We start from the raw sequence: 55325 nt of genomic DNA, 5'->3' as shown, positions 1-55325 counted from the left end.
GGTGCGGTAGGGGAGTAGTGACGTAGCGGATCGTGAAATAGTGAATAGCAAGTAATGGGAGTGGTTGATAAGGACATGCGCGGACGCGCCGCTTAGCTTTCCTATTCACTATTCACTATTCACTATTCACTATTCACTACCTCACCACTGCCCTATCCGCCTCTGCGGCGGCTGCCATCCCGTGTCGAGAAGGCCGAGCCGGCCGAGTTCCCGGTCCATGGCTCGCGCGATGTCCTTGCGTTCACCGCCGATGTCGCGCAGCTGGCGATCCGGAAGGTCCTCGACATTCTCATAGGGAAGATTGACCGCGATTTTTGCATGGCGGAGCCAATCGAGCACCGCACGCAGCCAGGCCGGACGGAGGGTTACGGAGTTCAAAGCGATGTGAGACATGGTGCAATCCGCTTCTCCGGACGTCAAATCCGGTTTGATGTTTCTTCGATGATCAGATCATGGCGGATTGAAATTCAAACGGGAAACGAGTAGTTTTTTCTGTATCTTCAAGTTTTTTTTGAGGATTGGAAATGCTCGACCGACCGCTCCTCGTCTTGCACTGATGGCGCGCCTGCTGCCTGGAACCCGTGCGCTGCGGACGCTGGAGGCAGCGGCCCGGCACCTCAATTTCACCCGCGCCGCCGACGAGCTCGGCCTGACGCCGGCCGCGGTTAGCCACCAGATCAAGGAAATCGAAGATCAACTCGGGATCGTGCTGTTCACGCGCACCAGCCGCACCATCCGGCTGACCGAGGCGGGCGCGGTGTTGTTCGAGGCCTCGACCGACGCGCTCGACCTGCTTGGGCGGGCCGTCTCGCGGGCGCAGAAGATGGCGCGCGGATCGGCGCTGCTGAAGGTCACCCTCGATGCGCACCTCGCGACGAAGTGGCTGATGCGGCGCGTTGACGATTTTCGCAAACAGCATCCGGCAATCGAGCTGCGCTTCGATATTAGCTATGAGGTGCGCGATTTCGATCGCGACGATGTCGATGTCGGCATCCGTTTCGGCACCGGCAAGTATCCGGGGCTTCGCTCACACCGACTGTTCGAAAACGTCATCATTCCGATCTGCAGCCCGGCCTTGCTGCGGGCGGGGCCGCCGTTGAAAGAGCCGCGCGACCTGTTCCATCATACGCTGGCGCATATCGAATGGTCGCGGCAGGGCGTCACCTGGCCGAACTGGAGCATGTGGATGGCGGCGGCGGGCGTCGACGATTTCGACGACAGCCGGACCATCGTGTTCGGCAATTCGACGGATGCCGTTCAGGCCGCGCTCGACGGCAACGCGGTTGCGCTCGCCGATTTCGCCATGGTGGCAAACGATCTTTCGGAAGGCCGGCTGATCCGGCCTTTCGCGCTCGGCATCAAGGTCGCGCCCGAATTCGCCTATTTCCTGGTCTATCCCGAAAGTGCGGCGAATGACCCGCGCATCGTCGCCTTTCGCGATTGGCTTCTCGACGAAGTCGCCAAGACCCCGACCTGACGGTCCTGGCGAAACCTTAGATCGCGGGGGGCCCAAACCAGCCGATCACCGCGCCGATGAGAAGCAGCACGCCAAGCCAATGGCCGGTGTCGATGAGCGTCAGATCCCAGCCGAAACCTTCGTAGCGATGGTTGACCGAAAGCGTCGTGGCGACGAACCCCAGCCAGAGAACGAAACCGAAGACCAGCCCGGCAAGCAGGCTCGGGTCGCCACCGGTCACGGCACCGATGACCAGCGACATGACCAGCGCCATCACGAGCTCCGCGACGAAGGAGACGACGAAGGGCAGCACCGATTTCCCCATGGTCGCCGGATCAAGCCTGGCGGCCTTCAGCCACGGCTTGCTCAAACCCATGTACCAGGCCGCGCCGAACAGCCACGCCACCACCGGCGGCGACGATCACCGCCAGCCAATTGATCGCTGAAAAATCCATAGTTTCCCTCCCGGTCGATTGTCTGATGGAACGCCTGTTCGGCGATGCCGTCAAGCAAACCGCCAGACGGTGGTGCGCTTGACCAGGGAATCTTCGAGCGCCCGGGTTACCGCCACTTCGTAGACGGCAAGCGGTTCCAGCCCCGCTTTCGGCATATAGGAACGGCCGGGATCGCCGACGAGGATGTCGGCGCCGCGTGCCTTCAACACCGCGAACCACGGCATGAGCCTGTCGGCGAAGGTCTTGTCGTAGAAGACGTCGCCGGCCAGCACCACATCCCAGCCTGTATTGGTGCCGATGCAGTCGCCGGCGAGGAATTCTATCGCGACGCTGTTGGCCTCGGCATTGAGGCGGATCGCAGTCGCGCAGAACGGGTCGATATCGGCGGCGGTCACCTCCGCAGCACCAGCCTTGGCCGCGGCAATGGCGACAAGGCCGGATCCGGAGGCGAAGTCGAGCACGCGCTTGCCGCGCACCGTCGCCGGATTGTCGAGGACGTAGCGGGCAAGGCCTTGGCCGCCGGCCCAGGCGAAGGCCCAGAAGGGCGGCGGCAGGCCGATTTCGGTCAGTTCATCCTCGGTCCGCTGCCACAATTCATGCGCCTCGTCGGCCAGGTGCAGGCGTATCTCCGGCACGTGCGGCGGCGCCATCAGCGCCGTGTTATCGAGGATGAATGTTTTGGCGCTGTCCGGCGTCAGCGCCGTCATGGTGCAGGGGTGAGGCCACCCATGCTGCAGACCTCCTGCCATTCGGCTGAGGTCACCGGCTGCACGGAAAGCCGTCCGAGCCGCACCAGCGCCATGTCGGCCAGCTTTGGATTGGCCTTGGCCTGTTCCAGCGTCACCGGCTTCGGCATGTCCTTGTAGGCGCGGATGTCGACGCATTCCCAGCGGGGATCGTCGGTGGTGGTGTCCTGATGGGCCAGCGCGCAGACTTCGGCGATGCCGACGATGTCGAGCCCATCATTGGAATGGTAGAAGAAGCCGAGATCGCCGATCTGCATCGCCTTCATGTTGTTGCGCGCCGCATAATTGCGCACGCCGTCCCATTGCGTGCCGGCCTTGCCCTTGGCCTTCAGCATTTCGAAGGAGAAGACCGAGGGCTCCGATTTGAACAGCCAGTAGTTCATTCTTTCGCTCCTCCTCAGGTGTCGCCTGAACTAGATATTTGAAGGTTTGTTGAAGGTCCAGTTCCACTGCCGGACTTCGACGCTTTCGAACAGCCCGGCCTTGGCATAGGGATCGGCTGCCGACAGGGTTTTTGCCGCAGCCAGATCGGGCGCCTCGACCACGACGAGGCTGCCGTTCGGCTTGCCTTCCGCGTCGAGGAACGGGCCGGCGAAGGCCAGTTTCTTGTCGCCGTTCAGCCCTTCCAGAAAGGCAATGTGCTCGGACCGCGTATCGAGGCGCACCTGCAGGCTTCCTGGTCTGTCCTTGCAAATCAACGCAAACAGCATCTTTCCATCTCCGGTATTGTTCGGGATCACATGTCGGTTTCGGTTTTGAGCGGCCTGGTCATCAACGCCGACACAGCCTGGTCTATGGTGACGGTGCCGTCCAGTATGGCGGCGACGGCGGCGATGATCGGCGCATCGATCCGGCGTTCGCCGGCGATGCGGGCGGCGATCGCCGCCGTCGGCACGCCTTCGGCCAGGGGCAGGCCGGCAAGCGGCTTGCCTTGCCCCAGCGCCAATCCATAGGCGAAATTGCGCGACTGGGCGGACGAGCAGGTCAGCAGCAGATCGCCGAGGCCGGAAAGCCCCATCAGCGTCTCCGGCTTTGCGCCAAAGGCGGCACCGATGCGACGCAATTCGACGAAGCCGCGCGTCACCATCGCCGCCTGGGCGCTGGCGCCAAGCCCGGCGCCGGTGACGGCACCCGCGGCAATGGCAAAAACGTTCTTCAGTGCGCCGCCGATCTCGACGCCGATCAGGTCGTCGCTCGAATAATAGCGCAGGTTTTCGGCCGAGAAACGGGCGGCAAGGTCGGCCGCCAGAGCCTCGTCGCGGGCGGCGACCACCACGGCCGTCGGCAGGCCTTTGGCGACGTCGGTGGCGAAGCTCGGGCCCGACAGGGCGGCCACCGGATTTGCCGGCACGATTTCCTCGGCAATGGACGACAGCAGCGCGCCGGTATCGCGCTCGATGCCCTTGGCGCAGAGAACCAGCGGGACGCCTTTCGGCACATGGCCGGACGCGGCCGTCAGCATGGCGCGCAACGATTGCGCCGGCGTCACCGCCAGCACGCAGTCGGCGTCGACGAGAGCCGTTTCGATGTCGCTTGTCGCCGCGATGCCGGGATCGATGGCGATGCCGGGCAGGTAGCGCGGATTTTCGCCGCGACCGATCGCCGCGACAATGTCCTGGTCGCGGGCGAACAGTCGGACCGAATGGCCGGCGCGCAGCATGGCCAGCGCCAGCGCCGTGCCCCAGGCGCCGCCGCCGAGCACGGCGACGCGCCAGCCGGTGCTGGCTTTGCGCTTCATGGCTTTACTCGTCACGCCTTGGCTCCGCGCCGGCCCGAGCCGACCATTGGGGCCGAGACGCTGTCAAGCGGCCAGCGCGAGCGCGGCACGAAATCGGCGGCGTTTTCACCTGATATGCCGGCGCGCAGGCGCTCGATGCCGGCCCAGGCGATCATCGCCGCATTGTCGGTGCAGAGCTTCAGCGGCGGGGCGACGAAGCTGAACCCGGCCTGCTCGCACAGCGCCTGTAATGTCGCCTTGATCCTCCGGTTGGCGGCGACGCCGCCGGCGACAACCAGCGCAGGCTCGGTCTTGGCCGGGAATTGCTGACGAAACCGGGTCAGCGCCCGTGAAACACGGTCGCCCAGCGCATCCGCCACCGCCGCCTGGAACGAAGCGCAGATGTCGGCGACGTCCTGGTCGCTCAGCGGGGCGATCGCGGTTGCCGCCTGGCGCACCGCGGTTTTGAGGCCGGAGAAGGAGAAATCGGGCTGCACCGAGCCCTTCATCGGGCGCGGAAAGGCGAAGCGCGTCGCATCGCCTGACGCCGCCGCCTTCTCGACATTCGGTCCGCCCGGATAGGGCAGGCCAAGCATCTTGGCCGTCTTGTCGAAGGCTTCGCCAAGCGCATCGTCGATGGTCGTCGCCCAGCGCTGGTAGTCGCCGACACCGCGCACGGCAACGATCTGGGTGTGGCCGCCGGAGACCAGCAGCAAGAGATAGGGAAAGTCGAGCCCGTCGGTCAGCCTGGCGGTCAGTGCGTGGCCTTCGAGATGGTTGATGGCGATCAGCGGTTTTTTGGCTGCCGCGGCGATCGCCTTCGCCGTCATCAGGCCAACGATCAGTCCGCCGACAAGGCCTGGACCGGCGGTGGCGGCGATCGCATCGATATCGGCGAGTTCGACGCCGGAATCGGCAAGTGCTGCCTCGATGATGCCGTCGAGCGCCTCGACATGGGCACGCGCGGCGATCTCCGGCACGACGCCGCCGAAAGCGGCATGCTCCTCGATCTGGCTGAGCACGACATTTGACAGGATCTTGGGGGACATGATTTGAGGCGCGCTGCTACTGTCCAGCGCCACCACGCTGGCGGCGGTCTCGTCGCAACTCGTCTCAATGCCCAGAACGCGGATCAATTCGTCGCTGTCTCCAAAAATCGTACAGATTGTACAGCCGGCCATTCCTCGCTAGGAGAAAGCCCGGCAAAGCCCTCGCTGGAAATGTTCCGGCCGGGGTTATCACGGACCGCGCGCCATGCAAACAACCTTGAAAATCGGAACACGCGGCAGCCCGCTGGCACTGGCGCAGGCGCATGAAACGCAGGCGCGGCTGATGGCGGCGCACGGCATGCCGCCCGAAGTGTTCGAGGTGGTCGTCATCTCGACCAGCGGCGACCGCATCCAGGACCGGCCGCTGTCGGAAGCCGGCGGCAAGGGCCTGTTCACCAAGGAAATCGAGGAGGCGTTGCTGTCGCGCCGCATCGACATCGCCGTGCATTCGTCGAAGGACATGCCGACGCTGTTGCCCGAGGGGCTGGAACTGTCCGCCTTCCTGCCGCGTGAGGATGCGTGCGATGCTTTCATCGGCAAGGCGGCGCGAACGATTGCCGAGCTGCCGCAAGGCGCCAAGGTCGGTTCGTCGTCGCTGAGGCGCCAGGCGCTGATCAGGCGCATGCGGCCGGACCTCGACGTGGTGATGTTTCGCGGCAATGTGCAGACGCGGCTGCGCAAGCTCGACGAGGGCATTGCCGACGGCACCATCCTCGCCTATGCCGGGCTGAAGCGGCTCGGGCTCGAAGATGTCGTCACCGACCTGATGCCGCTCGACGTCTTTCCGCCGGCGCCGGGACAAGGCGCGATCTGCATCGAAAGCCGCATCGGCGACCGCGACGTGGAACAGATGCTGACGGCAATCCATGACGTGCCGACCGGCCAGGCGCTGGCCTGCGAGCGCGCCTTCCTGGCGGCGCTCGACGGGTCCTGCCGCACGCCGATCGCCGGCCATGCGACGATATCAGGCGGAACGATTTCTTTTGCCGGGCTGATTATCTCGCCCGATGGCGCGCAGTCGCATGAGGTCAGGCTGGAAGGGCCGGCGCAGGAGGCGGCGCGCATCGGCACGGAAGCCGCCGCGACCGTTCGGGCGAAGGCCGGCGAGACGTTCTTCGACGGCTGGACCTGATATGGTCCGCGTCCTGGTGACGAGGCCGGAACCAGGCGCCTCGCGCACGGCGCGCCGGCTTGAGGATGCCGGTTTTCAGCCGATCCTGCTGCCGTTGACCGAAACGGTGGCGCTGCCGGCCGACGCCGACGCGGTCGCCGATGCTGCCGCGGCGGTCGCGGTCACCAGCGCCAACGGCGTTCGCCATGCGCCCAAAAAGGTCATCGCGGCGCTGGCCGGCTTACCTTGTCATGCCGTCGGCAGGAAGACGGCGGAAGCCGCCCGCGCAGCCGGGTTTCTGTCGGTCAGCGAAGGTCCGGGCAATGCCGAGACGCTGGCCGATGCACTTGCCGGCGCCTACGCCGGACAGACCATCGTCTATCTCTGCGGAAGGGTGCGGTTTCCGGGTTTCGAGGAGCGGTTGCAGGCGGTGGGCGTTTATATCCGCGCCACCGAGACCTATGACACCGTTGCGCTGGACTATTCCGACGAGGCCGTTCTTGCGCGCCTGTCCGCCCAGCCGGTCGAGGCGGTGCTGCTCTATTCGGCCAAAGCGGCCACAGCTGTGCAGGCCTTGGCCGGCCGACCGGCGCTGCGTGGTCTTTTTGGAGACGCACACTTTTTCGCCTTGTCGGGACGTATTGCCGCGGTCCTTGGCGAGGGTTTTGGTAAAAACATCCACATTGCGCCGGAACCCAGCGAAGAGGCGCTGCTGGCGCTTTTGCAGCCGCGGCGCTGACGGGCATCTGCCCTGCCCGTTTCCGGACGTTGGCGCCGCCCCTCACCTGCCTGCCGGCATCCTCTCCCCGTATAGTGACGGGGAGAGGGGCCCTCATCGATGATTTCGCCAATTTTCAACGTTGCGGAAGGTGCGCCAAGGTTGCGGCCAGCCCCTTCTCCCCGTCACTATACGGGGAGAAGTGCCCGGCAGGGCGATGAGGGGCGGCGCAACCTTGAGCGATTGGCCTGGCAGAAACCTATTTTGTTCTTGCTTTGTGCCGGCAGCTATGCTATCGATTCACCCATGGTGCTGATTCGCGCCAACGACCCGCCGCCGAGGCGGGTTTTTTGTTTTGGTCCCGCTTATCGGTATCCAACCGCTGCGGCGTTTTGCCAAAACTGAACTCGAAGACCTGGCGTCATCACGCCGCCCCTTTTCACCGCTTGGTGATGTGCTAGACCCTTCCAACCATCCCGAAGCGAATTTTGCGGAGCCCGAGCATGGTCAAGACGCCGAAGATGCGGCATTCCAAGAGCCGCCGTGAGCCGGTGACCATCGAGCTCGAACCTGGCGCCGTCTCGCGGGTCGCCGACGAACAGGATGCCAGCAAGCAGCAGACAGCCGGGGCGCAGACCGACGAGGCGAAAGCCGAGGAAGCAGCGAACGCCTCGCAGCCGGAGCCGCCTGAAGAGCCGGTGCATGCGGACCAGACCGATCTCGAGCCATGGGAACACGCCGACGCAGCCGCGCCGGCCGGTACGGAAGAGCCGGCGAATGCCGGCGCCGATGGTTCCAAGGAAGCGGAAACCCCTTATCCTGCCGGTTCGGATGCGCCTGCCGGTCGCTCCACGGCTTCCGACTACAGTTTCGAGGATGCATCCGCCAAAGTCAGCGCAACCGGGGTCAGCGGAACCGGGGCCAATGGACCGGGGACCCCAGGCTCCGGCGAGAAGACAGCCCAAACGAGAAACGAACCAATGGCAGCGCAGCCGAAGCGGAGCGGCATCAGCGGCATCGCTGCCGGCATTATCGGCGGCGTCATCGCACTCGCCGCCGCCGGCGGGCTGCAATTTGCCGGCCTGCTCGGTGCGCCGGGGTCGGGCGGCGTGTCGCTCGACGCCGTCAATGGCGAGATCGCTTCGCTAAAAAGCGAGGTGGCGGGGCTCAAGCAGGCCGGCGGCAACAGCGACGCATCGGCCAAGGTGGACGGGCTGGCGTCGGCGCTGGATCAGCTCAGAGCGGATGTCACGGCGCTGAAATCGGCGGTCGAGCAAGGCGGCGCCGGCGACAATGCCGGACTTGCCGCGCTTGGCGACAAGGTCAGGCAGATCGAGACGGCGGTCGCGGCCATCGGCAAGGCCGGCGGCACGACGCCGGTCGATCTCGGCTCGCTCAACGAAAGGCTGGCCGCGCTCGATGCGCTGGTGAAATCCGCCGGCGAGACGGCAAAGGCGCAGGAAGGCCGGCTTGCCGCATTGGAACAATCGGTTTCGCAGCTCTCGGGCAAGGTCGATGCACAGGCTTCGCAGCCGAAGATCGCGCTCGCCATTGCCGCCTCGGCGCTCAAGGCAGCGCTCGACCGCGGTGCGCCGTTCGCGGCCGAACTCGAAACCTTTGCAGCGATCTCACCGGATGCGCCCGGGATCGCGACGCTGCGCACCTATGCCGAAAAGGGGGTCCCGACGCGGGCCGAGATCGCGGCCGAAGCGGACGCCGCCGCCAACGCCATGGTCGCTGCCGCGACGCCTGTCGACCAGAATGCCGGCGTCCTGCAAAAGCTGCTGTCGAGCGCCGAATCGCTGGTCAAGGTCAGGCCGATCGGCGCCGTCGAGGGCGCCGGTGTCCCGGAAACGGTTGCCCGCATGGAGGTCGCGGTCAACCAGAGCGATTACGCCAAGGCGCTCAGCGAATACGCAACCCTGCCCGAAGCGGCCAAGGCCGCCGGCGCCGACTTTGCCGGCAAACTGAAGGCGCGGATGGAGGTCGAGACGCAGATCGATTCGCTCATCGCCGGCGCGATGAAGGCGTGAGGAACCCGATGATCCGCATCCTCGTCTTCCTCGCCGTCATCTTTGCGCTCGGACTCGGCTTCGCCTGGCTGGCCGACCGGCCGGGTGAAATGCTCGTCACCTTCAACGGCTATCAATACCAGGTCAGCCTGATGGTTGCGGCGGTGGCGGTCGTTGCCGTCGTTGCCGCGGTGATGATCGTCTGGTGGCTGGTCAAGGCGCTGTGGAACAGCCCCTATACGATCTCGCGCTATTTCCGCGTGCGTCGCCGCGACCGCGGCTATCAGGCGCTGTCGACCGGCATGATCGCTGCCGGCGCCGGTGACGGCGCGCTCGCCCGCAAGAAGACCAAGGAAGCGGCAAAGCTCATCCGCTTTGACCAGGAGCCGCTGATCCATTTGCTGGACGCGCAGGCCTCGCTGCTCGAGGGCGACCATGAGGGCGCCCGCGAAAAGTTCGAGACCATGCTCGACGATCCCGAAATGCGGCTGCTCGGCCTGCGCGGGCTTTACCTCGAGGCCGAGCGGCTCGGCGACCGCAACGCAGCCCGACACTATGCCGGCCGTGCCGCGGCGGTGGCGCCGCAGCTGGCCTGGGCGGCCGAATCGACGCTGGAAGACCTGACCGTACGCGGCGACTGGGATGGCGCGCTGAAACTGATCGACGCGCAGAAATCGACGCGGCAGATCGAGCGCGACGCCGCCAACCAGCGCCGCGCCGTGCTGCTCACCGCCAAGGCGCAGGCGCTGATCGCCAGCGATGCCAATGCCGCTCGCACGGCGGCCCTCGAAGCCAACCGGCTGCGGCCGGATTTCGCGCCGGCGGCGGTCGTCGCGGCGACTTTGCTGTTTCGGCAGAACGACGTGCGCAAGGGCTCGAAGATCCTCGAGGCGGCGTGGAAGGCCGAGCCGCACCCGGAGATCGCCGAGCTCTACACCCATGCCAGGCCGGGCGATGCCGTGCTCGACCGGCTGAACCGGGCAAAGAAGCTGCAGGAACTGAAGAAGAACCATGCCGAGTCCTCGCTGGCGGTGGCGCGCGCCGCGCTCGATGCGCAGGATTTTTCAACCGCCCGCCAGGAGGCCGAAGCCGCCATCCGCATGGATCGCCGCGAAGGCGCCTATCTGCTGCTGGCCGATATCGAGGAGGCCGAGACCGGCGACCAGGGCAAGGTGCGGCAGTCGCTGTCGAAGGCGGTAAGAGCGCCGCGCGACCCGGCCTGGGTCGCCGACGGCGTCGTCTCCGAACGCTGGGCTCCGGTATCACCGGTCACCGGCAGGCTCGATGCATTCGAATGGCGGGCGCCGATGGAGCGGCTCGGCCAGTTGATCGACAGCCATGAGGACAGTCCGGAGGCCCCGGTGCCGGCCATCGCGGCGTCAGCCAAGCCGGCAGAGGAAAAAACCGAGGTGATCGAGCAGGGGGCTGTCGCAGCCGAGACGCCGGCGACCGAAGCGAAGACGGAAAATCGCACCGGCGAGGCTCATGTGACAGCGGTCACCGCGGCGGCTTTTGCCGCGGTGCCGGACGATGCCGAAGCCGTCGAGCCGGCGCAGGAACTGGCGCGGCTGCCCGACGACCCCGGCGTCGATCCCGACGACGCGGCGGATAAATCGACGCGCCGGTTTCGTTTGTTCTGACCCGGGTCGAGTTGACCCGGGCTTATTGGGAATGATTTGATGTTCGATCGCGTTTTGTCGTTTCTAAGGGATCTGCCATCCGGTGGCGACGCCAGCGCCAGCGCCGACGATCCGCGCATTGCCGCGTCCGCCCTTCTCTTTCATGTCATGAACGCCGACGGTGTGCGTCAGGATTCCGAATGGGAGCGGTTCAAGGCGGTGCTGGCGGAGAGCTATTCGATCAGCGGCGACGAACTCGACGCATTGGCGGCAGCGGGTGAGCGGGCCGACAATGAGGCGATCGACCTCTACGCCTTCACCAGCGTGCTCAAGCGCCATCTCGACGCCGAGGCCCGAAAAGCCTTCATCGGCCTGATGTGGGAAATCGTCTATGCCGATGGCGAGCTGCACGAGCTCGAGGACAACACCGTGTGGCGGGTCGCCGAACTGATCGGCGTCGAACGCCGCGACCGTGTCGAGGCACGCCTCAAGGCGGCCGCGGCGGCTCCAGGTGCTGCCGGAACGTCAAGCGACGAATAGCCAGGATCCAGCCTTCCAATGCCGCCCAAGCCAAGCTCGAGACCAAAGATCCTGATCGTGCTGCATCAGGAGCATTCGAGCCCTGGGCGGGTCGGCCATATGCTTATCGAAGAAGGCTTCGATCTCGACATCCGCCGCCCGCCGCTCGGCGAGGCCTTGCCGCAGACACTGGACGGCCATGCCGGCGCCGTGGTGTTCGGCGGGCCGATGAGCGCCAATGACGGCGACGAGTTCGTCCGCCGCGAGACCGACTGGCTCAAAATTCCGCTCAACGAGAACCGGCCGTTGCTTGGCATCTGCCTTGGCGCGCAAATGCTGGTTAAGCACCTTGGCGGCAAGGTCGAGGGTCATGGCGAGGGCTTGGTCGAGATCGGCTGGTATCCGCTGAAGGCGACCGAAGAGGGCAATAGGCTGATGCATTGGCCGGAGATGGTCTATCAGTTTCACCGCGAGGGCTTTTCGCTGCCGAAAGACGCGACGCTATTGGCGACGGCTGAAACCTATCCCAACCAGGCCTTCCGCTATGGCGACAATGCCTGGGGCATTCAGTTCCATGGCGAATTGACCCGGGCGATGATGCAGCGCTGGGTGGTGCGCGGCGCGCACCGCTTCGAATTGCCCGGCGCGCAGCCCGGCCGCGACCATCTCGGCGGCCGGCTGATCTGGGACATGCACCTGAAGCGCTGGCTCGGCGAATTCCTGGAGACGATCTTTGGCAAGCCCGCGCTGTCCTAGTCTAACTGGCACATGCGGGGCGCGCTCTTCTGGTAACCATTGCGACGAATGTTTCGAAGAGTTCGTCCTGCGCCTGCGCGGCCGTGATTTCTGCGGTCGCGGCGGCATAGGACAGGGCTTCGGCTGCGCCGAGCATCGCCCATAAGGCCCGCTGAAGCGACAGCACCAGCTCCGGCGCCGCGCGCGCCATCGGCGGCAACCTCTTCAAGGCATCCTCGCGAGGCGCCGAGGCAGCATGACCGCGTAGCGCACCGGGCCGCACATACTGCGTTGTCTCGTAAACTCCTGGCTATCGGAGTTCGCGGGCCCCGTGCCTGGATCAGTGTGTCGCCTGAAGCGCCTACAACTCCTGCTGGTTCCACCGCAGCAGGATGTTGTTGACGTCAATGTCAGACCGACAGCCCGTTCTGCTTTCGCAGGCTCTTGTCGAATGCGGATGCGGGGACCAAACGGCGCAGGAAACTGACCTGGCGCGCAATTTTCCCGCCGCATAGCGCCTCCTCGGAACGGATTCGGTCGCTGCTTTCAAGACCGTCCCGGCCACAATTTCGGGAGCATCACCTGTCTCCATCGCTTTCCGCAGGGTCGCATTCATGCCAGAGCGCGCAGAGTCATAGATTTCAAGCAAATGGTCCGGCCTGGCGAGATTTTCTTCAAAGGACGTTCGGGTATAGGCGGGCTCGACCAACACGACGCGAATTCCGAAAGGGCGCAGTTCGTGGTCGAGCGATTCGGAATAACCCTCGATGGCATGTTTGGTCGACGCATAGAGCGCAGAGTAGGGAGCTGGGATTAACCCCAGCACCGAACTCAAATTGACGATTCTGCCCTTCCCTTGACGGCGCATTGTCGGCAGGACCGCGTTGGTCACGCGGAGAACGCCGAAGACGTTCACGTCGAACAGCGCTTGAGCCTGGACGGTCGAGGACTCCTCTGCGCCTCCAAGCAGGCCGACGCCGGCATTGTTGACAAGCAGGTCGATACGCCCGGCTTCGGCCAACACGTCATCGACCAGTTTCGCAACGGACGCGTCATCGGTGACGTCGCAGGTCAGCATGGTAACGCCGTCGGATCGTTCGGCGACAGCGCGACGGCTGGTTCCGAACACGCGAAAGCCCGCGTTCTGCAGGGCCTTGGCCGTTGCGTGCCCGATGCCGGTGGATGCCGCCGTCACCAGGGCGACGCCAAGATTGGTCTTATTCATGGAAATCACTTCTTTCTTTGTGCTGGATTGCCAGCTGCAGGCGTGCGCACAAATGGAGATGTGGCGCCCGCCCCGGCGATCCGATGAGGGGCATTACTCGGCAATGGTCCTAGTTCGCTGGTTGGACACCGATCCCACCTCGGTGACGGTGAGCTTGTCGCCGGAGCGCGAAATTTCGAGGCTTTGCTCAGGTTCGCCCAATTTCCGTGGCACGGATATCGTAGCCGACTGCCCTTCGGCGAGAGTGGCCGAGAAGCGCACCGGAACCCCGGTCTCTCCTTCCGCTATCGTTGCGATTACCCGATAGCCGTCATTTTCGTCGGCGTAGTGTAAGACGCCGCGAAAACCGCCGAGATGGATACTCTCCCCGGCCAGGGCCGACAGCTCATCGGCATGCAACGGGGACGCGGCCAGGAAGAATGCCGCCACACCACCGATGATGTTGATCATCGCGACGCTCCGTTTGGATGTTGCCGATCTCGGCTGGCCTGCGGCGACATGATGCGCCGATTGCACGCGCTGACGGTTAAGTTCTGGATGGGGGGCGCCTAGGTTGGTCCTGTCCATGGAAGTCACTCCTTTCTTTGTGCTGGATTGCATTTCAAAAAGATGTTACTATCATTTCGATATCAAGTCACTATCAAAATGATACGAACATGAAAAATCTTTCCGATGCCTCTTGCCCGATCGCCCGCGGCCTCACCTGCGTCGGCGATGCGTGGAGCATGTTGATCCTTCGCGACGCGAGCCTGGGCCTCACGCGCTTTGACGAATTCCGGAGAAGTCTGGGCATCGCCCCCACCATTCTGACCCGGCGGCTGGCGACGCTGACGGAGGAGGGACTTCTGGAAAAGCGGCGCTACTCGGAGCGGCCTCCGCGCGATGAGTACGTGCTGACGGCCGCCGGACGCGATTTCTTGCCGGTGCTCGTCTTAGTGGGTGCGTGGGGACGCCAATACCGTGGCGAAGGCAGGTTGGCGCGATACGTCGACGCAGAGACAGGAGAAGAAATCGAGCCGGTGGCCGTGGATGCTGTCACAGGGGCAAAGATCGGCACCCGCCCGATTCGCGTTGCAACACCTGAATAGCATCCGTTCGCATTGATGAGAGCTGAGACGTGGCTAGAACGGGGTCATTCGGAATTCGCGGGCCTGTACCCCGGATCAGTGCACTCTGGATCAGTTTCGTCCCTTGAGATGGCGCACCTTGCGTAGTTGCGGAAACAGCACCGCCCACAGGCCGGCGACGGCGATCGCCCCGATGCCGCCGATGACCACGGCCGGAACCGTGCCGATCAGAGCCGCCATGGTGCCGGCGCGGAATTCGCCGAGCTCGTTGGAGGCGCCGACAAACACCTGGTTGACTGCGTTGACGCGGCCGCGAACCTTGTCCGGCGTCCACAGCTGGATCAGCGTCTCGCGGATATAGACGCTGAACATGTCGGTGGCACCGAGCAAGGCGAGGGCTGCGATCGATAGCCAAGTGATGGTCGAGAGGCCGAACAAGACCGTGAACGCGCCGAACAGCGCGACGAAGCCGAGCATGACAAGGCCGGCATGGTTGCGGATCGGGTGCCCGGCCAGCCAGATGGCGACGCAGATGGCGCCGACGCCCGGCGCCGAGCGCAACAGACCAAGCCCCCAGGGACCGAGTTCGAGGATATCGCGCGCATAGACCGGCAGCAGCGCCGAGGCGCCGGACAAGAGCACCGCGAACAAATCGAGCGAAATCGCGCCGAGCACGATCTTTTCGCTCCAGATGTAGCCGAAGCCGGCGAACAGGGTCTGCACCGTCGGCCTGTCGGTTTGGCTGCGCTGGGCAGGCTTCGGGATCGTGAAGATCAGCACGGCGGCAATAAGCATCAGCACGGCCGCGGTAACGTAGGCGGCTTCGGCCGAAAGCCCGTAGAGAAGGCCGCCGGCGACCGGCCCGACGATGGTTGCCGTCTGCCAGGCGGACGAGTTCCAGGCGATGGCGTTGGCGAAATCCTCGGGCGGCACCAGATTGGCGAACAGCGATGAGGAGGCCGGCCCGAAGAAGGCGCGCGCGATGCCGAACATGGCGAGCACGATGAAGACCGGCATCGGCCCGGCGAGGCCGCGCAGCGTCAACAGCAGGAGAGCCAAGGCGCAGGCCGCCTCGACCAGCACCGCCAGCGCCATGATCAGACGGCGTCCGAAGCGGTCGGCAACGTCGCCGGTGACCAGCACCAGCAGCAGCGAAGGCAGGAACTGGACAATGCCGACGAGGCCGAGGTCGAACGGGTCGCGGGTGAGGTCGTAGATCTGCCAGCCGACGGCGACCGACACGATCTGGGTGGAGAACGTGGAAAGGAAGCGCGCCGCCCAGTAGCTCAGGAATGGCCGGTGGCGAAAGGCGGCATAACGCTGATCGGACGGTACTTGGGATTCTGTGGTCATGGATTAGGCCCCGTGGCAGCGTATCGGCCGGCGGGGCACTTCCACGATGGGCGCTGGTCCGGCCAAGAGAGCCTTAGCGCAGTTCGGCGCAGGGCGCGCGCAAAAATCCGGCCTGGATCAAACAATTTCCGCTCCGCCGGGCGTTGCCGCCGGCGGAGCGACCGAACCTGATCCGAATGCTTTAGGCCGGGGCCTTGGCTTTCCTGGGCCTGCCCTTGACGGGCGCGGGCGGGGCGGCCTTGCGGCCGAGACCGATTGCCTTGGCCAGCTGCGAACGCGAGGCGGCGTAGTTGGGGGCGACCATCGGGTAGTCGGCCGGCAGGCCCCACTTGGCGCGATAGGCGTCGGGCGTCAGCCCGAAATGAACGCCGATATGGCGCTTCAAGGACTTGAACTTCTTGCCGTCCTCGAGACAGACGATGTAGTCCGGCGTCACTGATTTCTTGGGGTTGACCGCGGGGATCAGCGGTGCTGCAACCGGGACCGCCGGTTGCCCCAGCCCGCCTATGGAAGCGCTGACGCTGGCGATGAGATCGCCGAGGCCGGAAGCCGGCAAGCGGTTCTTCTCGACGTATGCGGACACGATATGGGCGGTCAGCTCGAGCAGGTCGATGTCTTTGCGAGCGTTGTTGCTGTCGTCGGTCAATCTATTTCTCCGTCCGTGGGGGTCGCAGAAATTCCTAGTCGGCAAATCTGCGCAATGCAATGACGGCGCACCACGTCACACATTATTTTGAATAATAATACTAACGGCAGCGCGGGATTAACAACCCTGAGCCGGTGCTCGATAATATCAGACAATCAGCAATATCAAATAATCAGGGATTTGTCGCGCCACAGTCGAAATCCGCCTTCGAAGGCGCGTGTGTTGTCGCCGCGTCTGCAATCGGCGGGCAGCTCAGCGAGTTCATCGACATTGCCGCCGCCGATGACCACGTAATCCGGCTGCATGGCGGCGCGAAGCCGATCGACGACGTCGAAGACGTATTTGCGCCATTTCTTCTTGCCGCGCTTTTGCAGGCCGCGTTCGCCGACATAGTCTTCGAAACTGCCGCGCTTCTTGTAGGGAAGATGGGCAAGCTCCATCGGCTGGGCGACGTTATCGACGATCATCGCGGCACCCAGGCCGGTGCCGAGGCCAAGGAACAGCATGCGGCCGCCTTCATAACTGCCGACGGCCTGCATCAGCGCATCGTTGACGACCTTCACCGGCTTGCCGAACTCAGCGGCGAAATCGCAGCCGACCCAGCCCTTGCCGAGATTGGCGGGTTCGGTAAGCGGCCGGTTGTGGTGCACCGGACCCGGATAGCCCATCGAGACGACATCGTATTGCAGTCCTTCGGCCAGCGTCTTCACCGCTGCGATCATCTGCTGCGGCGTAAGCCCCGGACCGGAATCGGTCCGGCGCTCCTCGCCGCCGGCGCTGGTGCGGATCTTGACGTGCGAGCCGCCGATATCGATCGCCAGCACGATCTTTTCGGCGTCCGGTTCCGATCGCTTTACCGATTTGGCCATCGCTTTCGCCTCCCAGAAATCATTTCGACGGATTGATCCAGCCGTTCGGCGGCCCGAATCCAGCCATGGCTTGGGTCGGTCCCCACGTCTTTGGCGCGTAGACAGGCGGCGGCGTGGCATCGCCGAGCACCGGACCGACGATGCGCCAGGCGAGCTCGCTGGCGTCCTGGCGGGTGAACAGCTGGCCGTTGCCGTTCATGGCGTCACCGATCAACCGCTCGTAAGGCGGCATGTCGCCCTTGCTGTCGTCCAATGCGGTGAGCTCGACCTGCTCGCCGACCATGTCGTCGCCGGCGGCCTTGCGCTGGGCGCCGATCGAGATCGCCACCTGCGGGTCAATGCGGAAGCACACGTAATTGGCGTCGCCGGGCTTGATCGGATCGAAGACGTCGAGCGGCGGCCGCTTCAGCCGCACGATGACCTCGGTGGCGTGCACCGGCAGGGATTTGCCGGCGCGGATGAAGAACGGCACATCCTGCCAGCGCCAGGTGTCGACGAAAAAGCGCACCGCGGCGAAGGTCTCGACCGGCGAGTTCGGCGCCACGCCTGGCTCGCTGAGATAGCCGTCGAACTGGCCGCGCACGACATCGTCCTTGGTCAGCGTCCGGATCGCCCGCAGCACCTGAACCTTCTCGTCGATCAGATCGTCGGCCGAGCGGCCGACCGGCGGCTCCATGGCGAGCAGCAAGAGGATGTTCAAGAGATGATTTTCGATGACGTCGCGGATGCAGCCGACCTCGTCGTAGAAGCGGCCGCGGCCCTCGACGCCGAAATCCTCGGCCATGGTGATCTGCACGCTTTCGACGAAGTTGCGGTTCCAGATCGGCTCGAGGAAGGAATTGGCGAAGCGGAAATAGAGCAGGTTCTGGATCGCCTCCTTGCCGAGATAGTGGTCGATGCGGAAGATCGACTTTTCGTCGAAGACGAGATGCAGGACGCGGTTCAGCCAGCGCGCCGATTGCAGATCGTGGCCGAACGGCTTTTCCACCATCAGGCGTGCGCCCTGGGCGGCGCCCGACTGCTCCAGCCCCTGGACGACGACCTCGAACATCGCCGGCGGCACCGCCAGATAGTGCAGCGGCCGCTGCGCGCTGCCCAGCGCGGTCTTCAGCTTCTCGAAGGTCGCCGGGTCGCGGTAGTCGCCGCTGACATAGCGCAGCAGCGAAGCAAGCTTGGCGAAGATCTTGTCGTCGATGCTGCCGATGGCGTTGACGATGCCGTCGCGGGCGCGCGCCTGCAGCTTGCCGAGATCCCAAGGATCGAAGGCGACGCCGATCACCGGCTCGTTCAGCGTTCCCTTGGCCACCATGGTGTAGAGGGCGGGGAAGATCTTCTTGTGGGCGAGATCGCCGGTGGCGCCGAAAAGCACCAGCGTATCGGACCGTTCCGGACTCATGAGCGTGCCTTCCCCGTCACGATCCGGCCTTCGGTTTTTCGACATGACCGCCAAAGGCATAGCGCATGGCGGACAGAAGCTTGTCGGCGAATTCGGATTCGCCTTGCGAGGAGAACCTGTCGAACAGCGCCGACGACAGCACCGGCGCCGGAACGCCGGTGTCGATCGCCGCCTTCAGCGTCCAGCGGCCTTCGCCGGAATCCGACACCCGCCCGCCGAACTGGGTCAGCGCCGAATCGGCCTTCAGCACACCGGCCGTCAAATCGAGCAGCCAGGAGCCGATGACGCTGCCATGCCGCCAGACCTCGGCCACCTGGGCGATGTCGACGTCGAACTGGTAGTATTGCGGGTTTTCCAGCGGGCTGGTTTCGGCGTCGGCGGTGCGCTGCCGCTTGCCGGCATTCGCCGACTTCAAGATGTTCATGCCCTCGGCATAGGCGGCCATGACGCCATATTCGATGCCGTTATGGACCATCTTGATGAAATGGCCGGCGCCGCTCGGCCCGCAGTGGAGATAGCCGAAAGGCGCGGTTCCGGCGTCCTTGGCGGGGACGGGCGAAGCGGCGTCGGCGCCCGGCGCCAGCGTTGCGAAGATCGGATCGAGATGCCGGACCGCGCTGTCGGGGCCGCCGATCATCAGGCAATAGCCGCGCTCGAGGCCCCAGACGCCGCCGCTGGTGCCGACATCGACATAGCTCAGGCCTTTCAATGCCAGGCGCGCGGCGTGATCGACCGCCTCGTGATAATAGGAATTGCCGCCGTCGATGATGATGTCGCCCGACTCCATCAGGGCGGCCACCTGGTCGACGATCCGGCCGGTGATCGCCGCCGGCAGCATCAGCCAGGCGCTGCGCGGTTTCGCCAGCTTGCCGACGAACTCCTCCATCGAGGCGGCTCCAATCGCGCCGGCGGTCACAAGCGCGGCGACGCTCGCCGGGTTGATGTCGTAGACGACGCATTCGTGGCCATCGCGCAGCAGGCGCCGAACCATGTTGGCGCCCATCCTGCCCAGTCCCATCATTCCTATCTGCATGGTCTCGTCCTGCCTTACTTGAGGGATCGATGATCTAGTGGCTGTCCGGTATCGCCGATGCCGACAGAAAAGTCAGCATTCTCCCAACGGCCGGCATCGGACCAGAAGAATGTGAAGACAATGCTATTGCCCGGAGCGGCGTCGGCAACCGGCAACTCCGCGAGATGGATGCCGAAAACGTTCGCGGCGGTCTCGCTGTCATGGGCGGTTGCCCAATTGTCGCCGCTCCAATGGATCACCGCCCGGGCCAGAAGTTCGATGCGCAGCTCCTTGCAGGCGGGGATGGTACGGATCTTGTGGTTGAAACGCCATGCCCTGAGGCGCGACACCGTCCTGCCCTCGATGTAGCGCTTGACGCCCTGCGGCGGCATGTCGAACACGGTGCCGTCGCGCAGCGAACGCAGCAGCTTGATGTGCTCGGAATGGGCCCAGACCAGCGGCTTGGCACTGCCGGAGGGGCCGCCACGCCGCAATTCGCGCTCCGGCATGTCGAGACCATCCCAGATTTGCTCCGGCAGCAGGCCGCCCGGCCCGGCAGAGTTCTCGAACGTCTTGAGCAGGCTTGCCGCTTTGTCCCTGCGCCCCGCCGCCAGCTCGTAATGGGCGCGCTCGCCGACCAGCAGCGGCCAGGGCCGACCCTGGCCGGTGCCGTCGAAGGGTGCGCCGTCGGCGTGTTCGCCATAGCCGTCGCCGTTGTAGCGGTACCAGAGCGGCCCCTGCGGCAGTTCGCAGCGCAATTGCGCGTCGATGACCTTGAGCGTGTCGAGGATGCGCGGATCGTCGGCCGCCCGCAGGCCAAAGCGGACCAGCGCCAGCGCATCCGGGCTGACGATCGCTTCGGCCGGCCGGTCCGTGTCGCCGGGCGGCCGGTTCTTGATCGGCACAAAGCCGCCCTTCGGCGATGCCGCGCCGGCCGTGTCCGGCGGCGCGATGCGGACATAGTAGCCTTCGACGCCGGCTTCGTCGCATGACGAGCTGCCGGCGACGTAGGTCCAGCGCTCGATCTGATCGTTCCAGATATCGGCGGTTTCGCGCAGATAGTTTGCCGGCTCTGTTTTGCCGGCGGCATCGAACATGTCCGCAGCCGCGAGCAACGCGGCGATCTCGACGGCAAGCGTGAACGGGCTGTAGCCGGCGTCTTCCTCCCAGCGGTCCTCGCCGGTGACGGGGCCGTTGCGCACGACATAGGCGGCCGCGCGCTCGATCATCGGCATGAACGAGGAGAGTACCGCAGGCGGCAAATGCCCGGCGCGGCGCAGCGCGTCGGCGAGCAGCAGCGGGAAGGCGCATTCGTCCATCTGGATGCCCGGCCAATAGGCCGACCCGTCGAGCCAGGCGTTCTGCGGCCAATGGCCGTCCGGCTGCTGGATCGAGCGCAGATAGACAAGGATGCGCAAGGCTTCGGCCGGGTCGCCGGCGGCGAGGAACCCGCCGGCCGTTTCGACCAGATCGCGCGGCCAGACCAGGTGATAGCCGCCGAGATCGTCGTCGCCCTTGCTGAAGCCCCACGGGATCGACAGGCTGGCGACGGCTGCTCCGGCGGACGACCGGTGTGTCGCCAGAACCGCCGTGCTGAGGCGGTAGTTGTTGAGGCCGGATGCCGCGTGCCGGTCCAGCGGCAGCAATCCGGCCTGCCATTGGCGCCATTTCTCGGCGTAGGATCTGGCCGCGGGCTCAAAACCTTGCTTCAGGCTGGCGAAAGCAGTTTCCGCCGCCTCTTGCGGCGTCGTTCCAAAACCGAGTGCCAGCAAGGCCCTGGGGTTCGCGTTCGAAAAACCAATCTCGCCGGTCAGCGCGACATTGCCGTCCTCGGCCCTGCGGCAGGCCGGATCGAGCTGGCCGTGCTGACGAAGCTGCTGCCAGCCATCGGAGGCGCCGACATAACCGGCCGAGCATGCTTTCCACGGCAGCGACGAGGCCAGCGCCAGGCAGACGCCGCGTCCCGATGCAAACAGGACAGGATTCCGGTCATGGTCATCGATCCAGGCGGTATTGCCCATGCCGGCGTTGACGAGGTGCGGCGCCAGCAGCGCGTAGACGCCGTAGTCGGCGGCCGCGCCTTTGAGCGACGTGAACGTGATCTCCTGCAGCAAGGCGGGACGTTCCGGATCGGTCAGGATTCGCTTTTCGATCCGGTAGGTTCCATCGGCCGCGGTGTTGATCAACCGGTAAGCAGGCACCCCGTCCTCGAGCGGTTCGATGCTGTGCTCGGCGTCGCGCTTTTCTTCGGAGAAATAGCCGTCGGGTCCGGTGACGATCAGCCCCAGATCGCGGGTGCAGGCGCTGTCGAGGCGCGGATAGTAGATCTCGTTGAGGATACCGTGGCTGATGGTGAACCAGATCGGGCAGGCCGGCGAAAGCGCGGTGCCGACGCCGCTCTTGGCGCTTGACGTCCAGCGCGCCGGAATGCCGGGTGCGCCCGGGGCAAGGTTCGCAGCCATTCAATCGGTCTCCAGTGCCATCCCTAGACCAGGAGCCGAACCCGTTTCAATGATTGCACCGCAAGTTGATCGTCAAACCGTCACCGATCACTGTTGACAAGTGTCCGCATCTAAAATTGTCTGACAAAATTGCAGCGAGGGCTGCCGTCAGCAGCCGACAACGACGACTAACCTATGGGAGGACTATGACATGAAGAAGCTACTCGTCTTGAGTGCCCTTGCGGCGATGCTCGCCTCGGGCACCGCGCTTGCCGATACCAGCGGCAAGAAGATCGCCTTCTCCAACAATTACGCCGGCAATTCGTGGCGGCAGGCGATGCTCGACAGTTACGGCATCGTCACCAAGAAGGCAGTCGCCGACAAGGTGGTCGGTGCCGCCGACGTCTTCACGACGGCCGACAAGGAAGTGCCGACCCAGGCAGCCCAAGTGCAGAACCTGATCCTGCAGGGCTATGATGCGATCGTCATCAACGCGGCGTCTCCGGATGCCCTCAACGGCGCCATCAAGCAGGCCTGCGACGCCGGCATCGTCGTCGTGTCCTTCGACGGCATCGTCACCGAACCCTGCGCCTACCGCGTCGTCGTCGACTTCAAGGACATGGGCAAGCAGGAAGTCGAGCAGATGGCCAAGTTCCAGCCCAAGGGCGGCAATCTCCTGGAAATCCGCGGCTTGGCCGGCACCTCGATCGACGATGCAATCCATGCCGGCATCCTCGAAGGCGTCGCTGCCCATCCCGAGTTCAAAATCGTCGGCTCGGTGACCGGCGACTGGGACCAGACAACGGCACAGAAGGCGGTCGCGACGATCCTGCCGTCGCTGCCGGATGTGATCGGCGTCGTCGACCAGGGCGGTGACGGCTATGGCGCGGCGCAGGCCTTCGCCGCCGCCGGCAAGCCGCGTCCGACCATCATCATGGGCAATCGCCAGGATGAATTGCAGTGGTGGAAGGAGCAGAAGGAAAAGGACGGCTATCAGACCTGGTCGGCTTCGATTGCGCCGGGAGTATCGTCGCTGGCCTTCTGGGTGGCGCAGCAGGTGCTCGACGGCCGCACCGACATCCCGCACGACCTCCTGGTGCCGTACCTTGCCTTCACCCAGGACGATTTCGAGGCCGCGCTGCCGAAAATCCCCAAGGGTGGCGTCGCCAGCCACGAATACACGCAGGAAGACGCCATCGCGGCGATCAAGGCCAACATCAAGTGAGCATGGCACGATTGTCGCCGGCACGGCCAACCGGGTATCGTTGAGGGATGCCCGAGGCCAATGCAGACATCATCAGGCTGGACGGCGCCGAAAAACATTTCGGCGCCGCCAATATGGACATCATCAGACTGGGCGGAGCCGAAAAACATTTCGGCGCCGTCCGGGCGCTCGCCGGTGTCGATTTCAGCGTTCGGGCGGGAGAATGCGTCGGTCTCGTCGGCCATAATGGTGCCGGAAAATCGACGCTCATGCATATGGTGGCGGGCACGCTCACCCCCGATGGCGGGCAGATCGCGGTCCGCGGCCGCGTCGAGGCAAGTTATTCCGTGTCGCGCGCGCAGCAGCTCGGCATACGCTGCGTGTTCCAGGAACTGTCGCTCTGCCCGAACCTCAGCGTCGCCGAGAACACGCGGATCAACCACGCGTCGCTGCAGGGCTTCGGCTGGCGGCGCAACGCGGCCGATCTCATCGCCGCCAAGCTCGACGAGATCTTCCCCGGCCACAGCATCTCGGCATCCGACATCGTCCGTGATCTCGCCATCACCAGCCGGCAGATGGTGGAGGTGGCGCGCGCCTTCACAGTCACGCAGGAGCCGCTCGAACTGGTCATCCTCGACGAGCCGACATCCTCGCTCGACGCGCATACCGCCGGCCAGCTGCTGGCTTTCGTCCGCCGCTTCGTCGCCGCCGGCAAGAGCTGCATCCTGATCTCGCATGTGCTGGGCGAAGTGCTCGGAAATGCCGACCGCATCGTGGTGATGCGCGACGGCAAGGTCGTCGCCGCCGGGCAGGCCGATGCCTTCGACCGCGACAGGCTGGTAACGGCGATGGGCGGGGCGGCGGCGCGCGAGAAGGCCGCGGCCGAGATTGCGACCGGCAAGCCGCAGCGCGGTCCGCTGCGGGTCCGGGCGCGTCCGGCGCGACAGCAGGACGGCAACGAGCTTGTCGCCCGTGCCGGTGAGATCATCGGCCTTGCCGGACTTGCCGGGCATGGGCAGACCGATCTTTTGCTGGCGATCTTTGCCGCGGCTTCCCGCGCCAAAACCGGCATCGAGGTCACCGCGCCGGTGGCGCTGGTTGCCGGCGACCGCCAGTCGGACGGTATTTTTCCGCAATGGTCGATCGCCGAGAACATCGGCATCCGTTCGCTGGCGCGATTGCGCAACGGCCTGCTGATCTCGCCGCAGCGCGAAGCCGAGCTCGCCGAACGGTGGCAGAGGAAGATCGGCATCCGCACGCCCGATATGAACAATAACATCTTCTCGCTGTCCGGCGGCAACCAGCAGAAGGCGCTGTTCGCGCGGGCGCTTGGCTCCGATGCCAAGATCGTGCTGATGGACGATCCGATGCGCGGCGTCGATATCGGCACCAAGCTCGAAGTCTACGACCTCGTGCGCGAAGAGGCTCGCCATGGCCGCACTTTCCTCTGGTACACCACCGAAACCGAAGAGCTCGACAATTGCGACCACATCTATGTGTTCAAGAACGGCCGGATCGTCGCCAACCTTCGTCGCGACGAACTGACGGAGGAAAAGATCATCCAGTCCTCGTTCGGCGACGCGGCGTAAGATGACAGCGGCATCCATCGAGAACGGGCTCAAATCTTCGGCGCGCGCCACGGGGCGGGCGCGCATGCTGCGCAGCCTGCTGCCGGCACTGTCGCTGGCGCTGGTGCTCATCGCCATCGCCTGGCTCAACCCGCGCGCCATCAGCTATTTCGGCTTCAGCCTGATGCTCAATCTGGCGATCCCGATCGCGCTGGCGACGATCGCGCAGATGTTCGTCATCGCCGGCAACGAGCTCGACTTGTCGATCGGCACCTTTGTCGGCTTCGTCGGCTGTGTCACGGCGACATGGCTGAAGGACGCGCCGCTGCTCGGCGTCGTGATCCTCCTGGGATCGATCGGCGTCTACGCGCTGCTCGGTGCGCTGATCCATCTGCGCAACCTGCCCTCGATCGTGGTGACGCTCGGCATGAGCTTCGTCTGGCAGGGCCTGGCCATCCTGATCCTGCCGAAGCCCGGCGGCAAGGCGCCGGACTGGCTGCTGGCGCTCGTGGCTTTCAAGCCACCCTTCATTCCGTTCCCGATCATCGCGGCATTGCTGATCGCGGCCGTCGTCCACTTTGGCCTGATGCGCACCTCCTATGGCGTTATCCTGCGCGGATCGGGCGGCAATTCAGCCGCACTGAAGCGCGCCGGCTGGTCGCTGCTCCGCACCAAGATCGCGCTGTTTGCGCTGACCGGCCTGTTCGGCGTTTTGTCCGGCATGGCGCTGATCGGCATCACCACCTCGGCCGATGCCAATATCGGCAATGGCTATACGCTGCTTTCGATCGCCGGCGTCATCCTCGGCGGCGGCGAGTTCGTCGGCGGCCGGGTGTCACCGATGGGCGCCGTCATCGGTGCGCTGACGCTGGCGCTGGCCGCCTCGCCGCTTTTGACCTTCATGCACATTCCGCCCGACTGGCAGGTCGCCGCCAACGGCGCCATCCTGATCATCGTGCTGGCAGCGCGGGTGCTGATCAGCCGCAGGGACAGGTGAGCATGGCCTCGCTGCGGACGCTGCTCGCCAGACCCTGGATCTGGTCGTTCTTCGGAGCGCTGCTGGTGTGGCTGGCGACGATCGCCTTCACCGGCGGCTATGGCGGCGGCGGCATGATCACGGCGGCGCTGTCGCTCGCCGTCTTCACCGTCATCGTCGGCGTCGGGCAGATGTTCGTCATCACGCTCGGGCCAGGCAATGTCGACCTGTCGCTGCCGGCCAATATCGGCCTTGCCAGTGCCGTCGCGATGAAGGTCATGGACGGCAATGATGCGATGATCGCGGTCGGGCTGCTGGCCGCACTTGCCTGCGGCATGGCGATCGGCGCCGTCAACTACCTCCTGATATGGGCGCTGCGCATTCCGCCGATTATCGCGACGCTGTCGGCCAGCTTCGTTATCCAGTCGGTCGATATCAGCTATGGGCGCGGCTTGCAGATCAAGCCGCCGCCGGGCTTTGCCGATTTCACCAATTGGCAGGTCTTCGGCATCCCGGTGCTGGCGATCCTCACCGTGCTGTTCACCATCGGCGCCGGCATCGTGCTGCAGCGCATGATCTACGGCCGCTCGGTGCTGGCGATCGGCCAGAACATCCGCGCCGCCTGGCTGGCAGGCGTCAATGTCGGCCGCACCCGCTTCCTCACCTACACGCTGTCGGGCGCGCTCGGCGGCCTCGACGGTGCATTGCTCGCCGGCTATTTCCGCGGCGCCAATGTCGATATCGGCAATGAGTATCTGCTGGCCTCGATCGCGGTCGTCGTTATCGGCGGCACGTCGGTGGCGGGCGGCAAGGCCAATGTGCCGGGGGTCTGGGGCGCGGCGCTGTTCCTCGTGCTGCTGTTGACTATGCTCAACACGTTCGGCGTAAGCGTCGGCGTCCGCCTGGTGCTGACGGGGCTGATCATCGTCGGCGTCATCACCGCGGCCGGCGGGCAGAAAGCGTTGCGCTGAGGCAAGGACACCCGGTGGCGAGAGGATATCGATCCGGCCCGCAAAACATGTGGTTCCCATCCGCATGCCAGCGCTGTAAATCCGTCGCGCTACCGGCCAACATCATTGTATGAGGTTTGCGTGTCCGATTTCGTCAGCACCAAAAGGCATGGCAACGTCGCGCTGGTGACCATCGACAATCCGCCGGTCAACGCACTGAGCTTCCACGTGCGCGAGCCGCTGATGCAGGCGCTTGTTTCCCTGCGGGACGAGCCGTCGGTGGCAGCCATCGTGATGGCCTGCGCAGGGCGCACCTTCGTCGCCGGCGCCGAGATCACCGAGTTCGGCAAACCGGCGCAGCAGCCGGATCTGCGCGCCATTGTCGCCGTGCTGGAAACTATCGCCAAGCCGACGATCGCCGCCATTCATGGCACTGCGCTCGGCGGCGGCCTGGAACTGGCGCTCGGCTGCCATTTCCGTATTGCCGACCGAACGGCAAGGCTCGGCCTGCCGGAAGTCAAGCTCGGCCTGCTGCCGGGCGGCGGCGGCACGGTTCGCCTGCCGCGCTTGGTTGGTCCGCTGAAGGCACTCAGCATGATCGCTTCGGGAACGCCGATCGGTGCGGCCGAGGCGCTCGCCGCCGGTCTGGTCGATGCGGTCTTCGATGGCGACCTGACGGCGCAAGCGGTGAGTTTCGCCAGCGAAACGGCCGCGAAAGGCGGTCCGTTCACACCGGTGCGCGACCGCAATGATCGCCTCGACCGGGCCGACTTGCCGGCTTTCGACAAGGAGATGGCAGCGCTTGCCGCCAAAGCGCGAGGCCTCGAAGCGCCGATCGCCGGCGCGCAGTCGGTCCGCAACGCTCTCATGCTGCCCTTCGACGAAGCGCTGGCGGCGGAACGTGCGCTGTTCGTGACGCTGGTCGGAGGCGACCAGTCGCGCGCCCAGCGACATTTGTTCTTTGCCGAACGTGAGGCGGCAAAGATCCCGGGCAAGGATTTCGGCAAGCGCAAGATCGCCCGGGTCGGTGTCATCGGCGCCGGCACGATGGGCGGCGGCATCGCCATGGCGTTCGCCAATGGCGGCTTTCCCGTGACCCTGCTGGAGACAACGCAGGAAGCGCTGCAACGCGGGCTGGCGACGATCGACAAGAATTATGGCGTTTCCGTTACCCGCGGATCGCTGAGCGAAGACGCCAGGCGTGAGCGGCTGGACTTGTTCAGGGGCAGCACCGACTATGCCGACCTCGCCGATTGCGATCTGATCGTCGAGGCCGTGTTCGAGGAGATGGCGGTCAAGAAGGAAGTATTCGGCAGGCTCGACGCAGTGGCCAAGTCAGGCGCGATCCTTGCCACCAACACCTCCTATCTCGACGTCAACGAGATCGCCGCTTCGGCATCGCGTCCGCAAGATTTCCTCGGCATGCATTTCTTTTCGCCGGCTAACGTCATGAAGCTTCTGGAGATCGTCCGGGCCGACAAAACCTCGCCCGATGTGCTGGCGACCATCGTCGATCTGGCACGCCGGATCGGCAAGGTGCCGGTCGTCGTCGGCGTCTGCCACGGCTTTGTTGGCAACCGCATGCTGGCCGCGCGGGGTTCGGAACTAGAGACGCTTCTGCTCGAAGGCGCAACGCCGCGTCAGGTCGATCAGGCGTTCACCGATTTCGGCTGGCCGATGGGGCCGTTTCGGATGGGCGATCTCGCCGGCCTCGACATAGGCTGGCGCAACCGCAAGGCGCGCCGCCAGACGGCCGTGATCGCCGATGCGCTTTGCGAACAGGGGCATTTCGGCCAGAAGACCGGCAGCGGCTTCTATCGCTATGAGAACGGTTCGCGTGCGGCGCTGCCCAATCCCGAGGTCGAGGCACTGATCCGCGACAAGGCCGCCGAAAAGGGCGTCGCGCTGCGCGCGATCGGCACCGACGAGGTCATCGAACGCACGCTCTATCCGATGATCAATGAGGGCGCCAAAATTCTCGAAGAGGGGATTGCTGCCCGCGCCTCCGACATCGATGTCGTCTGGGTCAACGGCTATGGCTTCCCGGTGGGCAAGGGCGGGCCGATGTTCTGGGCCGGCCTCGAAGGCGTGGACAAGATCACCCGGCGGCTGGACCATTGGCACGGGCAGACCGGCAAGGACATTTTTCGGGTGGCATCCCGGCTCAGGCGGATGGCCGAAACCGGTTCCTGGGACGCCGTTGCCAGCTAGGCTGCTCGAGCGAGGCCAAATCGTGGACTACCGAATCCGCGCGTCCATGATCTCGACGAAACGCGCGAACAGACCGGCCTGCGACTTGATCTTGAGCTTGCGGTAAATATTGCGGCGATGAACCTTTACGGTTCCCGGCACGATGCGCATCGCCCTGGCTATCGATTCCGTGGAATGCCCCTGAAGCACCAGATCGACGACATGCTGTTCGCGCGGCGTGAGCGAAAGGCTCTTCCAGATATGAGCACGCTCGAACTCGTTGACTGGAGCAATCGCTTCGTCCCGCTTCGTCTCTGCCGGTTTGTCGGCCGGAAGGGCCGGCCAGCGCAGCCTGGCGAAGCCGATCACCGCCGGCGCCATGTCGCGCAGCAGCCTGGCATCGGCGGTTCCGAACGGGCCTGAAGCGCGCAATCGCATCAACGAGACGACCAGCGCGTCCTTGCCTGGCAGCGGCACGAAGAAGCCGACCTCCTCGGCCAACTTGGTCTGGCTATAGTACGAGCGATAATATTCGCTGGCATAGAAGCGGTCCGGCGCCAGTTCGCGCATGCGCCAGAAACCTTCCTTGCGCTCAACCGCCGCGTGGTGGAACGGGTCGAGCAGATAAGGCCCTTCCTGATAGAGCGCGACGAAGACGTGGCTTTCGGCCGGCGAGAATGTCTCGAACAGCAACGGCGGGCGGGATGCGCCGCGATAGCCGAAGATCACGCAGTGATCGAAGCTGACATGCTGCCGGAGCCAAGCGACCAGGGCCCTGCCGAAAAGCTCACCGCTCGTCTCCCGGGTCGCCGCGATGAGCGTCGCGAGCTGGCTGTATTCGTCGCTGCGCGATACGCCCAATTTGTACCCCTCCAGACGAGAAAATAGACGAAATATACCACCCGCGAGGTATATACTAGCCGTCATTGGCTCTGATAGCGTTCCGAGATCGTCTTGTTGCTGGAGCCGCAGCTTTGACCGCAGTGCCCGACATCGAGTTTCGCGGGGTCGCCAAACGCTACGGCAGCGTGACCGCGGTCAGCGGCATCGATCTTGCCATCCCGCCGTCTGCCTTTGTCGCCTTGCTCGGGCCGTCCGGCTGCGGCAAGACAACCTGCCTGCGCATGATCGGCGGCTTCGAACAGCCGAGCGAAGGTGCGGTGTTCATCCGTGGCCGCGACATGGCTGGCACGCCGCCTTACCGGCGCCCAGTCAACATGGTGTTCCAGCAATATGCGCTGTTTCCGCATCTGGATGTCGAGGACAACATCGCCTATGGGCTGCGCCAGGCGCGGCCGCGGCTGTCGTCGCGGGAGATCAGCCTGCGCGCCGGCGAGGCGCTCGCCATGGTGCGGCTTGCCGGCTATGGCCGCCGCAAGATCCACGAGCTTTCCGGCGGCCAGCAGCAGCGCGTCGCCTTGGCGCGCGCGCTGGTCAACAAGCCGGCGGTGCTGCTGCTCGACGAGCCCCTCGCGGCGCTCGACAAGAAGCTGCGCACCGACATGCAGATAGAGTTGCAGAACCTGCAGCGCGAGATCGGCATCACCTTCGTCCTCGTCACGCATGACCAGGAAGAAGCCCTGTCGATGAGCGATTTCGTCTGCGTCATGAATGGCGGGCGCATCGTTCAGCTTGGACAGCCGAGCGAAATCTATGACGAACCCGCCGACCTCTTCGTCGCCGATTTCGTCGGCAAGACCAATCTCTTGAGTGGCAAGGTCGCCGGGCATTCGGCCAACCTGGTCGAGGTGGCGCTTGCCGACGGCACAGTGATTGCCGCGCGCAAGCGGACTCCGCTAACTCAGGGCGAAGCCGTTTCGATCAGCCTGCGCCCTGAATCCCTGAGCCTTGGCGCGCCGGGAAGCGGCCGGCTGAACGGTATTGTGCGCAACCGGATATTTCTCGGTTCGACTGCGGAATATGCAATCGAGGTCCAGGGTATCGGGACGCTGCTCGCCAAGGCCGATCACCTGATCGGCGGTGGAAATCTCTTCAAGCCGGGTGAACCCGTTGCCATCGGCTTTACAACCGGAACGCCGCTGGCGTTTCTGGACCCCAAGAATAACGGGACCAACCAGAGGGAAAACAAACATGTCGAAATCATATCGTGACGGACTGCCGATAAGCCCTGAAAAATTCGTCGATCAATTGATGCGCCTCAAGCGCGGTTCCATCGGCCGCCGCGAGTTCCTTGGCCTCACCGGTCTTGGCATCGCAACGGCGGTAATGGCCCGCGAACTCGGCATCATGCCGTCGCCGGCCTTCGCCCAGGCGGGGCTTGGCGACCGGATGTCGATCGCCACCTGGCCCAATTATCACGACCCGGCGACATTCGAGAATTTCAAGGCCGAGACCGGCGTCGCCGTCGAGGTCAATGTGTTCGGGTCAAACGAGGAGATGCTGGCCAAGCTACAGGCCGGCGCCTCGGGCTGGAGCCTTTTCGTTCCGACCAACTACACGATCTCCACCTATAAGAAGCTCGGCATCATCGAGGCGCTCGATATGGCCAAGCTTGCCAATTACGACGGTTCGAAAGAAGACCCGCGCTTCACTGGGGAAGGCACGATCGATGGCGTGACCTACGCGGTGCCGAAAAATTGGGGCACCACCGGCTTTGCCGTAAACACCAAGAAACTGACCAAGCCGATGACGAGCTGGAAGGAATTCTGGGACACGGCCATGGCCGAGGGCGATGGCCGGACCATGGTCCATGACTACCAGCTCACCACGATCGGCAACGCGCTGAAATATTTCGGCTTCTCGTTCAACTCGCTGAAGCAGGACGAACTCGCCAAGGCGGAGGAATTGCTGCTGAAGGTCAAGCCGCACCTGTTCGCTGTTTCCAGCGACTATCAGCCGTCGATGCGTGCCGGTGACGCCTGGATGACGATGTGCTGGACCAATGACGGAGCGCAGCTCCACCGCGACATTCCCGAGATCGCCTATGTGCTTGGCAAGGAGGGCGGCGAGATCTGGACCGACTTCTACGCCATTCCGAAGGATGCGCCCAACAAGCCCGCCGGCTATGCCCTGCTCAATTACCTGATGGATCCGAAAGTCGCGGTCAAGGAGCACCTGGCCAACGGTGCGCCTTCCACCGATGCGCGGGTCAATGCGCTGCTGCCCAAGGAGGTGCTGGAAAATCCGATCCTCTATCCGGCGGCGGATCTGCTGAAGCCGCTCGAATTCGGTGCAGCTGCGACTTTGACCGACCCGGGCCGAGCCGAACTGATGGCACGCTTCAAGTCGGCTTGACCCGTGCGGACCGCAGGTCCGATGCAGGCAACTCACCCGGCGGGCAGATGTCCGCCGGCACCGGGGCGGTTTTCAATGCGCAGCAATGTCTTTCGTCACAATCTCCTGACCGCCTTGCTGCTCGGTCCGGCAACCGCGTGGCTGGTGGTGTTCCTGGTCTTGCCGTTCGTCGCGATCGCCGTCTTCAGCGTCGGCGAGCGGGCGCCGGAAGGTGGCTATCAGGCCGCTTTCACCTTGGCGCAATATGCCAATCTTCCGGCGCGTGCGACCGCCTTCTGGAACACGATGGTGCTGGCGCCGGCGGGCGCACTGGCCTGTCTTCTCGTTGCCTATCCGGTCGCCTACTACCTCGCCTTGCGCGCGCCGGAGCGCTGGCGGCTGATCCTGCTGGCGCTTGTCGTCATCCCGTTCTGGACCAGCCTGCTGATGCGAACCTATGCCTGGATGTATGTTCTTGGCGGGCGTGGCATCCCGGCTCTGCTGGCCTATGTCGGGATCGAGGATGTGCGGCTGATCAACACGCCGGGAGCGGTTCTGCTCGGCATCGTCTATGGCTATCTGCCGCTGATGATCCTGCCGATCTATGTCAGCCTCGAGCGGCTCGACCGCCGCTTGCTGGAGGCCTCCGCCGATCTTGGCGCGACGCCGATCTCGACATTCCTTGGCGTGACGCTGCGGCTGTCGCTGCCGGGTGTGATGACCGGCTTCTCGCTGGTCATGATCCTGCTGCTCGGCGAATATCTGATCCCGACACTGCTCGGCGGCGGCAAGGTGTTCTTCATCGGCAACGCGCTGGTCGATCTGTTCTTGCAATCACGCAACTGGCCGTTTGGATCGGCAATCGCCATCACGTTGGTTCTGGTTGCGGTGGTGGTTCTGCTTGCCGCGAACCGTGTTTCGACCCGGCTTTCGGGTGCCCGCCGGGTGGATCTGATCTGATGCGTGCCTTCGTCGTTTCGGTCTTTGCTTTTCTCTACCTGCCGATCGCGCTGGTGGTGCTGTTCTCTTTCAACGCCGGCCACCACGCCAGCGAGTTCACCGGCTTCTCGGTGCAATGGTACGGCAAGGCACTGGCGAACCCGTTCCTGGTCGAAGCGCTGAAGAACAGCCTGTTCATCGCCACGACCAGCGCCTTGCTCGCAGCGCTGTGCGGCACGGCGGCGGCGCTTGGCCTGGCGCGCGTCGGCGTGCGGACCCGGGCTATTTTCGATGCGCTGCTCGGTGCTGCGATCGTCGTTCCTGGCGTCGTCATCGGCATCTCGACGCTGGTCGCGCTCGTCCAGCTGTTCGCGGTGGTCAACCCGTTTGTCGCTTCATTGTGGCCGAGCGATCAGCCGCCGCGCCTGGCGCTCGGCTACGGGTCGATCATTGCCGCGCATGGCCTGTTTTCGATGGCGCTGGTGGCGATGATCGTCGGTACACGCCTCGGCAGCCTGGACCGCAATCTGGTCGAGGCCTCAAATGATCTCTATGCCACCCCGCTGACGACCTTTCGCAGCATCGTCTTGCCGCAGATCATGCCCGCGGTAATCGCCGGCTTCCTGCTCGCCTTCACATTTTCCTTTGATGATTTCATCGTCGCTTTCTTTGTTGCCGGAGCGCAGACGACATTGCCGATCTATGTCTTTGCCTCGATCCGGCGCGGGGTCACGCCGGAGATCAATGCCATCGCGACGATCGTGCTCGTCGCCTCCGTACTGCTCGTGGTGCTCGCCCAATGGCAGCTGCGCCAACGAAAACCATCACACTGAAAGACAAAAACATGATTCTGAGAGATCGCATCGCCGTGGTGACGGGTGCCGGGTCAGGGATCGGGCGTGCCGGCGCCATGATGATGGCCAGAGAGGGCGCGGTTCTGGTGATCGCCGACAGGGACCAGGCTGCCGGGGAAGCAACGGCGTCAGATATTCGTGCCGCGGGTGGTCGAGCTGAGGCGATCACTACCGATGTCGGCGACGACGCGGCGGTCGAGCGCCTCATTGCGGGAACGCTGGGCCGGCATGGGCGGATCGATATCCTGCACAACCATGCCGGAATCCAGATCGGCGGCACGCTGACCGAAGTCGGCGCCGACGGCATGGATGCCTCATGGCGGATCAATGTGCGGGCGCAATTCCTCGCGGCCAGGCTCGTCATGCCGTCGATGATGGAACAGGGCGGCGGTGTCATCCTGAACACCGCCTCGAATTCGGGTGTGTTCTACGACCGAGAGATGATCGCCTACGCTACCTCAAAACATGCCGTGGTTGCGATGACCCGGCAGATGTCGCTCGACTATGCCAAACACAATGTGCGCGTCAACGCGCTCTGTCCGGGCTGGGTCGACACGCCCTTCAACGAACCGTTCATCGCTCAGATGGGCGGGCGGGCAGCGATCGAAAGCTATGTCCGCACCAAGATTCCCATGCAGCGCTGGGCCAGCGCGGAGGAAATCGCCGAAGCGATCCTGTTCCTCGTCTCCGACCGCTCGTCCTTCATGACCGGTCAGGCGCTGGTGATCGACGGCGGCGAAAGCATCGGCTGATCCGCCGCTCCCGGCGGGCGGGAGCTGAAATTCTCTTTGGCCTAACGGCCGGCGGCGAGATGTGCTTTCGTCTCCCCGAGAATGCGGCCAACATGGCCGCGCCGGGAGCGGAAATCGTCAGTGCAAGAGAGAGGCTGCATAATGGCCGAGGCCTATATCTGCGACTATATCCGCACGCCGATCGGGCGCTTCGGCGGTTCGCTGTCGGCGGTCCGTGCCGACGATCTGGGCGCGACACCGCTGAAGGCGCTGGTCGAGCGCAATCCCGGCATCGACTGGGCTGCCATCGATGACGTCGTCTATGGCTGTGCCAATCAGGCCGGCGAGGACAATCGCAATGTGGCGCGCATGGCGCTGCTGCTCGCCGGCCTGCCCAAGGAGGTTTCCGGCTCGACCGTCAACCGTCTCTGCGGTTCGGGCATGGATGCGGTGATGATTGCTGCTCGCGCGATCAAGGCAGGCGAGGCGGAGTTGATGATTGCCGGCGGCGTCGAATCGATGAGCCGTGCTCCTTTCGTCATGCCGAAGGCCGAGACCGCCTTTTCGCGCAATGCCGAGATCCACGACACCACCATCGGCTGGCGCTTCATCAATCCGCTGATGAAGAAGCAATACGGCGTCGATTCGATGCCGGAGACCGGCGAGAACGTCGCCGAGGATTTTTCGATCTCGCGCGCCGACCAGGACGCCTTTGCCGCGCGTAGCCAGGACAAGGCGGTAGCCGCCCAGGCCAATGGCCGTCTGGCGAAGGAGATCACCCCAGTGACGATCGCGCAGCGTAAGGGCGATCCGGTGATCGTATCAAAGGACGAGCATCCCCGCGCGGGCACGACGGTCGAGGCGCTGGCCAAATTGCCGACGCCGTTCAGGCAAGGCGGTACGGTCACGGCCGGCAATGCGTCGGGCGTCAATGACGGCGCGGCGGCGCTGATCGTCGCCTCGGAAGCAGCCGTGAAAGAATACGGCTTGACGCCGATCGCCCGCATCCTCGGCGGTGCCGCCGCCGGCGTGGCGCCGCGCATCATGGGCATCGGCCCTGTGCCGGCCACGCAAAAGCTATGCGCCCGGCTCGGCCTGACGCCGCAAGAATTCGATGTCGTGGAGCTCAACGAAGCCTTTGCCTCCCAAGGCATCGCCGTGCTGCGCCAGCTCGGCATTGCCGAGGACGCGGAGCACGTCAATCCGAATGGCGGCGCCATCGCGCTAGGCCATCCGCTCGGCATGTCCGGCGCGCGCATCACCGGCACGGCGGCACTGGAACTGCGCGAACGCGGCGGCCGCTACGGCCTCGCCACCATGTGCATCGGTGTCGGCCAGGGCATCGCCGTGGCGCTGGAGAGGTTGTGAGGCAAGCATCATCGCGCCGATCGTTTGAAACGGCGCGATTGCGCGAACGTTTACAGCCGCCTTGCGCGGTCAAATTTGACCATGTGGACAAAAGCCGGGCACCGTTCCATAGTTCCTCCGCTGATATTCCAGAGAAAAGAGCCGGCTCGACACGGCGCCAATCAGAGGGGCATGCAATGGACAACAAAAAGAGCAAAATCCAGTCGAAACGCGAAGGGCTTTCGCGCCGCAATGTGCTGGAACTGGGCGCGCTCGGCTTGGCGGCAGCGATGCTGCCGGGCCGTGCCTTCGCCAAAACCAAGAAGCTGAAAGTGGCGGCGATCTTCGCCACGCCGATCGAGGAGCCGTGGGACAACCAGATCCACGTCGCCCTGCAGAAGGCCGAGAAGGAACTCGGCGTCGAGTACAAATGGTCGGAGAAGGTGCAGACCGCCGATTTCAGCCGGGTCATGCGCGAATATGCGCAAGGCGGCTATGAGCTGGTGCTGGGCGATGCCTTCGCCGCCGAGCGCGAATCCCGCAGGACGGCCAAGCAGTTCCCGAAAACCGCCTTCCTGTTCGGCTCCGGCGCCGGGCCGGCCGAGCCGAATTTCGGGGTCTTCGACAACTGGATCCACGAGCCGGCCTATCTCTCCGGCATGATCGCCGGAAAGATGTCGAAGTCAGGCACGATCGGCGCCGTCGCGGCGATGGGCATTCCGGAAGTGAACCGGCTGGTCAACGCCTTCTTTGCCGGCGCCAGGGAGGTCAATCCCAATATCAAGAAGAAGGTCGCCTTCATCGGCTCGTTCTTCGATCCGCCAAAGGCAAAGGAAGCGGCTATCGCCCAGATCGACGCCGGCGTCGACGTGATCTATGCCGAGCGCTTCGGCGTCATCGAAGCGGCGGCGGAGAAGAAGATCCTCGCCATCTCCAACATGTCCGACCAGTCGAGCCTCGGCCCCGACACGGTGATCACCGGGCCGGTCTGGGACATGTATCCGACGGTCGAGCAGGCGATCAAGCTGGTCAAGGCCGGCGTCTTCACCGCGCAGGACTACGGCGATTTCTCGCGCATGGCCAAGGGAGGCTCCTATCTCGCGCCATACCACAAATTCGACAAGACGCTGCCGGCCGAGGTCAAGGACCTGGTGGAGAAGAAGAAGGCCGAGATCCTCGACGGCAATTTCCGCGTCGATGTCGACGAGAATACGCCGGTTTCGGATTAGGTGCTTGCCCTCCCCCTTGAGGGGAGGGTGGCCCGCGGGGCCGCGTGGGGTCCGCGGCGACGCGCTCCATCTTTTTTCAGTCAGAGGTCGAGGCAGTTGAGGTGACCCCTCCCGCCTCGCTTCGCTCGGCACCCTCCCCTCGAGGGGGAGGGGTATCCGCGCCACTCTCACCAGGAGCACCCTTGCCTACCCCACTCATAGAAATGCGTGGCATCTCCAAGAGCTTCGGCGCTGTGAAGGCGAACGAAGCCGTCGATCTCAGCGTCGCGCCGGGCGAGATTCTCGGGCTGCTTGGCGAAAACGGCGCCGGCAAGACGACGCTGATGAACGTGCTGTTCGGCGCCTATGCGCCCGACGCCGGCGAGATCCTGGTCCAAGGCCGGCCGGTGACGATCAACAGCTCGGCCGACGCGCTTGCCGCCGGCATCGGCATGGTGCACCAGCACTTTCATCTCGCACCGCGGCTTTCGGTGCTGGAAAACCTTTTGATCGGCATCCCCGGCAGATCGGGCCGGATCAACCGCGCCGGCGGGCTGGCGCGGCTCGCCGAGATCGGCCGCCAGCACGGGCTGACGCTCGACCCAGACCTCTCCGTCTCGGCGCTGTCGGTCGGCGAGCAGCAGCGGCTCGAGATCGTCAAGGCGCTGTTTCGCGGCGCGAGGCTGCTGATCCTCGACGAGCCGACGGCGGTGCTGGCGCCGACCGAGGTCGACGGATTGTTTTCGGCGTTGCGCTCGATGGCGGCGCAGGGGCTCGGCATCATCTTCATCTCGCACAAGCTCAACGAGGTGCGGGCGCTGACGCATCGCTGCGTGGTGCTCAGGCATGGGCGCGTCGCCGGCCGCGTCGATGCGCCGGCCAGCACGACATCCTCGGAGATGGCGCGGCTGATGTGCGGCCACGAGATCGTGCCGCCGGCCAGGGGACCGTCGACCCCCGGTGCCGCAGTGCTGACCCTCGACGGCATTTCGACATCACGCCATTCCGGCATGGCGCTGCGCGACGTGTCGCTGTCGGTGCGTGGCGGAGAGATCCTCAGCATTGCCGGTGTCTCCGGCAATGGCCAGCGCGCGCTTGCCGAGGTGATCTCCGGCGTGCGTGCGCCCGATGCCGGACAGATGACCATAGCCGGCAAAGCGGTTTCCCGGTTCTCGCCGCGCGCGGTGCAGGCGCTCGGCCTCGGCCGCATTCCGGAAGACCGCATGACGACCGGGCTGGTCACCAATCTGCCGCTCGCCGATTCGATGGTGCTGCCGCGCATCGGCGCCTACGCATTCAGCCGCAATGGCCTGCTCAAGCCGGATGCGATCCGCGCCTTCACCGAGGCGCAGATCAAGGCCTATGACATACGCTGCCCCGGGCCGATGACGCGCGCCGGGGCGCTTTCCGGCGGCAATCTGCAGAAGGCGCTTTTGGCGCGCGAACTCGCCTTCGATCCGAAGGTGCTGATCGTTTCGCAGCCGACACGCGGCCTCGATATCGGCGCCGCGCGCTTCATCCACGAAAAGTTCCTCGACATGCGTGCCAAGGGCTGCGGCATCATCGTCATCGGCGAGGATCTCGAAGAACTGCTGATGCTCTGCGACCGCGTCGCGGTGATGTATGAGGGGCACATCGTCGGCACGCTGGACAGCGCCGATGCCACCGTCGCCAGACTTGGATTGATGATGACCGGGGCGGAGGCTTGATGTTCCGTCTCGAGGCCCGCACCTCAACGCCCGCCTGGTTCAATCTGGCGCTGCCGCTGCTCGCCATCGGCGCGACGCTGGTGCTGTGCAGCGGCCTCATCGCATTGGCTGGCGCCGGCGTGATCGAGGCCTATGGCGTGATGTTTTCGGCGTCCTTGGGAGACAGCTACGCCATCACCGAAACGCTGGTGCGTGCCGCGCCGATGATCTTCACCGGCCTTGCCGTGGCGGTCGCCTTCCGCGCCAAATTCTGGAACATCGGCGCCGAGGGGCAATTGCTGGCCGGTGCGGTGGCGAGCTGCGCGGTCGGTGCGATCCCGATGCCGGGGCCGCTCGCCATGTTGCTGATGGCGGTGGCGGGCGCTGCCGCCGGCGCTGCCGTCGCCCTGATCCCGGCGACGCTGCGGGTAAAATTCAAGGTCGACGACGTGGTCAGCTCGCTGCTGCTCAACTCGGTCATTTTCTATGCGTTGATGGCGCTGATCGAGGGACCCTGGAAGGACAGTTTCAGCGGCTACCCGATCTCGCCGCCGATCGAGGACACGGCGAATTTCCCGGTGCTGCTCGAAGGCACGCGGCTGCATCTCGGTGTCGTCGCGGCGCTGGTCGCCGCGCCGGTGATCTGGTTCCTGATCGCGCGCACCACGCTCGGCTTCCGGATCAAGGTGACTGGCGAAAATCCCGAGGCGGCGCGCTATGGCGGCATCAATGTCGAGCGGGTGCTGATTTCGACGGCGCTGCTGTCCGGCGCCTTGGCCGGCCTTGCCGGCGTCGGCGAGGTCGGCGGCGTGCATTTCCAGGTGATGAGCGACATCTCGCCGGGCTATGGCTATTCCGGCATCGTCGTTGCCATGCTGGCGAGGCTCAATCCGCTCGGCGTGGTGCCGGCGGCGATCTTCCTTGCCGCCGTCATGACCGGCGCCGAGGCGATGTCGAGGGCCACCGGCGTTCCGGCCTTCCTCAGCGATGTTATTCAGGGAACCGCATTGCTTGCCATGCTGGTGGCGCTGCTGTTCACCGCCTATCGCCTCCGCCGCGTGGGAACAGCCAAATGAGCGTGGTGCTGGAACAGATCTTCCAAGTCGGCTTCCTGGCCGCGATCATCCGGATCGCCACGCCGCTAGCGTTTGCGACGCTGGGCGAGATGTTTTCCGAACGCGCCGGCGTGCTCAATCTCGGCATCGAAGGCATCATGCTGCTGTCGGCGATGACCGGCTTCACCGCGGCGAGCCTCAGCGGCAGCCTGTGGCTCGGCGTGCTTGCGGCGGTGCTGACCGGGGCGCTGATGGGCGCCGTGCATGCGCTGTTCACCGTGGCGCTCGGCCTCAGCCAGCATGTCTGCGGCATCGGCGTGACGCTGTTCAGCTCCGGCCTCGCCTATTTCCTCTACCGGCTGATCTTCGGTCAGCAATCCGTGCCGCCGAACATTAGGGGATTCGAGACGCTGCCGATCCCGATCCTGTCCGACATACCGATGCTCGGGCCGGCGGTGTTCAACCAGTTCTCGCTGGTCTACATGGCGATTTCAGCCATTCCCCTGGCCGCCTTCGTGCTCTACCATACGCCCTGGGGCCTGTCGGTGCGCATGGTCGGCGAAAATCCGCGCGCCGCCGATTCTGCCGGCGTCAGCGTGATCGCGACGCGCCTCCAGGCGGTGATCCTCGGCGGTGCCTTGATGGGGCTGGCCGGCGCCTTCCTGTCGATGGCGCAGTTCAACGCCTTCACCTTCGGCGTCGTTTCGGGGCGCGGCTGGGTGGCGATCGCGCTCGTCGTCTTCGGCCGCTGGGACCCCTGGCGCTCGGCAGGCGCGGCACTGCTGTTCGCCTTCGTCGATGCCTTGCAATTGCGCATGCAGGCAAGCGGGCTCGGCCACATTCCTTATGAGGCGTTCCTGATGCTGCCCTTCATCTTCACCATCGTCGCCATGGCGGTGATGTCGCGCAATGCTGTTGCCCCTTCGGCGCTGCTCAAGCCGTTTCGGCGCGAAGAACGGTAACGGCGCTCCGCCGTTCACATCGCAGTGAAGCCGTTATCGACGAACAGATGGGCGCCGTTGACGAAGCTGGCCTCGTCGCTGGCCAGGAACAAGGCTGCCCTTGCCACCTCTTCCGGCTCGCCGATCCGCCCTTGCTGCGCGGCCATTGCCGCGTCTGAGACATCGATGCCGAGTTTGTCGAGATCGGCGACCTCGCGCAGGCCGTGCGGTGTCCTGATGAAGCCGGGACAGACCGCATTGCAGCGGATGTTGCGGTCGCGGAACTCGACGGCGATGGCGCGCGCGAACATGTGGCAGGCACCCTTGGTAGTGTCGTAAAGCACCTCCATCGGCGTCGCCGCCACCGCCGAGATCGAGGAGGTGCAGACGATGGAACCCCCGCCGGCGGCGATCATGCCGGGCAGCACGGCGCGCGTCATCAGGAACATCGAACGCACATTGACGGCATGCAGCCAGTCCCACTCCTGCAGCGTGGTCTCCAGGAAAGGTTTGATGACGATGGTGCCGGCGTGATTGAACAGCGTGGTGACCGGGCCGAATGTTTCCGTCACGCCCTTCACCCCCGCTTCGACGTGCGCCTCATCCGACACGTCGGCGACCCAGTGCTCGGCGACATGGCCGCGCTCCCTGATCGCCGCCGCGGTGGCGGCGGCCGCCTCGCCGTTGCGGTCGATGATCGCCACCTTGGCGCCCTCGGCCGCGAAAAGCTCCGAGGCCGCACCGCCCATTCCCGTCGCACCGCCGGAGATGATGGCGACCTTGCCGGCCAGTCTTGTGCCCATGTTTTTGCTCCCTGTTGCTCTGCCGTGACGTAGCGGCTTCCGCTCGAGCAGCGATGCTATCCTTCATCCCTTGGATGGCCAAGGAGCCGCAGGTGCATGGACCTGACGTTTTCTGCCGTCATCACGACAGGTCTCAAAAAGGCAGCTCTAAGCCACAAAGGAACCAATTTGTCTTCCGTTTTGAGAAAACTATTCTACGGAGCGCTCGAAAATAGCAATCGACAAAGTCTACTGATTTTATAGATTAATCCGCGAGACGGAGGTCGATATGTCCTACAGCCAGAACACTCAGACTGCCCGCAAAGGCCAAAGGTTGGGTTCCGACCAGGTATGGCGGCCAGCCTATGCCGGCGCTTTCGCCTATCTCGTCTTTGCCCTTGCATTCGTATTCACCGGGGCAGTCGTACTGGGGCTGATCCCCTGATCGTTAAGGCCCTGATTTCATCGAGATAGCGGCCTGCCGCTTGCGAATTCCGGAGTTGGATGAACCGAATGCCGGCGCTTTTGCGCGCCGTGATTGCGACGTGATGTCCATGATTCCGTACGTGAAGGAGGAGATGGCAATGCCGATCGAGTTCACGCATGTTCCCGGTAAAACCCGCCCTGCCGACGCCGGCTTTTTCTACGACTTTGTCGAGACCGCGACGAAGCTGTCGCTGATCGAGGATGCCGGATTCCAGAAGATCGTCGTCGACGACCAGGCCGGGCTGCTGACCAATATGGACCTTGCGGCCCAGGCACTGGATCGCACCTCGTCCCTGGAGGTCGTTCTCATCCATTGGGCGGGTGTGATCGAGCCGATCGTGGCAGCACGGCAGCTCGCCGCGCTTGATGCGAAAAGCGGCGGCCGGCTGTCGCTCAGGATGCTCAGCGAGCCGCTGAGCGACGATGATGCCGAGGCACGTCCGGTCGGCCACACGGTCGTCTGGCAACGCATCGACGAATATCTGGTGCTGCTGAAGCGGTTGTGGTCGAACGACAGACCGTTCGACCATGAAGGCGCCTTTTACAGCATCAAAGGCGGCTATGTGCCGCGCAAGGGGCCGCATGGTGTGACCATCCGCATGGGCGGACAGTCCGGCACGGCGCTCAGGGTCGCGGGCAGGCATGCGGATGTGTTCGAGCTGGCGCCGGGCTCGCTCACCGAAATCCGCCAGTCTATGCAGCGTGTACGCAGCGCCGCCGCCGAACACGGCCGGGCTGGCAAGCTGCGTTTCGCGCTTCCCGTCCGAATCCGTTCGGAAGACAAACCGGCCGTTTCCTGCTGGAAGGCGGTCGAACTTGCAGGGCCGCCAGCGCGGGTCGCGCTGTCGCTGCTACCCTATGCGGCTCTGGGAATCCAGGAATTCATGATCGTCGGCCTCGACAGGCCACGCGAAATCGCCACGGCTGGCCGCGAGGTGGTCGCGCTGCTGCGCAACTCGCTGGCGCGTCGCGAGGCCGATGCCCCGCAGCCCGGGACGTTTGCGTCACGCGCAACACAAGGCGTGCGTGCCGGCTGCTGAAGAAGGCGTGCCGGCAAATGGATTAACACTCCGCCGCAGCCACGTACGTTGGCGGCCTACCGCCATTCCGGGAAAGCCGCGTAAGCGGCCTTGGTCAGTGCCGGGATCTCTCCGTCGGGCACAGAGCTGTAGGGCCAGAGCAGTCGCGGGCCGAGCGGCGCCCAGCCGCCGGCGGCGGCCATCGCCTTGTCGAGTGCTGCATCGCTGACATTGTAGCGAGCGCGAAACGGCAGGACATATGCGGCGAGGAAGGCCTGTATGCGCGCCTCGACTTCGGCAGCGGCGGCCATGTCGGTGCGGATCATTTGCCACCATATCACCGCGCCCTTCGGGTTGAGGCAGGCGACATTGGAATAGCTGCCATGGGCTCCCCCAGCATATCCTGTTGCCAGCGTGTGGCCGGGGACGAAGACGGAGAATCCGTCCAGTTTGCGGCGCATGTCGGCATACCAGTCGGCGTCGCCGCCCGGCAGCTTGGCGCCGACCAGCGATGGCACGGCCGCGCGCAGCCGGGCAATGCCTTCGAGCGTCAGGCGGCGCTTGGCATGCGGCGGGTTGTAAAGCACCAGCGGCGCTTCGGTCGCGGCCTCGCACAGGCCGCCGACAAAGCGCATAACCTCGTCGTCGCTGGGCGGCCACCAGTCGGGCAAGGTGAATTGCACCGCCGCCGGGCGAAGTGCGGCCACCCGCGTCAGCCGCTCCAGCGCGACACGCGGATTGGACTGGCTGATGCCGATCTGGAAGGGAAGGCCCGCGCGACCGGCTATTTCGGCGACCATCTCACAAAGCCGGTCGAATTCGGGTTCGGTCTGGCAATGGAATTCGCAGGCCGTGCCGTTGGAATAGATGCCGTCGACACCCGATGCGCAGAGCCGTGCGATTGTCTCTTCCGTCGCCTCCCAGTCGATTGCTCCGCGATCGTCGATGGCCAGCATCACTGCGCCCCAGACACCGCGCGGTGCGTATGCGGGCAAGCGGGGCAGATGGTCGAGATCAGCGCGCACCGGCGATCTCGTGCTCGCGGCGGGTTTCGTTCGACGCAAAGGCAGCCTCGATGATGGCAATCATCTTGCGTCCATAGACACCGTCGAGCGGCACCGGCTTGTCGTCGGCAATGGCATCGCGCATCGCCGTCCATTCGCGCACCAGCGCGTTCTGCATCCAGTTCGGCTCGAACGAACCGGGCAGCTCGGTCCAGGCCGTGTCGCGGCCAAGCATGGTGCCGCGGTCCATGTCGATGCGCAGCGTTCCCTGTTCGCAGACCAGATCCATGGCGTAGCCGCTCGCGCCGGTGCGGTAGCCGACGCTCTGCACCTGGCCGATGCCGCCGCCGGCGAAGCGCAATCCAAGCAGGGCGCTGTCGTCGGCTTCCTGGTCATGGAACTTGGCGCCGAGCATGGCGCTCACCGACACGACATCGTCATCCATCAGCCAGACCAGACGGTCGAGCGCGTGGATGCCGGCCGTCAACAGCATGCCGCCGCCGGTCGCCTTGCGCAGATGCCAGTCGCGGCGATTGTGCTCCATCCACAGCTTGATGATCCAGCTCGATCCGATGAGTGGCCGGCCGAGCTCTCCTTCCTCCAGCTTCTGCCTGGCCGCCATGCAGGGCAGGGCGAAATGCATGAGATGGGCGACCATCAGCTTGACGCCGCTATCGGCCACGGCGGCATTGATCGCATCGCAGACGGCCGCCGTCGGCGCCATCGGCTTTTCGAGCAGGATGTGCTTGCCGGCGTTTGCCGCGCCGATGGCCATTTCGGCATGGAGATGGTGGGGGCTGGCAATGAGGACCGCGTCGACCTCCTTGTCGTCCAGCAGCTTGCGCCAGTCGGTGTAGCCGCGGCCGCCATGTTCGGCGGTGAATCGCTCCAACGCATCGGTATTTCCCCGGCAGGACGCGACGAGGCGAGTATTTCCAACCTCGCGGATTGCCCGCGCATGGGCCGCGCCGAAATCGCCGGCGCCGATAATTCCTATTCCAATCATGGTTCTGCCTTTTCATAAGCGGCGTCGATCAGCGACATCGCTGCAGCATAATCCTCGATGGACACCGACGGAGGCGCCTTTCTGGCGAGCCGGTCAAGCGTGTCGCGCATGAACAGACGATAGCGGGTTGCCGGCAGTTCGGCCGGCAAATCGACGATTGCCGCGTCGTCGAGCGTGGCGCACATGGCATGATCGCCGTGATCGACCAGGGTCGCATTGGCACTGACGATGCGCCATTCGAAGTCGCCGCCGGGGCGCATCGAGGCAAAGGTGTAACCGGCCTCGACGATGAAAAGCGCGCCGGCCTCGTCTTCCAGCACCAGCAGCGCATGGTCCTCGACCGGGCCGGGATGGATGCGGTTTGCTATCGACACGGTTTTCAGGTCAAGCCTGCCGGTTGCAAGGCTGAGTGCCGCGTCGACGCCGTGTATGCCGAGGTTCCTCAATGCACCTCCGCCACCAACCGCCGGGTCGACGATCCAGGCGACACCGTCGGCGATGTAGCGTTGCGGCGGACCATTGACCAGCCGGAAATGGCAATGCGCCACCGCACCGGCGCGGCCCTCCCGGCGCAGCCGGTCAAAGGCGGTAACGGCCGGCCCGAAACGGTTGGGCAGGGGCACAGCAACAAAGGCCTGGTGCTGCGTGGTAAGGTCGCGCAGCGCCATCAGTTCTCTCGTATGGCTGGCCGCCGGCTTCTCCAGGATCAGCGGTATCCCTGCCTCGATGATCGCACGTGCCCGGGCCGGTACCGCTGAGGGATGCCCCATCAACAGGATCACGTCCGGCGGGCTGGAGAGTATCTCCGTGAAATTCGCGATGAACGGCAGGTCATGACGCGCGGCGAAGGCATGCGCGTGGCGGGGATTCTCGTCCCAGACGCCGGCGATTTCGGCGCTATAGAAGCGTGCGGCATCGAGGTGCATTTCGGCGTGCCAGTGGCTCGATCCGGCAAGGGTAATCTTCATTCGGAGGCGGCACTTTTGCTATGGGCTTGCAGGATATCCTACAAGTGGCTATACGACAAGCGGTGGGCAACAACGGCCCATCCGACGGAAATGGAAACCAATGGAATGGCGGAACTGAAGTCGATCGAACCGTTGAGCAGACCGCCGCTGCTGCACGTCACCGTGCAGGAAAGCCTCAGGGCCTATATCGAAAGCAACAAGCTCAAGGCAGGCGATCCCCTGCCGCCGGAAACATTCCTGGCGCAGCGGCTCGGCGTCGGCCGCAACTCTGTACGGGAAGCGATCAAGGCGCTGGAATCGATCGGCATCCTGGAGACGCGGCGCGGCATCGGCGTGTTCGTCAAGGAGTTCTCGTTCAAGCCGCTGCTGGATAACCTCGCCTACGGCTTGCAGGATTCGCTGCGCGACGTCGAAGAGCTGCGCGAAATCCGCCGGGTACTGGAAACCGGCCTCATCGCCAAGACGATCGAGATGATCAGCGCCGAAGACATCGAGGCGCTGCGCCAGCTGACCGAGCGCATGCGGCAACGTGCCGAACGCCACGAGAGCTTCGCCGAAGAGGACCAGCAATTCCATCAGATGCTGTTTCGCTGCCAGAACAATCGCATGCTGAGTGCGTTGATCGACATCTTCTGGGTGGCGTTCAACAAGGCCTCGAACTTCACCAGCCTCGACAATCCGACGCCGCTGGCGACATGGCGCGACCATCACGAGATCGTCGAGGCGGTCGCCGCCAAGGATGTCGACCAGGCACGCCGGCGGCTCGACGACCATTACCGGGGGATCCAGCAAGTCATCGCCAAAAACCGAACACCCTGAACATGCCAAGGGAGGAAACCATGCGCATCAGGACTCTCGCATTCTCTATCGCCGGGCTGTTGCTCGCCGGCATTGGCCCAGTGACCAGCGTCCAGGCACAAAGCGCCAAGACCATCGCCGGCGGCTTCGACGTCGGCCCCGGCGGCTTTCCCAAGAACTTCAACCCGCTGGTCGCGACCGGCGGCTACACCTGGCTCAGCACCTATTTCGAACCGCTGGTCATCTTCAATGCCGGGTTGACCGAGATCGAAGGCGACCTCGCCAAGGACTACAAGATCAGCGACGACCAACTGAGCTACACGTTCAATCTGGTCAACGAGACTTGGCACGACGGCAAGCCTTTCACGTCGAAAGACGTCAAGTTCACGCTTGAGCTTGCCAAGAACAAGGCCTCCGGCAGTTTGTTTGCGGCGCGCCTCGCCAACGTCGCCTCGGTCGAAGCGCCGGATGACCACACAGTGGTGGTCAAGCTGTCGAAACCGAACGGCTCGTTGCTATCCATCCTCTCGCAGCTGATGATCCTGCCCGAGCATGCCCTGGCCGCTCTGCCGCCGGAATCGCTGGCGACAAGCACGTGGTGGTCGACAACTCCGGTCGGCACCGGCCCGTTCAAGTTCAATCGCTACGTGACCGACCAATATGTCGAGCTGGCAGCCGATGACGATTATCGCGGCGGCAAGCCGAAGGTAGACGTGCTCATCAACCGCTATTTCGAGTCGCCTGCGGCGGCCGTCGCTGCGCTCCGCGCCGGCGAAATCCAGTTCACTTATGTCGAGCCCGACGATGCGGGATCCTTCAAGACCGACAGCAATTTCAAGGTGATCGAAGGTGCCTCCTACGTGGTCAACTATATCGGCCTCAATCAGAAGGTCGACCTGTTCAAGGATATCCGCGTCCGCCAGGCGATCATGTACGCGATCGATCGCAACGCCATCATAGACAGCCTTTATGGCGGTGCCGCCAAGCCGGCCAATTGCGGCTATGTCGCGCCGCATCTCGTTCCCGAAGGCCTCGAACCCTATGCCTACGATCCGGCCAAGGCCAAGGCGCTGCTGACCGAGGCGGGCTGGGACAAGCTTAACGGCGACAAGCCCATTACCTTGCTGACCTATTACGGCTCGCCGCAAGCGGCCAATGTGATGGCCGCCATCCAGTCGATGCTGGCCGAGGTCGGCATCAATGTGGTGCCGCGCGTCGTCGATACGCCGACCTATAACGGCATCGTCTACAAGGAAGGCACGCCGGATTGGGCCGCATTTCCGATGGTCTATGCCGGCCTTCAGAACGGCCCCAATCCGGCCGGCCTCAACCCCGGCCTCAACAAGTCGCAGATCCCGCCGGCAGGCTTCAACACAATGCGCATCGAGTTCGACGATCTGAGCACTGCGTTGGACGCCGCGCTCGGCCAAACCGATCCGGCCAAGCTCGATCAATCCTGGCAGGAAGTCTGTAAGGTGATGAACAAGGACCTGCCCTGGGCGACGTTGTGGGTGGCCAACCGCTATGGCGTAGCTTCCAACAAGCTGCGTGACTTCGTCTGGACGCCGGCGCCGGGCGGCGGTCCTTATGCGGCTCACCCCGAGCGCTGGGACATCCAGTAAGAACCCTTAAACGAAGCGAGCAGGCGGACCACTTTGGCGCCGCCTGCCACCGCCACGGAAAGCCCATGTTGAGCTTCATCGCCCGCCGCAGCGCTACAGGATTGCTGATGCTGGTCGCGCTCAGCGTCCTCATCTTCATCCTGCTGCGGCTGGCCCCTGGCGATCCGATCGACGCCTATATCAACCCGTCGGTCCCCATGTCTGCTTCCGACCTCGAGGGCCTGCGCGAACGGCTCGGGCTCGACCGGCCGCTTCCCGTGCAATATCTGGCCTGGCTTGGCGCGGCGCTGAGCGGCGACTTCGGCTTTTCGATCCAGCGCAGCGGCGTCGCCGTGCTGCCGCTGGTCATGGAACGCATCGGCCCGACCGCGCTGTTGATGGGCACGGGCCTGGCGATCGCCATAGTGCTCGGTGTTTCTGCCGGCATTTTCAGCGCGGTGCGCCGCAACGCGCCGTCCGACATCGTGCTGTCGGTGCTGTCCTTCGTCGGCATTTCCAGCCCGGCTTTCCTGACCGCGCTGCTTGGACTCTATTTCTTCTCGGTGCTGCTGCGCTGGGCGCCGTCCGGCGGCATGCAGACGGCGGGCGCGCCGTTCTTGGCGACGGATGTGCTTGCGCATCTCATCCTGCCCGCCTGCCTGCTGTCAGTCGGCCATGCCGCGCTGATCATGCGCTACATGCGCGCCTCGCTATTGGAAGTGCTCAATCAGGACTACGTGCGGACGGCCCGTGCCAAGGGCGTGCGCGAGTTCTGGGTGATCATCAAACATGCCACCCGAAATGCGCTCTTGCCGGTCATCACCCTGATCGGGTCGACCGTTGGCATTGCCATCGGTGGCGCCATCTTCCTGGAAAGCGTGTTCAACTGGCCGGGCATGGGGCTGCTTCTGGTCAATGCTGTCGGCACCCGCGATTATCCGGTGATCATGGGTGCCACCCTGGTGATCGGCGTTTGCGTCATCCTGGTCAATCTCTTGACCGATGTCGTCTATGCCGTCGTAGACCCGCGCATTCAGGTGGCGTGATGGCAATCACCGCGCCAGATACGACAGCCAACGGGACAGCCGTGTCGCAGACCAAAGGTCCGCTCCGCCGTGCGCTCGACCGTTTTTTTGAAAACCGCGCGGCGCGTGCCGGGCTTTTGATCGTCATCCCCATCCTGCTGGCGGTTTCGACCTATCCTTTGTGGTGGCCGTTCGGCCCGAACGCCATCGACCTCAGGGCGATGAACAAGGCACCGTCGGCCATTCATTGGCTGGGCAGCGACGGCGTCGGGCGCGACGTCATGGCCCGGTTGCTGCAAGGCGGGCGGATCTCATTGCTGGTTGCCGTCTGCTCGGTCGCCATCTCGACCGTCATCGGCTTCCTGGTCGGTGCCGTCGCTAGCTTTGGCGGGCGTCTCGTCGACGGCACGGTGATGCGCTTCGTCGATCTGGCGATGACGCTGCCGCCGGTGATCTTCCTGCTGGTGCTGGCTTCGATTGCCGGCACCGGCATCGCCCCGACCATATTGGTGATCTCGCTACTCTCCTGGCCGGTGCTGTCGCGCATGGTACGCGCTAGGCTGCTCGAACTGCGCGAGCGCGACTTCGTCGTTGCCGCCCGCGGCATGGGAGCAGGGCTGCCGCATCTGCTGCTCCGGCACGGCCTGCCCAACTGCATCGATATCCTTGTCGTCTACGCCACCTTGCAGATAGCCAACGCCATCCTGCTCGAGGCCGGCCTGTCCTTCCTCGGCCTTGGCATCGCGCCGCCGGAAGCCAGCTGGGGCAACATGCTCAATCTCGCCCGTTCCACCGTCGTGCTGGAAAAATACCCGTGGCAATGGATGTTTCCAGGCGCCGCACTGGTGCTCACCGTGCTCGCGATCAATTTCATCGGCGACGGCCTGCGCGACGCATTCGACCCCCGCTCCGATCTCAACTGACCTGAAGGTTCCTCAAAATGCCTCTGTTTACCGGCGTCGTGCCACCTGTCGTCACCCCGCTCAATGCCGATTTCAGCGTCGACTTCCCATCGTTCACCCGCACCATCGAGAACCTGCTCGATGGCGGCGTTCACGGGCTCTTCGTGCTTGGCTCGACCAGCGAGGTAGTCTTCCACGACGAGGCAGCCCGCAGGGCCATCCTCGAGCACGCGGTTAAGGTCAATAACGGCCGGGTTCCGATCTTTGCTGGGGTCATCGATCCGACGACCGATCGCGTCATCAACCACGCCCGGATCGCCAGATCGGCCGGCGTCGACGCCATCGTCGTCACCGCGCCATTTTATACCCGCACCAGCCAGCCCGAGATCGGCGATCATTTCCGCTATATCAAGGACGCGATCGATGTTCCGGTCATCGCCTACGACATCCCGGTCTGCGTCCACGTCAAGCTGGAGCGCAAGACCACGGTCGGCCTCGCCAGGGAAGGCGCCATTGCGGGTATCAAGGATTCCAGCGGCGATGACGGCAATCTGCGCTACGTGCTCAAGGACATGGCCGACGACCCGGGTTTCTTCGGCATGACCGGCTCCGAGATCCTGGTCGACAGCGTGCTGGCCATGGGTGCGCATGGCGTCGTGCCAGGGCTCGCCAATGTCGACCCGCACGGCTATGTCAGGCTGTGGAACCTCATGCAGGCGGGCCAATATGCCGAAGCCCGCCTGGAGCAGGAGCGGCTGCTGAAGCTGTTCGAGATCGTCTGGATCTCGCTTGGCAGGACAAGCGCCGGCTCGGCCGGCGTCGGCGCCTTTAAGACCGCGATGAAGAGCCTCGGCATTATCGCCTCCAACACCATGGCGCGGCCGCAACGCAGCTTGAATGACGAGGAAACCGCGAAAATCGACGCGATCCTTCGCGATGTGGGGCTGCTCCGCTGAGCGTCGCGCCGATCCTTTCGATTTCCGGCCTGCGCGCGGTGTTCCGCATTGCAGGCCGCGACATCGCGGCGGTAAGGGACGTCGACCTGACGATCGGCTCAGGCGAGACGGTGGCGCTCGTCGGCGAATCCGGGTCAGGCAAGTCCGTCACCAGCCTGTCGATCATCGGCCTCTTGCCGAAAAGGGTCGGACATATCGCCGAGGGGTCGATCGCGCTGCGGCGCAAGAACGGCACGGTCACCGAATTGACCAGCCTCGATGCCGAGTCGCTGCGCAAGATACGCGGCAACGAGATCGGCATGGTGTTCCAGGAGCCGATGACCAGCCTCAACCCGGTCTACACGATCGGCGAGCAGATTGCCGAGCCGATCCGCATCCATCTTGGCAAGTCGCACCGCGAAGCAGCAGCAGACGCCGTGCGGCTGCTGGCTCAGGTCGGCATTCCCGATCCGCAACGGCGGGCGCGGCAATATCCGCACGAACTGTCGGGCGGGATGCGCCAGCGCGCCACCATCGCCATGGCCCTGTCCTGCGATCCCGGCTTGCTGATCGCCGACGAGCCGACGACAGCGTTAGATGTCACCATCCAGGCCCAGATCCTCGATCTGCTGGCCGAGCTGCAGGCGCAGCGCGGCATGGGCATCCTGTTCGTCACCCACAATCTCGGTGTCGTTGCCGAAATCGCCGACCGGGTGGCGGTGATGTATGCCGGGCGTATCGTGGAATCGGGTCCGGTGAGCGAAGTGTTCACCCGTCCGCGTCATCCCTACACCGCAGGATTGATGCGCTCGGTGCCGCGGCTCGGCGAGGCCACGGCGCTGAAGACGGCGGGGACGCCGCTTCCGACGATTGCCGGCAATGTTCCCTCGCTCGCCCTACTGCCCAAGGGCTGTTCGTTCGCGCCGCGTTGCCCGATGGCTATCGCGGCCTGCCGCGCCGTGGTGCCGCCATTGTTTGCGGCGACGCCGACCCAGCAAAGCCGCTGCCTGCGCTGGGAGGAGCTCTGATGGTGGACGCTCCCTTCCTTTCGGTCAGGAACCTGACCAAGCATTTCGCACCGACTGCATTCTCACGCGGCCCTATCGTCAGGGCGCTGGAGGATATTTCCTTTGATGTCAGGCGTGGCCAGGTGGTTGGCCTGGTCGGCGAATCCGGGTCCGGCAAGACCACGATCGGCCGCTCGGTGCTGCGTCTGATCGAGCCGACATCGGGCGAAATCAGCTATGGCGGCACTGACATCACCAGGCTGGGTGCCGCCCAGTTGCGCCGCCAGCGCCGCAAGATGCAATATATTTTCCAGGATCCCTTCGCCAGCCTGTCGCCGCGCATGACGATCGGGCAGATCCTGACCGAAGGCCTGGACATTCAAGGCATTGGCAAGAAGTCCGAGCGGCGGGCGAAGGCCGAAAAGGCGCTTGCCGCGGTCGAGTTGCCGGTCGACGCCTATGATCGCTACGCGCATGAATTTTCCGGCGGCCAGCGTCAGCGCATCGGCATCGCCCGGGCGCTGACGCTCGAGCCGGAATTCATCGTCGCCGACGAGCCGGTCTCCGCACTCGACGTCTCGATCCAGGCGCAAATCATCAATTTGTTGCGCGACCTGCAGCTCCGGCTCGGCCTGACCATGCTGTTCATTTCGCATGATCTGGCCGTGGTCGAATACATCTGCGACACGGTCATCGTGCTCTATCTCGGGCGCATCATGGAAGTTGCGCCGGCGGCCGAGCTCTATGCCCGGCCGCAGCATCCTTATACGCGCGCACTGCTGTCAGCCATTCCGTCGCTCGATCCGCTGGCCAGGCAAGAGCGGCAAGTGCTCAAGGGCGATATTCCAAGCCCGGCAAACCCGCCGTCGGGCTGTGTTTTTCGGACCCGTTGCCCGTTCGCGCTGGAGGCTTGCGCCGGGGCCGTGCCGCCACTGAGGGCGATAGCCGACGGCCATCTGAAGGCCTGCATTCGCGACGACATCGCCTAGGAATGATTGCCCACACAACGGCCAAATAGGTCCCCAATCCCAGGCGTTCATCACCATCCACAGCCTGGTTTCACGAAGCTGTTATAGCGGTCCCCCGTCATTGAAACGTCAGCGATGCCGACCCATATGCAGGCTGCGCCGGATGTTTCCTCCCATTCGTCCGGCGCGTTCCCCTCTGAAGGTTTTCGACCTTCACATCTGGCCGGGCTTTTCAGCCCGGCCCTTTTTTTGCCAGACATTGTCAACGGCAAAATTTGGGTCAACGGCAATTCTGGCTGGCGATCAGCCGCGAACGGTTGAAGGGACGAACAGGACAAAGCTGGCCATCACAGATAGCCATGGACCTCGTCGATCGAGGTCTCGATTGTCGGCTTGTCGAAGACGATCTCGCCGCGCGCCATTGCCACGATCCGGTCGCAGCATTGGAACACGTGGTGCATGTTGTGCGAGATGAAAATGCCGGTGACATTCTGCTGTCTCAGCTCGCGTACGAAGCCGATCACCTTGTCGGTCTCCTTGACCGAGAGGTGATTGGTCGGCTCGTCGAGGATCAGAACCTTCGACTTGAAGTGCATGGCGCGAGCGATGGCAACGCCCTGGCGCTGTCCGCCGGAAAGCTCGCCGACCAGCGCGTCGGGTGATCTGAGGTGCAGGTCGACATCGGCGATCGCCTGCACGCTGTCGGCGCGCATCCGCTTCTGGTCCATCATGCCGAAGCCGAGCAGCGACCATTTCAGCGGCTCGCGCCCGATGAAGACGTTGCGGGCGATCGTCATCGTCGGAACCATGGAATTGTACTGGTAGATCGTCTCCAGCCCGAGCTCCATCGCATGGCGCGGGTTGCGGATGCGCACCTCGCGGCCTTCGATCCTGATCGTGCCGGCATCGGCTTCGTGCACACCGGACAGGATCTTGATCAGCGTCGACTTGCCGGCGCCATTGTCGCCGACCAGCCCGACGGATTCGCCTTGACGGACGGTAAGGCTGACATTCTTCAGCGCATGGACGCCCGAATACCATTTCTCGAGCCCGCTGCATTCGATGATCGGCGTATTCATCGGGCGGTCTCCACCTTGATCCGGCGGGCGGTGCGGCCGAGCCAGGCATTGGCGATGACGGCGAGGATGATGAGCAGGCCGATGGCGAACTTGAACCAGCTGGCGTCGACCCGGCTCATGATCATGCCGGCATCAATGACGCGGATGATGGCCATGCCGACGATGACGCCGAGCACATTGCCGACACCGCCGGCGAGCGCGATGCCGCCGATGACCGCGGCGGCGATGGCTTGCAGCTCCATCGCCTCGCCGAGCGATGGCAGAGGCGAGGCGATGCGCACCACCTGGATGATGCCGGCGATGCCGGCAAACAGCGAGCAGATGACGAAGCAGACGGTCTTCACCAGCGCCGTGGGGATGCCCATCGCCTTGGCCGATTCCAGCGATCCGCCGGTCGCCCGCACCCAGTTGCCGAAATTGGTGCGCTCGAGCAGGAGGTAGACCAGCAGCCCCAGCACGATCATCCACACCACCGAGACCCGGATGATGCCGAGCGGCGCAGAGAAGGCCCAGACCGGCGCACCGTCCGGCAGGCTGGGTGCTGCACCGCGCGCGTAGAGCACCACGGCCAGGCTGCGCAGCATGAACAGCATGCCGAGCGTGGTGATGAAGCTTGGAATGCCGAAGCGGATGGTGATCACGCCGTTGAGGACGCCGACCATGCAGCAGCACAGAAGTGCCGCGACGAAAGCCGGCCAGAACGGCCATCCGGCC

The 55325-nt window shown here is 64.4% G+C and carries 54 protein-coding genes and 2 pseudogenes (2 of these 56 running past the window's edge); 33 read left to right on the top strand and 23 right to left on the bottom strand.

The window, feature by feature from the left end:
• Nucleotides 1–10: the end of a L,D-transpeptidase family protein gene (locus NKJ94_RS03915; protein WP_352523076.1), read on the top strand. The gene continues 527 nt to the left of window position 1, outside the view; only the last 10 of its 537 coding nucleotides appear in the window; its start codon lies beyond the left edge, outside the window; its stop codon occupies nt 8–10.
• A 131-nt stretch (nt 11–141) separates the two neighbouring features.
• Here the strand turns inward: NKJ94_RS03915 and NKJ94_RS03910 are convergent, their stop codons facing one another.
• Nucleotides 142–393, bottom strand: a complete 252-nt coding sequence (locus NKJ94_RS03910; RefSeq protein ID WP_352523060.1) for a hypothetical protein — start codon at nt 391–393, stop codon at nt 142–144.
• 163 nt (nt 394–556) lie between these two features.
• Between NKJ94_RS03910 and gcvA the strand changes: the two genes are divergently transcribed.
• A complete protein-coding gene (gene gcvA / locus NKJ94_RS03905) occupies nt 557–1477 on the top strand; it encodes a transcriptional regulator GcvA (RefSeq protein ID WP_352523059.1) in 921 nt (306 codons plus the stop codon).
• A gap of 16 nt (nt 1478–1493) precedes the next feature.
• Here the strand turns inward: gcvA and NKJ94_RS03900 are convergent.
• From NKJ94_RS03900 to tsaD, 6 genes and pseudogenes are all read right to left on the bottom strand, one after another.
• Nucleotides 1494–1911: pseudogene (locus tag NKJ94_RS03900) on the bottom strand (DUF1761 domain-containing protein).
• A 50-nt stretch (nt 1912–1961) separates the two neighbouring features.
• Nucleotides 1962–2618, bottom strand: a complete 657-nt coding sequence (locus NKJ94_RS03895; protein ID WP_352523058.1) for a class I SAM-dependent methyltransferase — start codon at nt 2616–2618, stop codon at nt 1962–1964.
• Nucleotides 2615–3040: an EVE domain-containing protein gene (locus NKJ94_RS03890; protein WP_352523057.1), complete on the bottom strand. Its 426-nt coding sequence runs from the start codon at nt 3038–3040 to the stop codon at nt 2615–2617. The genes NKJ94_RS03895 and NKJ94_RS03890 overlap by 4 nt, the downstream gene beginning before the upstream one ends.
• Before the next feature lie 30 nt (nt 3041–3070).
• Nucleotides 3071–3367 (bottom strand): YciI-like protein, encoded by a 297-nt coding sequence (locus NKJ94_RS03885; protein ID WP_352523056.1) that lies wholly within the window; start codon nt 3365–3367, stop codon nt 3071–3073.
• Nucleotides 3368–3393: 26 nt separating this feature from the next.
• Entirely contained in the window at nt 3394–4395 is a 1002-nt protein-coding gene (locus tag NKJ94_RS03880) for an NAD(P)H-dependent glycerol-3-phosphate dehydrogenase (protein WP_352523055.1), read from the bottom strand.
• Nucleotides 4396–4406: 11 nt separating this feature from the next.
• Nucleotides 4407–5507 (bottom strand): tRNA (adenosine(37)-N6)-threonylcarbamoyltransferase complex transferase subunit TsaD, encoded by a 1101-nt coding sequence (gene tsaD / locus NKJ94_RS03875; protein ID WP_352523075.1) that lies wholly within the window; start codon nt 5505–5507, stop codon nt 4407–4409.
• Nucleotides 5508–5628: 121 nt separating this feature from the next.
• Between tsaD and hemC the strand changes: the two genes are divergently transcribed.
• From hemC to NKJ94_RS03845, 6 genes are all read left to right on the top strand, one after another.
• Entirely contained in the window at nt 5629–6555 is a 927-nt protein-coding gene (hemC, locus tag NKJ94_RS03870; protein WP_352523054.1) for a hydroxymethylbilane synthase, read from the top strand.
• A 1-nt stretch (nt 6556) separates the two neighbouring features.
• Nucleotides 6557–7273 carry a uroporphyrinogen-III synthase gene (locus NKJ94_RS03865; RefSeq protein WP_352523053.1) on the top strand — a complete coding sequence of 239 codons (717 nt, stop codon included), beginning with the start codon at nt 6557–6559 and terminating at the stop codon, nt 7271–7273.
• A 482-nt stretch (nt 7274–7755) separates the two neighbouring features.
• Nucleotides 7756–9285, top strand: a complete 1530-nt coding sequence (locus NKJ94_RS03860; protein ID WP_352523052.1) for a phage tail protein — start codon at nt 7756–7758, stop codon at nt 9283–9285.
• 8 nt (nt 9286–9293) lie between these two features.
• Complete coding sequence (locus NKJ94_RS03855; protein ID WP_352523051.1) at nt 9294–10904, top strand: heme biosynthesis protein HemY; 1611 nt, start codon at nt 9294–9296, stop codon at nt 10902–10904.
• Nucleotides 10905–10943: 39 nt separating this feature from the next.
• A complete protein-coding gene (locus tag NKJ94_RS03850) occupies nt 10944–11423 on the top strand; it encodes a tellurite resistance TerB family protein (protein ID WP_352523050.1) in 480 nt (159 codons plus the stop codon).
• Nucleotides 11424–11441: 18 nt separating this feature from the next.
• Nucleotides 11442–12158, top strand: coding sequence for a glutamine amidotransferase (locus tag NKJ94_RS03845; protein WP_352523049.1), 717 nt, complete (start codon nt 11442–11444; stop codon nt 12156–12158).
• A 1-nt stretch (nt 12159) separates the two neighbouring features.
• Here the strand turns inward: NKJ94_RS03845 and NKJ94_RS03840 are convergent, their stop codons facing one another.
• The 3 genes and pseudogenes from NKJ94_RS03840 to NKJ94_RS03830 all read right to left on the bottom strand — a co-directional run bounded on the left by NKJ94_RS03840 (nt 12160) and on the right by NKJ94_RS03830 (nt 13812).
• The gene (locus NKJ94_RS03840; RefSeq protein ID WP_352523077.1) at nt 12160–12348 is read right to left on the bottom strand and encodes a hypothetical protein; all 189 of its coding nucleotides are present in this window, start codon (nt 12346–12348) and stop codon (nt 12160–12162) included.
• Between the two features lie 199 nt (nt 12349–12547).
• Nucleotides 12548–13362: pseudogene (locus NKJ94_RS03835) on the bottom strand (oxidoreductase).
• A 93-nt stretch (nt 13363–13455) separates the two neighbouring features.
• Nucleotides 13456–13812, bottom strand: coding sequence for a hypothetical protein (locus tag NKJ94_RS03830; protein ID WP_352523048.1), 357 nt, complete (start codon nt 13810–13812; stop codon nt 13456–13458).
• Between the two features lie 206 nt (nt 13813–14018).
• Here NKJ94_RS03830 and NKJ94_RS03825 point away from each other — a divergent pair, with 206 nt between their 5' ends.
• Nucleotides 14019–14450, top strand: a complete 432-nt coding sequence (locus NKJ94_RS03825) for a winged helix-turn-helix transcriptional regulator (RefSeq protein WP_352523047.1) — start codon at nt 14019–14021, stop codon at nt 14448–14450.
• Nucleotides 14451–14540: 90 nt separating this feature from the next.
• Here the strand turns inward: NKJ94_RS03825 and NKJ94_RS03820 are convergent, their stop codons facing one another.
• The 6 genes from NKJ94_RS03820 to NKJ94_RS03795 form a co-directional block, all read right to left on the bottom strand.
• Complete coding sequence (locus NKJ94_RS03820) at nt 14541–15782, bottom strand: MFS transporter (RefSeq protein ID WP_352523046.1); 1242 nt, start codon at nt 15780–15782, stop codon at nt 14541–14543.
• A 181-nt stretch (nt 15783–15963) separates the two neighbouring features.
• Entirely contained in the window at nt 15964–16428 is a 465-nt protein-coding gene (locus NKJ94_RS03815) for a Ros/MucR family transcriptional regulator (RefSeq protein ID WP_352523045.1), read from the bottom strand.
• Nucleotides 16429–16592: 164 nt separating this feature from the next.
• Entirely contained in the window at nt 16593–17297 is a 705-nt protein-coding gene (locus NKJ94_RS03810; protein WP_352523044.1) for an ROK family protein, read from the bottom strand.
• A gap of 19 nt (nt 17298–17316) precedes the next feature.
• A complete protein-coding gene (gene zwf / locus NKJ94_RS03805) occupies nt 17317–18693 on the bottom strand; it encodes a glucose-6-phosphate dehydrogenase (RefSeq protein ID WP_352523043.1) in 1377 nt (458 codons plus the stop codon).
• A 16-nt stretch (nt 18694–18709) separates the two neighbouring features.
• Entirely contained in the window at nt 18710–19726 is a 1017-nt protein-coding gene (gnd, locus tag NKJ94_RS03800) for a phosphogluconate dehydrogenase (NAD(+)-dependent, decarboxylating) (protein ID WP_352523042.1), read from the bottom strand.
• A 14-nt stretch (nt 19727–19740) separates the two neighbouring features.
• The gene (locus tag NKJ94_RS03795; RefSeq protein WP_352523041.1) at nt 19741–22167 is read right to left on the bottom strand and encodes a glucan 1,4-alpha-glucosidase; all 2427 of its coding nucleotides are present in this window, start codon (nt 22165–22167) and stop codon (nt 19741–19743) included.
• A gap of 190 nt (nt 22168–22357) precedes the next feature.
• Here NKJ94_RS03795 and NKJ94_RS03790 point away from each other — a divergent pair, with 190 nt between their 5' ends.
• The 5 genes from NKJ94_RS03790 (at nt 22358) to NKJ94_RS03770 (ending at nt 29055) form a co-directional block, all read left to right on the top strand.
• Nucleotides 22358–23371, top strand: coding sequence for an ABC transporter substrate-binding protein (locus NKJ94_RS03790; RefSeq protein ID WP_352523040.1), 1014 nt, complete (start codon nt 22358–22360; stop codon nt 23369–23371).
• 47 nt (nt 23372–23418) lie between these two features.
• A complete protein-coding gene (locus NKJ94_RS03785) occupies nt 23419–24939 on the top strand; it encodes a sugar ABC transporter ATP-binding protein (RefSeq protein ID WP_352523039.1) in 1521 nt (506 codons plus the stop codon).
• Nucleotide 24940: 1 nt separating this feature from the next.
• Nucleotides 24941–25915: an ABC transporter permease gene (locus NKJ94_RS03780; protein ID WP_352523038.1), complete on the top strand. Its 975-nt coding sequence runs from the start codon at nt 24941–24943 to the stop codon at nt 25913–25915.
• A 2-nt stretch (nt 25916–25917) separates the two neighbouring features.
• Nucleotides 25918–26865: an ABC transporter permease gene (locus tag NKJ94_RS03775; RefSeq protein ID WP_023678189.1), complete on the top strand. Its 948-nt coding sequence runs from the start codon at nt 25918–25920 to the stop codon at nt 26863–26865.
• A 120-nt stretch (nt 26866–26985) separates the two neighbouring features.
• On the top strand, nt 26986–29055 hold the full coding sequence (locus NKJ94_RS03770; protein ID WP_352523037.1) for a 3-hydroxyacyl-CoA dehydrogenase NAD-binding domain-containing protein: 2070 nt from the start codon (nt 26986–26988) through the stop codon (nt 29053–29055).
• A 27-nt stretch (nt 29056–29082) separates the two neighbouring features.
• Here the strand turns inward: NKJ94_RS03770 and NKJ94_RS03765 are convergent, their stop codons facing one another.
• Nucleotides 29083–29895, bottom strand: a complete 813-nt coding sequence (locus tag NKJ94_RS03765; RefSeq protein ID WP_352523036.1) for a response regulator transcription factor — start codon at nt 29893–29895, stop codon at nt 29083–29085.
• 113 nt (nt 29896–30008) lie between these two features.
• Here NKJ94_RS03765 and NKJ94_RS03760 point away from each other — a divergent pair, with 113 nt between their 5' ends.
• From NKJ94_RS03760 to NKJ94_RS03715, 10 genes are all read left to right on the top strand, one after another.
• Complete coding sequence (locus tag NKJ94_RS03760) at nt 30009–31145, top strand: ABC transporter ATP-binding protein (RefSeq protein ID WP_352523035.1); 1137 nt, start codon at nt 30009–30011, stop codon at nt 31143–31145.
• Nucleotides 31126–32289, top strand: a complete 1164-nt coding sequence (locus NKJ94_RS03755) for an ABC transporter substrate-binding protein (RefSeq protein ID WP_352523034.1) — start codon at nt 31126–31128, stop codon at nt 32287–32289. The genes NKJ94_RS03760 and NKJ94_RS03755 overlap by 20 nt, the downstream gene beginning before the upstream one ends.
• 75 nt (nt 32290–32364) lie before the next feature.
• On the top strand, nt 32365–33228 hold the full coding sequence (locus tag NKJ94_RS03750) for an ABC transporter permease (protein WP_352523033.1): 864 nt from the start codon (nt 32365–32367) through the stop codon (nt 33226–33228).
• Nucleotides 33228–34040, top strand: coding sequence for an ABC transporter permease (locus NKJ94_RS03745; RefSeq protein WP_352523032.1), 813 nt, complete (start codon nt 33228–33230; stop codon nt 34038–34040). Before NKJ94_RS03750 ends, NKJ94_RS03745 begins: the two co-directional genes overlap by 1 nt.
• Nucleotides 34041–34051: 11 nt before the next feature.
• The gene (locus NKJ94_RS03740; RefSeq protein ID WP_352523030.1) at nt 34052–34813 is read left to right on the top strand and encodes an SDR family NAD(P)-dependent oxidoreductase; all 762 of its coding nucleotides are present in this window, start codon (nt 34052–34054) and stop codon (nt 34811–34813) included.
• Nucleotides 34814–34954: 141 nt separating this feature from the next.
• Nucleotides 34955–36160, top strand: a complete 1206-nt coding sequence (gene pcaF, locus NKJ94_RS03735; RefSeq protein WP_352523029.1) for a 3-oxoadipyl-CoA thiolase — start codon at nt 34955–34957, stop codon at nt 36158–36160.
• Nucleotides 36161–36336: 176 nt separating this feature from the next.
• On the top strand, nt 36337–37368 hold the full coding sequence (locus tag NKJ94_RS03730; protein ID WP_352523028.1) for a BMP family protein: 1032 nt from the start codon (nt 36337–36339) through the stop codon (nt 37366–37368).
• Between the two features lie 182 nt (nt 37369–37550).
• Entirely contained in the window at nt 37551–39056 is a 1506-nt protein-coding gene (locus NKJ94_RS03725) for an ABC transporter ATP-binding protein (protein WP_352523027.1), read from the top strand.
• Nucleotides 39056–40111: an ABC transporter permease gene (locus NKJ94_RS03720; RefSeq protein WP_352523026.1), complete on the top strand. Its 1056-nt coding sequence runs from the start codon at nt 39056–39058 to the stop codon at nt 40109–40111. The genes NKJ94_RS03725 and NKJ94_RS03720 overlap by 1 nt, the downstream gene beginning before the upstream one ends.
• Nucleotides 40108–41052 (top strand): ABC transporter permease, encoded by a 945-nt coding sequence (locus tag NKJ94_RS03715; protein ID WP_352523025.1) that lies wholly within the window; start codon nt 40108–40110, stop codon nt 41050–41052. The genes NKJ94_RS03720 and NKJ94_RS03715 overlap by 4 nt, the downstream gene beginning before the upstream one ends.
• Before the next feature lie 14 nt (nt 41053–41066).
• On the opposite strand, the gene NKJ94_RS03710 is transcribed toward NKJ94_RS03715, so the two are convergent.
• Complete coding sequence (locus NKJ94_RS03710) at nt 41067–41834, bottom strand: SDR family NAD(P)-dependent oxidoreductase (RefSeq protein ID WP_352523024.1); 768 nt, start codon at nt 41832–41834, stop codon at nt 41067–41069.
• Nucleotides 41835–42102: 268 nt separating this feature from the next.
• Between NKJ94_RS03710 and NKJ94_RS03705 the strand changes: the two genes are divergently transcribed.
• Complete coding sequence (locus NKJ94_RS03705) at nt 42103–42258, top strand: hypothetical protein (protein ID WP_352523023.1); 156 nt, start codon at nt 42103–42105, stop codon at nt 42256–42258.
• A 139-nt stretch (nt 42259–42397) separates the two neighbouring features.
• Nucleotides 42398–43339: an LLM class flavin-dependent oxidoreductase gene (locus NKJ94_RS03700; protein WP_352523022.1), complete on the top strand. Its 942-nt coding sequence runs from the start codon at nt 42398–42400 to the stop codon at nt 43337–43339.
• Between the two features lie 56 nt (nt 43340–43395).
• Here the strand turns inward: NKJ94_RS03700 and NKJ94_RS03695 are convergent, their stop codons facing one another.
• From NKJ94_RS03695 to NKJ94_RS03685, 3 genes are read right to left on the bottom strand one after another with little or no spacing between them, the layout of a single operon-like run.
• Entirely contained in the window at nt 43396–44343 is a 948-nt protein-coding gene (locus NKJ94_RS03695) for a dihydrodipicolinate synthase family protein (RefSeq protein ID WP_352523021.1), read from the bottom strand.
• Nucleotides 44333–45328 carry a Gfo/Idh/MocA family protein gene (locus tag NKJ94_RS03690; protein ID WP_352523020.1) on the bottom strand — a complete coding sequence of 332 codons (996 nt, stop codon included), beginning with the start codon at nt 45326–45328 and terminating at the stop codon, nt 44333–44335. The genes NKJ94_RS03695 and NKJ94_RS03690 overlap by 11 nt, the downstream gene beginning before the upstream one ends.
• Nucleotides 45325–46296 carry a Gfo/Idh/MocA family protein gene (locus NKJ94_RS03685; RefSeq protein WP_352523019.1) on the bottom strand — a complete coding sequence of 324 codons (972 nt, stop codon included), beginning with the start codon at nt 46294–46296 and terminating at the stop codon, nt 45325–45327. The genes NKJ94_RS03690 and NKJ94_RS03685 overlap by 4 nt, the downstream gene beginning before the upstream one ends.
• A gap of 105 nt (nt 46297–46401) precedes the next feature.
• Between NKJ94_RS03685 and NKJ94_RS03680 the strand changes: the two genes are divergently transcribed.
• From NKJ94_RS03680 to NKJ94_RS03650, 7 genes are all read left to right on the top strand, one after another.
• On the top strand, nt 46402–47115 hold the full coding sequence (locus NKJ94_RS03680) for a FadR/GntR family transcriptional regulator (protein ID WP_352523018.1): 714 nt from the start codon (nt 46402–46404) through the stop codon (nt 47113–47115).
• A gap of 20 nt (nt 47116–47135) precedes the next feature.
• Nucleotides 47136–48716, top strand: coding sequence for an ABC transporter substrate-binding protein (locus tag NKJ94_RS03675; protein WP_352523017.1), 1581 nt, complete (start codon nt 47136–47138; stop codon nt 48714–48716).
• Nucleotides 48717–48781: 65 nt separating this feature from the next.
• Nucleotides 48782–49741 carry an ABC transporter permease gene (locus tag NKJ94_RS03670; RefSeq protein ID WP_352523016.1) on the top strand — a complete coding sequence of 320 codons (960 nt, stop codon included), beginning with the start codon at nt 48782–48784 and terminating at the stop codon, nt 49739–49741.
• Nucleotides 49741–50643 carry an ABC transporter permease gene (locus tag NKJ94_RS03665; RefSeq protein WP_352523015.1) on the top strand — a complete coding sequence of 301 codons (903 nt, stop codon included), beginning with the start codon at nt 49741–49743 and terminating at the stop codon, nt 50641–50643. Before NKJ94_RS03670 ends, NKJ94_RS03665 begins: the two co-directional genes overlap by 1 nt.
• Before the next feature lie 17 nt (nt 50644–50660).
• Nucleotides 50661–51578, top strand: a complete 918-nt coding sequence (locus NKJ94_RS03660; protein ID WP_352523014.1) for a dihydrodipicolinate synthase family protein — start codon at nt 50661–50663, stop codon at nt 51576–51578.
• Nucleotides 51575–52585 carry an ABC transporter ATP-binding protein gene (locus NKJ94_RS03655; protein ID WP_352523074.1) on the top strand — a complete coding sequence of 337 codons (1011 nt, stop codon included), beginning with the start codon at nt 51575–51577 and terminating at the stop codon, nt 52583–52585. Before NKJ94_RS03660 ends, NKJ94_RS03655 begins: the two co-directional genes overlap by 4 nt.
• Complete coding sequence (locus NKJ94_RS03650) at nt 52585–53553, top strand: ABC transporter ATP-binding protein (protein ID WP_352523013.1); 969 nt, start codon at nt 52585–52587, stop codon at nt 53551–53553. The genes NKJ94_RS03655 and NKJ94_RS03650 overlap by 1 nt, the downstream gene beginning before the upstream one ends.
• A 326-nt stretch (nt 53554–53879) precedes the next feature.
• On the opposite strand, the gene NKJ94_RS03645 is transcribed toward NKJ94_RS03650, so the two are convergent.
• Together NKJ94_RS03645 and NKJ94_RS03640 are read right to left on the bottom strand one after the other, a co-directional pair.
• Nucleotides 53880–54611, bottom strand: coding sequence for an ATP-binding cassette domain-containing protein (locus NKJ94_RS03645; RefSeq protein WP_352523012.1), 732 nt, complete (start codon nt 54609–54611; stop codon nt 53880–53882).
• Nucleotides 54608–55325, bottom strand: partial view of an ABC transporter permease gene (locus NKJ94_RS03640; protein WP_352523011.1) — the 3' portion only. The gene runs 260 nt beyond the window's last position; 718 of the gene's 978 nt are visible here — the last part of the coding sequence; its start codon lies off the right edge, out of view; its stop codon occupies nt 54608–54610. Before NKJ94_RS03640 ends, NKJ94_RS03645 begins: the two co-directional genes overlap by 4 nt.

The sequence above is a fragment of the Mesorhizobium sp. M0060 genome (assembly GCF_040323155.1).
Taxonomy (GTDB): domain Bacteria; phylum Pseudomonadota; class Alphaproteobacteria; order Rhizobiales; family Rhizobiaceae; genus Mesorhizobium.
The sequence above is the reverse complement of the archived record's forward strand: the minus strand, read 5'-3'. Positions and strand labels throughout refer to the sequence as shown.

What these genes read in the sequence shown, in the direction of transcription:
- NKJ94_RS03910 (WP_352523060.1), bottom strand. Translation starts at nt 393, where the DNA reads ATGTCTCACATCGCTTTGAACTCCGTAACCCTCCGTCCGGCCTGGCTG.
- gcvA (WP_352523059.1), top strand. Translation starts at nt 557, where the DNA reads ATGGCGCGCCTGCTGCCTGGAACCCGTGCGCTGCGGACGCTGGAGGCA.
- NKJ94_RS03895 (WP_352523058.1), bottom strand. Translation starts at nt 2,618, where the DNA reads ATGACGGCGCTGACGCCGGACAGCGCCAAAACATTCATCCTCGATAAC.
- NKJ94_RS03890 (WP_352523057.1), bottom strand. Translation starts at nt 3,040, where the DNA reads ATGAACTACTGGCTGTTCAAATCGGAGCCCTCGGTCTTCTCCTTCGAA.
- NKJ94_RS03885 (WP_352523056.1), bottom strand. Translation starts at nt 3,367, where the DNA reads ATGCTGTTTGCGTTGATTTGCAAGGACAGACCAGGAAGCCTGCAGGTG.
- NKJ94_RS03880 (WP_352523055.1), bottom strand. Translation starts at nt 4,395, where the DNA reads ATGAAGCGCAAAGCCAGCACCGGCTGGCGCGTCGCCGTGCTCGGCGGC.
- hemC (WP_352523054.1), top strand. Translation starts at nt 5,629, where the DNA reads ATGCAAACAACCTTGAAAATCGGAACACGCGGCAGCCCGCTGGCACTG.
- NKJ94_RS03865 (WP_352523053.1), top strand. Translation starts at nt 6,557, where the DNA reads ATGGTCCGCGTCCTGGTGACGAGGCCGGAACCAGGCGCCTCGCGCACG.
- NKJ94_RS03860 (WP_352523052.1), top strand. Translation starts at nt 7,756, where the DNA reads ATGGTCAAGACGCCGAAGATGCGGCATTCCAAGAGCCGCCGTGAGCCG.
- NKJ94_RS03855 (WP_352523051.1), top strand. Translation starts at nt 9,294, where the DNA reads ATGATCCGCATCCTCGTCTTCCTCGCCGTCATCTTTGCGCTCGGACTC.
- NKJ94_RS03850 (WP_352523050.1), top strand. Translation starts at nt 10,944, where the DNA reads ATGTTCGATCGCGTTTTGTCGTTTCTAAGGGATCTGCCATCCGGTGGC.
- NKJ94_RS03845 (WP_352523049.1), top strand. Translation starts at nt 11,442, where the DNA reads ATGCCGCCCAAGCCAAGCTCGAGACCAAAGATCCTGATCGTGCTGCAT.
- NKJ94_RS03840 (WP_352523077.1), bottom strand. Translation starts at nt 12,348, where the DNA reads ATGGCGCGCGCGGCGCCGGAGCTGGTGCTGTCGCTTCAGCGGGCCTTA.
- NKJ94_RS03830 (WP_352523048.1), bottom strand. Translation starts at nt 13,812, where the DNA reads ATGATCAACATCATCGGTGGTGTGGCGGCATTCTTCCTGGCCGCGTCC.
- NKJ94_RS03825 (WP_352523047.1), top strand. Translation starts at nt 14,019, where the DNA reads ATGAAAAATCTTTCCGATGCCTCTTGCCCGATCGCCCGCGGCCTCACC.
- NKJ94_RS03820 (WP_352523046.1), bottom strand. Translation starts at nt 15,782, where the DNA reads ATGACCACAGAATCCCAAGTACCGTCCGATCAGCGTTATGCCGCCTTT.
- NKJ94_RS03810 (WP_352523044.1), bottom strand. Translation starts at nt 17,297, where the DNA reads ATGGCCAAATCGGTAAAGCGATCGGAACCGGACGCCGAAAAGATCGTG.
- zwf (WP_352523043.1), bottom strand. Translation starts at nt 18,693, where the DNA reads ATGAGTCCGGAACGGTCCGATACGCTGGTGCTTTTCGGCGCCACCGGC.
- gnd (WP_352523042.1), bottom strand. Translation starts at nt 19,726, where the DNA reads ATGCAGATAGGAATGATGGGACTGGGCAGGATGGGCGCCAACATGGTT.
- NKJ94_RS03795 (WP_352523041.1), bottom strand. Translation starts at nt 22,167, where the DNA reads ATGGCTGCGAACCTTGCCCCGGGCGCACCCGGCATTCCGGCGCGCTGG.
- NKJ94_RS03790 (WP_352523040.1), top strand. Translation starts at nt 22,358, where the DNA reads ATGAAGAAGCTACTCGTCTTGAGTGCCCTTGCGGCGATGCTCGCCTCG.
- NKJ94_RS03785 (WP_352523039.1), top strand. Translation starts at nt 23,419, where the DNA reads ATGCCCGAGGCCAATGCAGACATCATCAGGCTGGACGGCGCCGAAAAA.
- NKJ94_RS03780 (WP_352523038.1), top strand. Translation starts at nt 24,941, where the DNA reads ATGACAGCGGCATCCATCGAGAACGGGCTCAAATCTTCGGCGCGCGCC.
- NKJ94_RS03775 (WP_023678189.1), top strand. Translation starts at nt 25,918, where the DNA reads ATGGCCTCGCTGCGGACGCTGCTCGCCAGACCCTGGATCTGGTCGTTC.
- NKJ94_RS03755 (WP_352523034.1), top strand. Translation starts at nt 31,126, where the DNA reads ATGTCGAAATCATATCGTGACGGACTGCCGATAAGCCCTGAAAAATTC.
- NKJ94_RS03750 (WP_352523033.1), top strand. Translation starts at nt 32,365, where the DNA reads ATGCGCAGCAATGTCTTTCGTCACAATCTCCTGACCGCCTTGCTGCTC.
- NKJ94_RS03745 (WP_352523032.1), top strand. Translation starts at nt 33,228, where the DNA reads ATGCGTGCCTTCGTCGTTTCGGTCTTTGCTTTTCTCTACCTGCCGATC.
- NKJ94_RS03740 (WP_352523030.1), top strand. Translation starts at nt 34,052, where the DNA reads ATGATTCTGAGAGATCGCATCGCCGTGGTGACGGGTGCCGGGTCAGGG.
- pcaF (WP_352523029.1), top strand. Translation starts at nt 34,955, where the DNA reads ATGGCCGAGGCCTATATCTGCGACTATATCCGCACGCCGATCGGGCGC.
- NKJ94_RS03730 (WP_352523028.1), top strand. Translation starts at nt 36,337, where the DNA reads ATGGACAACAAAAAGAGCAAAATCCAGTCGAAACGCGAAGGGCTTTCG.
- NKJ94_RS03720 (WP_352523026.1), top strand. Translation starts at nt 39,056, where the DNA reads ATGTTCCGTCTCGAGGCCCGCACCTCAACGCCCGCCTGGTTCAATCTG.
- NKJ94_RS03715 (WP_352523025.1), top strand. Translation starts at nt 40,108, where the DNA reads ATGAGCGTGGTGCTGGAACAGATCTTCCAAGTCGGCTTCCTGGCCGCG.
- NKJ94_RS03710 (WP_352523024.1), bottom strand. Translation starts at nt 41,834, where the DNA reads ATGGGCACAAGACTGGCCGGCAAGGTCGCCATCATCTCCGGCGGTGCG.
- NKJ94_RS03705 (WP_352523023.1), top strand. Translation starts at nt 42,103, where the DNA reads ATGTCCTACAGCCAGAACACTCAGACTGCCCGCAAAGGCCAAAGGTTG.
- NKJ94_RS03700 (WP_352523022.1), top strand. Translation starts at nt 42,398, where the DNA reads ATGCCGATCGAGTTCACGCATGTTCCCGGTAAAACCCGCCCTGCCGAC.
- NKJ94_RS03690 (WP_352523020.1), bottom strand. Translation starts at nt 45,328, where the DNA reads ATGATTGGAATAGGAATTATCGGCGCCGGCGATTTCGGCGCGGCCCAT.
- NKJ94_RS03685 (WP_352523019.1), bottom strand. Translation starts at nt 46,296, where the DNA reads ATGAAGATTACCCTTGCCGGATCGAGCCACTGGCACGCCGAAATGCAC.
- NKJ94_RS03680 (WP_352523018.1), top strand. Translation starts at nt 46,402, where the DNA reads ATGGCGGAACTGAAGTCGATCGAACCGTTGAGCAGACCGCCGCTGCTG.
- NKJ94_RS03675 (WP_352523017.1), top strand. Translation starts at nt 47,136, where the DNA reads ATGCGCATCAGGACTCTCGCATTCTCTATCGCCGGGCTGTTGCTCGCC.
- NKJ94_RS03670 (WP_352523016.1), top strand. Translation starts at nt 48,782, where the DNA reads ATGTTGAGCTTCATCGCCCGCCGCAGCGCTACAGGATTGCTGATGCTG.
- NKJ94_RS03665 (WP_352523015.1), top strand. Translation starts at nt 49,741, where the DNA reads ATGGCAATCACCGCGCCAGATACGACAGCCAACGGGACAGCCGTGTCG.
- NKJ94_RS03660 (WP_352523014.1), top strand. Translation starts at nt 50,661, where the DNA reads ATGCCTCTGTTTACCGGCGTCGTGCCACCTGTCGTCACCCCGCTCAAT.
- NKJ94_RS03650 (WP_352523013.1), top strand. Translation starts at nt 52,585, where the DNA reads ATGGTGGACGCTCCCTTCCTTTCGGTCAGGAACCTGACCAAGCATTTC.
- NKJ94_RS03645 (WP_352523012.1), bottom strand. Translation starts at nt 54,611, where the DNA reads ATGAATACGCCGATCATCGAATGCAGCGGGCTCGAGAAATGGTATTCG.